General features: G+C 71.1%; 40 protein-coding genes, 1 tRNA gene and 1 riboswitch. Of the genes, 34 read left to right on the top strand and 7 right to left on the bottom strand.

Translation table 11 applies throughout. The features are described 5' to 3' along the window. Nucleotides 1-486 (top strand): SelB C-terminal domain-containing protein (locus IBX62_04695; protein MBE0476381.1); only part of this gene is annotated, 486 nt, incomplete at its 5' end. A gap of 10 nt (nucleotides 487-496) precedes the next feature. Here the strand turns inward: IBX62_04695 and IBX62_04690 are convergent. After that, nucleotides 497-874, bottom strand: coding sequence for a response regulator (locus IBX62_04690; GenBank protein ID MBE0476380.1), 378 nt, complete (start codon nucleotides 872-874; stop codon nucleotides 497-499). Between the two features lie 155 nt (nucleotides 875-1,029). Between IBX62_04690 and IBX62_04685 the strand changes: the two genes are divergently transcribed. The 4 genes from IBX62_04685 to IBX62_04670 all read left to right on the top strand — a co-directional run bounded on the left by IBX62_04685 (nucleotide 1,030) and on the right by IBX62_04670 (nucleotide 4,312). Continuing rightward, entirely contained in the window at nucleotides 1,030-3,231 is a 2,202-nt protein-coding gene (locus IBX62_04685) for a response regulator (protein MBE0476379.1), read from the top strand. Next, the gene (locus IBX62_04680; GenBank protein ID MBE0476378.1) at nucleotides 3,228-3,596 is read left to right on the top strand and encodes a response regulator; all 369 of its coding nucleotides are present in this window, start codon (nucleotides 3,228-3,230) and stop codon (nucleotides 3,594-3,596) included. Before IBX62_04685 ends, IBX62_04680 begins: the two co-directional genes overlap by 4 nt. A 59-nt stretch (nucleotides 3,597-3,655) precedes the next feature. Continuing rightward, nucleotides 3,656-4,111 (top strand): response regulator, encoded by a 456-nt coding sequence (locus IBX62_04675; GenBank protein MBE0476377.1) that lies wholly within the window; start codon nucleotides 3,656-3,658, stop codon nucleotides 4,109-4,111. Between the two features lie 104 nt (nucleotides 4,112-4,215). Beyond that, nucleotides 4,216-4,312, top strand: a tRNA-Sec gene (locus IBX62_04670). 73 nt (nucleotides 4,313-4,385) lie between these two features. On the opposite strand, the gene IBX62_04665 is transcribed toward IBX62_04670, so the two are convergent. Then, nucleotides 4,386-5,129 carry a hypothetical protein gene (locus tag IBX62_04665; protein ID MBE0476376.1) on the bottom strand — a complete coding sequence of 248 codons (744 nt, stop codon included), beginning with the start codon at nucleotides 5,127-5,129 and terminating at the stop codon, nucleotides 4,386-4,388. A 141-nt stretch (nucleotides 5,130-5,270) separates the two neighbouring features. Beyond that, nucleotides 5,271-7,970: a SpoIIE family protein phosphatase gene (locus IBX62_04660; GenBank protein ID MBE0476375.1), complete on the bottom strand. Its 2,700-nt coding sequence runs from the start codon at nucleotides 7,968-7,970 to the stop codon at nucleotides 5,271-5,273. Nucleotides 7,971-8,136: 166 nt separating this feature from the next. Between IBX62_04660 and IBX62_04655 the strand changes: the two genes are divergently transcribed. From IBX62_04655 to IBX62_04630, 6 genes are all read left to right on the top strand, one after another. Continuing rightward, nucleotides 8,137-8,646, top strand: coding sequence for a nitroreductase family protein (locus IBX62_04655; GenBank protein MBE0476374.1), 510 nt, complete (start codon nucleotides 8,137-8,139; stop codon nucleotides 8,644-8,646). Nucleotides 8,647-8,651: 5 nt separating this feature from the next. Beyond that, nucleotides 8,652-9,335, top strand: coding sequence for an ATP-binding cassette domain-containing protein (locus tag IBX62_04650; GenBank protein MBE0476373.1), 684 nt, complete (start codon nucleotides 8,652-8,654; stop codon nucleotides 9,333-9,335). Nucleotides 9,336-9,348: 13 nt separating this feature from the next. Beyond that, a complete protein-coding gene (gene fetB / locus IBX62_04645; protein ID MBE0476372.1) occupies nucleotides 9,349-10,137 on the top strand; it encodes an iron export ABC transporter permease subunit FetB in 789 nt (262 codons plus the stop codon). After that, complete coding sequence (locus IBX62_04640; protein ID MBE0476371.1) at nucleotides 10,127-10,537, top strand: hypothetical protein; 411 nt, start codon at nucleotides 10,127-10,129, stop codon at nucleotides 10,535-10,537. The genes fetB and IBX62_04640 overlap by 11 nt, the downstream gene beginning before the upstream one ends. A 95-nt stretch (nucleotides 10,538-10,632) precedes the next feature. Next, nucleotides 10,633-11,676 (top strand): polyprenyl synthetase family protein, encoded by a 1,044-nt coding sequence (locus tag IBX62_04635; protein ID MBE0476370.1) that lies wholly within the window; start codon nucleotides 10,633-10,635, stop codon nucleotides 11,674-11,676. A gap of 155 nt (nucleotides 11,677-11,831) precedes the next feature. Continuing rightward, on the top strand, nucleotides 11,832-13,031 hold the full coding sequence (locus tag IBX62_04630; protein MBE0476369.1) for an FprA family A-type flavoprotein: 1,200 nt from the start codon (nucleotides 11,832-11,834) through the stop codon (nucleotides 13,029-13,031). A 32-nt stretch (nucleotides 13,032-13,063) separates the two neighbouring features. On the opposite strand, the gene IBX62_04625 is transcribed toward IBX62_04630, so the two are convergent. The 4 genes from IBX62_04625 to IBX62_04610 are packed head-to-tail and all read right to left on the bottom strand — an operon-like array spanning nucleotide 13,064 to nucleotide 15,982. Further along, nucleotides 13,064-13,960 (bottom strand): ABC transporter ATP-binding protein, encoded by an 897-nt coding sequence (locus IBX62_04625; GenBank protein ID MBE0476368.1) that lies wholly within the window; start codon nucleotides 13,958-13,960, stop codon nucleotides 13,064-13,066. Then, a complete protein-coding gene (locus IBX62_04620; GenBank protein ID MBE0476367.1) occupies nucleotides 13,957-14,760 on the bottom strand; it encodes a hypothetical protein in 804 nt (267 codons plus the stop codon). Before IBX62_04620 ends, IBX62_04625 begins: the two co-directional genes overlap by 4 nt. Continuing rightward, a complete protein-coding gene (locus IBX62_04615; GenBank protein MBE0476366.1) occupies nucleotides 14,757-15,551 on the bottom strand; it encodes an energy-coupling factor ABC transporter permease in 795 nt (264 codons plus the stop codon). The genes IBX62_04620 and IBX62_04615 overlap by 4 nt, the downstream gene beginning before the upstream one ends. Continuing rightward, entirely contained in the window at nucleotides 15,551-15,982 is a 432-nt protein-coding gene (locus IBX62_04610; protein MBE0476365.1) for a transcriptional repressor, read from the bottom strand. Before IBX62_04610 ends, IBX62_04615 begins: the two co-directional genes overlap by 1 nt. A gap of 148 nt (nucleotides 15,983-16,130) precedes the next feature. Here IBX62_04610 and IBX62_04605 point away from each other — a divergent pair, with 148 nt between their 5' ends. From IBX62_04605 to IBX62_04495, 23 genes are all read left to right on the top strand, one after another. After that, entirely contained in the window at nucleotides 16,131-17,078 is a 948-nt protein-coding gene (locus tag IBX62_04605) for a LysR family transcriptional regulator (protein ID MBE0476364.1), read from the top strand. Between the two features lie 66 nt (nucleotides 17,079-17,144). Further along, nucleotides 17,145-17,275: riboswitch (molybdenum cofactor riboswitch) on the top strand. Continuing rightward, a complete protein-coding gene (locus IBX62_04600) occupies nucleotides 17,265-18,131 on the top strand; it encodes a substrate-binding domain-containing protein (protein MBE0476363.1) in 867 nt (288 codons plus the stop codon). It overlaps the preceding riboswitch by 11 nt. 30 nt (nucleotides 18,132-18,161) lie before the next feature. Next, a complete protein-coding gene (locus IBX62_04595) occupies nucleotides 18,162-18,863 on the top strand; it encodes an ABC transporter permease (protein ID MBE0476362.1) in 702 nt (233 codons plus the stop codon). Nucleotides 18,864-18,901: 38 nt separating this feature from the next. Continuing rightward, entirely contained in the window at nucleotides 18,902-20,032 is a 1,131-nt protein-coding gene (locus IBX62_04590) for an ABC transporter ATP-binding protein (protein MBE0476361.1), read from the top strand. An 85-nt stretch (nucleotides 20,033-20,117) separates the two neighbouring features. Continuing rightward, nucleotides 20,118-21,527: a formate dehydrogenase accessory sulfurtransferase FdhD gene (fdhD, locus tag IBX62_04585; GenBank protein MBE0476360.1), complete on the top strand. Its 1,410-nt coding sequence runs from the start codon at nucleotides 20,118-20,120 to the stop codon at nucleotides 21,525-21,527. Nucleotides 21,528-21,532: 5 nt separating this feature from the next. Beyond that, nucleotides 21,533-22,774, top strand: coding sequence for a molybdopterin molybdotransferase MoeA (locus tag IBX62_04580; GenBank protein ID MBE0476359.1), 1,242 nt, complete (start codon nucleotides 21,533-21,535; stop codon nucleotides 22,772-22,774). Further along, on the top strand, nucleotides 22,771-22,989 hold the full coding sequence (locus tag IBX62_04575) for a hypothetical protein (GenBank protein ID MBE0476358.1): 219 nt from the start codon (nucleotides 22,771-22,773) through the stop codon (nucleotides 22,987-22,989). The genes IBX62_04580 and IBX62_04575 overlap by 4 nt, the downstream gene beginning before the upstream one ends. Nucleotides 22,990-23,026: 37 nt before the next feature. Continuing rightward, nucleotides 23,027-23,593, top strand: a complete 567-nt coding sequence (mobB, locus tag IBX62_04570) for a molybdopterin-guanine dinucleotide biosynthesis protein B (protein ID MBE0476357.1) — start codon at nucleotides 23,027-23,029, stop codon at nucleotides 23,591-23,593. Beyond that, nucleotides 23,593-24,663, top strand: a complete 1,071-nt coding sequence (locus tag IBX62_04565) for a GTP 3',8-cyclase MoaA (protein MBE0476356.1) — start codon at nucleotides 23,593-23,595, stop codon at nucleotides 24,661-24,663. Before mobB ends, IBX62_04565 begins: the two co-directional genes overlap by 1 nt. Before the next feature lies 1 nt (nucleotide 24,664). After that, nucleotides 24,665-25,150: a cyclic pyranopterin monophosphate synthase MoaC gene (moaC, locus tag IBX62_04560; GenBank protein MBE0476355.1), complete on the top strand. Its 486-nt coding sequence runs from the start codon at nucleotides 24,665-24,667 to the stop codon at nucleotides 25,148-25,150. 9 nt (nucleotides 25,151-25,159) lie between these two features. Continuing rightward, a complete protein-coding gene (locus IBX62_04555; GenBank protein MBE0476354.1) occupies nucleotides 25,160-25,666 on the top strand; it encodes a hypothetical protein in 507 nt (168 codons plus the stop codon). Between the two features lie 25 nt (nucleotides 25,667-25,691). Continuing rightward, the gene (locus IBX62_04550) at nucleotides 25,692-26,177 is read left to right on the top strand and encodes a MogA/MoaB family molybdenum cofactor biosynthesis protein (protein ID MBE0476353.1); all 486 of its coding nucleotides are present in this window, start codon (nucleotides 25,692-25,694) and stop codon (nucleotides 26,175-26,177) included. A gap of 35 nt (nucleotides 26,178-26,212) precedes the next feature. Then, nucleotides 26,213-27,364 (top strand): aminotransferase class V-fold PLP-dependent enzyme, encoded by a 1,152-nt coding sequence (locus IBX62_04545; protein MBE0476352.1) that lies wholly within the window; start codon nucleotides 26,213-26,215, stop codon nucleotides 27,362-27,364. After that, nucleotides 27,361-27,603, top strand: coding sequence for a DUF3343 domain-containing protein (locus tag IBX62_04540; protein ID MBE0476351.1), 243 nt, complete (start codon nucleotides 27,361-27,363; stop codon nucleotides 27,601-27,603). Before IBX62_04545 ends, IBX62_04540 begins: the two co-directional genes overlap by 4 nt. Nucleotides 27,604-27,860: 257 nt before the next feature. After that, nucleotides 27,861-28,706, top strand: coding sequence for a cytochrome b/b6 domain-containing protein (locus IBX62_04535; GenBank protein MBE0476350.1), 846 nt, complete (start codon nucleotides 27,861-27,863; stop codon nucleotides 28,704-28,706). Nucleotides 28,707-28,736: 30 nt separating this feature from the next. Then, entirely contained in the window at nucleotides 28,737-29,621 is an 885-nt protein-coding gene (locus IBX62_04530) for a hypothetical protein (GenBank protein ID MBE0476349.1), read from the top strand. Between the two features lie 40 nt (nucleotides 29,622-29,661). After that, complete coding sequence (locus IBX62_04525; GenBank protein MBE0476348.1) at nucleotides 29,662-30,918, top strand: hypothetical protein; 1,257 nt, start codon at nucleotides 29,662-29,664, stop codon at nucleotides 30,916-30,918. A 99-nt stretch (nucleotides 30,919-31,017) separates the two neighbouring features. Next, on the top strand, nucleotides 31,018-32,580 hold the full coding sequence (locus IBX62_04520; protein MBE0476347.1) for a hypothetical protein: 1,563 nt from the start codon (nucleotides 31,018-31,020) through the stop codon (nucleotides 32,578-32,580). Nucleotides 32,581-32,710: 130 nt separating this feature from the next. Further along, complete coding sequence (locus IBX62_04515) at nucleotides 32,711-33,790, top strand: tetratricopeptide repeat protein (protein ID MBE0476346.1); 1,080 nt, start codon at nucleotides 32,711-32,713, stop codon at nucleotides 33,788-33,790. Continuing rightward, nucleotides 33,787-35,274, top strand: coding sequence for a hypothetical protein (locus tag IBX62_04510; protein ID MBE0476345.1), 1,488 nt, complete (start codon nucleotides 33,787-33,789; stop codon nucleotides 35,272-35,274). Before IBX62_04515 ends, IBX62_04510 begins: the two co-directional genes overlap by 4 nt. Before the next feature lie 408 nt (nucleotides 35,275-35,682). Continuing rightward, the gene (locus tag IBX62_04505) at nucleotides 35,683-36,948 is read left to right on the top strand and encodes a hypothetical protein (protein MBE0476344.1); all 1,266 of its coding nucleotides are present in this window, start codon (nucleotides 35,683-35,685) and stop codon (nucleotides 36,946-36,948) included. 22 nt (nucleotides 36,949-36,970) lie between these two features. Continuing rightward, nucleotides 36,971-39,163 carry a nickel-dependent hydrogenase large subunit gene (locus tag IBX62_04500; protein ID MBE0476343.1) on the top strand — a complete coding sequence of 731 codons (2,193 nt, stop codon included), beginning with the start codon at nucleotides 36,971-36,973 and terminating at the stop codon, nucleotides 39,161-39,163. Nucleotides 39,164-39,186: 23 nt separating this feature from the next. Continuing rightward, nucleotides 39,187-40,458 (top strand): cytochrome c3 family protein, encoded by a 1,272-nt coding sequence (locus IBX62_04495; protein ID MBE0476342.1) that lies wholly within the window; start codon nucleotides 39,187-39,189, stop codon nucleotides 40,456-40,458. Nucleotides 40,459-40,558: the final 100 nt, after the last annotated feature.

Below are 40,558 nucleotides of genomic sequence, written 5' to 3'. Positions count from 1 at the left end.
TGCCTCGGCCTCAAGCTCTTCGACGCCGTGCTGGCCGAGGCGGCGGCCCGCGGGTCGGCGGTGGTGGAGCGCGGAGAGGCGCGGCACCCCGCGGCGGCCGTCTCCGCCCTGGCCGCCGAGGAGGAGGCGGCCGCCGGCCTCCTGCCGCTGCTGCACGAGCAGGCGCTGGCGCCCTCGACCGTCGCCGAGCTCGCAGCCTCGGCCGGTGTCGACGCCGGCGTCGCACGCAAGGTGCTCTCAAGGCTGGCCGCGTCCGGCGCGGTCGTGCGCGTGGGCCCGGAGCTGCACTTCGACGCGGCGGCGATCGCCGGGGCCCGCGCCCGCCTGGAGTCGTTCCTCGCCGACAAGCCGGGCGGAGCCACGGCCGCCGAGCTCCGCGACGTTCTACGGGTCTCGCGCAAGTACGCGATCCCGCTGCTGGAGTACTTCGACGCCCAGGGCGTGACCCGCCGCGAGGGCGACCTGCGGGTGCTTCGCCGGGCGTGATGCGCCCGGCTCAGCCCGCCTCGGCCCCGCCGAGCAGTTCGGCCAGCGCGCTTCGCAGCCGGTCGGCGGAGAACGGCTTGACGAGGTAGCCGTCGGCGCCGCTCTCGAGACCGCGATCGCGGTCGGCCTCGGTCCCCTCCGCGGTGAGCATGATGACGCGGCAGCCCGCGGTCTCGGGACGCTTGCGGATGAAGCGGAGCACCTCGAAGCCGTCGAGCTTGGGCATGACCACGTCGAGCAGCACGAGGTCCGGCCGCTCCCGCACGGCGGCCTCGATCGCCGCCTCGCCGTCGGCGGCCTCGATCAGCTCATAGCCCGCGGTCCGCAACGCGGCGCTCACGAGGAGCCGGATGTGGCGGTTGTCGTCGGCGATCAGGACCTTGGTCATAGCCCCCTCCTGATGCGCTTACTTTCGTCGCGTGGTACCCGTTCACCTTCCCCGTTCTCCGTAGCTGATGGAAGGTGAAGCCCGGGAGTGCGTCGAAGTGACAACCGAGGACGCGCCGCGTCGCGTTCGACCATGCACGTCGATGGGGGTAGCCGGTGGCTGACGAAGGGAACAGGCGGCGTAACCACGGCCTGCGGATGCTGCTCGCCGGCGCCGGGGAGGGGCTGCTGGTCATCGGCGCCGACGCCGTCGTTCGTCTGATGAACGAGACCGCCGAGGAGATGTTCGGCGTGAAGCGCGCCGAGGCGGTCGGCTCTGAGGTGGAGGTCCTCGGCAGCCGGGAGATCGCCGGATCGGTCCGCAAGGGGCTCGAGGCGGGCAAGGGCGGCAGGGCGCGCTCGGTGCGCACGGAGGTCGGCTCGCGCCACCTCACCTGCATGGTCCGGCCGTTCGAAGGCGTGCCCGTGGAGGGCGACGAGGGCGACGAGGCCGAGGACGGGGTCGCGATCACGATCCGCGACGACACGGAGCTCGTCGAGTGCCGGGAGCGCGCCGAGGCGGTCCTGGCGAGCACCGGGGACGGCCTGATCGTCCTCGATGCCGACGGCACGGTCGGCTACGCGAACCCGGCGGCCGTCAGCATGCTGGGCGCGAAGGTGAAGCGGGCCGTAGGACGGCAGGTCCCCTTCGCGACGCTCCTCGGCGAGGAGGGCGAGGACCCCACGGAGGCGGCGAGGTGCGGCGAGCGCACCGTGCGCGAGATCGTGGTCGAGAAGCCCGAGCACCGGGTCATCGAGGTGCGCACCAACCCCGTCAAGGGGCGGCACGACGAGTACCTCGGCTGCGCGATCAGCCTGCACGACGTGACCGCCGAGCGCGAGATAGCGCAGATGAAGAACGAGTTCGTCTCGACGGTCAGCCACGAGCTGCGCACGCCGCTCACGTCGATCAAGGGCTACGTGGACCTGATCCTGGACGGCGAGGCGGGCGAGATCAACGAGATCCAGCAGGAGTTCCTGTCCATCGTGCAGGAGAACTCCGACCGCCTCGTCGCGCTCATCAACGACATGCTGGACATCTCGCGAATCGAGTCCGGCAGAATCCGCCTGAAGCGCGAACCGCTCCAGCTCGTCGACGTCGCGCTCGGCGCCGTCGAGACGTTCCGCACCCTGGCGGAGGGCGCCGGCATCGAGCTGGTCGTCAAGCTCCCCGAGGACCTGCCCAAGGCCGCGGGGGACCGCGACCGCATCGGGCAGGTCATGATGAACCTCATCAGCAACGCCATCAAGTACTCGCCGGGCGGAGGAACGGTGACCGTGCGGGTGCGCAAGGACCGCGACCGCATCATCACGAGCGTCACGGACACCGGCATCGGCATCTCCAAGAAGGACCAGAAGAAGCTCTTCTCCAAGTTCTACAGGGTGGACTCCAGCCTCACCCGCGAGATCGGCGGTACCGGTCTGGGCCTGTCGATCTGCAAGAGCATCGTGGAGCTGCAGGGCGGGCGGATCTGGGCGCGCAGCGAGGAGGGGGAGGGCTCCACGTTCAGCTTCGCGCTGCCGATCGCGCCCGCCGAGCTCATCCGGACGCCGTACCTGCAAGGCCCGTTGGAGGGGGGCGGCACCGTGCTCGTCGTGGACCGCAGCCCCGAGGTCGCCGACCTGGTCGAGAAGTACCTGCGCAAGCGGGGCTACGAGGTGATCAAGGCGTATTCCGGCGCGGAGGCGATGAGGCAGGCCCGCGAGCACAGACCCGACGTCATCACGCTCGACGTCATCCTGGACGACGTAGACGGCTTCGACCTGCTGGGGCGGCTGAAGGACGACGAGTCCACGGCCGACATCCCGGTGGTCGTGCTCTCGATCGTCTGCGACGAGGGCAAGAGCTGCCGCCTGGGGGCCGCCGAGTACCTCGAGAAGCCGATCCAGTCCGACCGGCTGGTACAGGTCGTCAACTCGCTCGTCGGCAAGGTGAGCTCGCCGCTCGCGCTGATCGTCGACGACGACCGGGCCATCGTGGACGTTCTGGCCAAGACCCTGCGCGGCAAGGGCTTCGCCGTGCAGTGCGCCTACGACGGCGCCGAGGCCATGCAGGCGGTCAAGGCCCAGAAGCCCGACGTGATGCTGCTCGACCTGAAGATGCCCGTCAAGGACGGCTACCAGGTCATCCAGGAGGTCAAGTCCGCCGAGGAGACCCGCGGCATCCCGATCGTCGTCATGACGGCCCACCGCATCGACCGCGAGCGCATCGACATACTCGCCCAAGCCAGCGAGCAGATCCACAAGCCCTTCGACGCGGCGGCCATCGCCGAGCGGGTCGAGGAGGTCCTGACGAAGAGGGCGGAGGGAGCCGCGTGAGCAGGATACTCGTGGTGGACGACGAGCCGCACATCCGGCGCCTCGTGGCCTTCTCGCTCGAGAAGGCCGGCCACGAGGTGTTCGAGGCGGCGGACGGCATCGTCGCGATCGAGGCGGCGGCGACCGAGCAGCCGGACCTAATACTGATGGACGTGATGATGCCCGTGATGACCGGCTACGAGGCGGTCGAGCGGCTGAAGGCGCAGGAAGCCACGCGCGGCATCCCCGTGGTGATGCTGTCGGCCAAGAGCCAGAAGACCGAGGTGGAAGCGGGCATCCAGTGCGGGGCGGAGCGCTACATCTGCAAGCCGTTCACGCCCAAGGAGCTGATCGAGCAGGTGGCGCGGCTCCTGGACCAGGGGTAGGGCCGAGGCAGCCGGGAGAAGCGGGCCGGGGACGGCCCGGGGAACGGGAGGGGTCGGTAATGGCGAAGATACTCGCGGTCGACGACGAGCCGTCCATCGTACGGCTCGTGCAGGCCACCCTGAAGGCCCGCGGACACGAGGTGGTCACTGCGGGCGACGGGCAGGAGGCGCTGCTCAAGGCGCGCATGGAGAAGCCGGACCTCATCGTGCTCGACATCATGATGCCGCTGCTGGACGGCCACGAGACGCGCAAGCGCCTGAAGGCCGATGCCGCGACCAAGGACATCCCCATCATCTTCGCCTCCGCCGTCGGCGAGCTCTCGCAGCAGCTCGACACGATGGAGGAGGGCGACGAGGACTACATCACCAAGCCGTTCAAGCCCTCCGAGCTCGCCGAGCTCGTCGCCGACACGCTCGACCCCGCCAAGCGCGAGGAGCTGCGCAAGAACCGCCGTCAGCGCAAGGCGAAGCTGCGCACGATGGTCGAGATCATGCACCGGGACAGGGGGGCCTAGGGTCCCGGCGCCGCCCGGCCGGCACCGGACTTCGCCCGCGCCGGCGGTGTCCGCCCGGCGGCTCCCCCTTTGACAGCCCCCACCGCCCCCGTAGAATACGCGGCGGAGGCGAATGGGTCCTGGTGGGCCCCGCGGTCTTCAAAACCGTTGTGGGGCGTGAAGAGCGTCCCGGGTGTGTTCGATTCGCACACGCCTCCGCCACACACAAGCGCAAGCGGCCCCGCCTCGACACGGAGGCGGGGCCGCTCGTCGCGTCGGCTCGTCCGGGCGGGGCCTAAGGGAGGATCCCGGTGAGGCGCGCCAGCAGCGTGGGCGTCTGCGCGACCGCGTGCGCGGTCCCGGAGGCCAGCTTGGCGGCCTCGCGCGCGAGGCCGGCGTCGGCCTCCCGGGTGGCGTCCGCCGCGGCCTTCTCCTCGGCCGCTTCCGCGGCGGCCTTCGAGGCGGCGGCCCGGGCGGCCTCCTCGGCGGCCTCGGCCTGGACGGCCGCCTCAGGACCGAGCGGGCCGTCCAGTCGGTACGGCTTGTACTTCTCGCCCTGGAAGCGGTAGGGGTACGGAACGACGCGCTTCACGGCGCGGTCCACGCCGCTCTGACCCGTCTGCTCCAGCGCGACGTAGGTGGTCTTGTCCTGATCGGCCCAACCGCCGAAGATCACGGCGTGCCGCAGCGAGTCGCCCGAGCCGTTGAGCATGATGTCGCCCGGCTTGAGCATGTCCTTGTCGATGCGTCGCGAGACCTCAGGCAGGCTCCGCGTGGTGAGCGACTCGTCGAGTCCCCACGCCATCGACACGAAGCCCGAGCAGTCGGTGCGGTAGCCCTCGTGGTACCGCGCCTGGCTGTAGGGGACACCGTGCTTCGTCCAGCGCTTCGCGCGCTCGAGCACGACCTCGCGCTCGCGGTCGGTCGGGCCGGGCAAGGCCGCCGCCGTCGCGGGGGCGGACGCGCCTCCGGCCAGCGTCAGCGCCAGCGCCGTCACCAAGGCCCGGCGGATCGCATGCTGGGTGAACGTCAGCGTCACGTCGTCTCCTCCTGGTCCTCCGACGTACGGTACGGAGGCTCCCAGGAGCGAGCCGGATGCCAGGCCGGCACCGGCGCAGGTAGGGCCGACGCCGGAGAGGGCGCTGCCGAGAGAGGTCTTCCGCGGAGACGGCCCGCGGCCTCAGCCGCCGTCGAAGACGAACTTCTGCTGGGCGGCCGCGGCCACCGGCGCGCCCGTCCTCCTGACGACCAGCAGCGCCAGGTCGTCGTCCAGGTGCCCGTCCGAGAAGCGCAGGACCTCCTCCAGGACCCCGCGCGCCCGCGCCCACATGTCGTAGGCCTCGGGCATGCGCGCCACCGCCTCGACGAGCCGCTCCTCGCCGAAGAGCGTCTTCCCGCGGCGCGCCTCGGTCAGGCCGTCCGTGTAGAGGTACAGCGTGTCCCCGGTCTCCAGCAAGGTCTCCGACTGCGAGAAGCCCACGGCGTCGAACGCGCCCACCATCGGCGAGTTGGGGCCGAGACTGCACACCGTGCCCTCCCGCCGGCGCAGCAGCGCCGTCGTGTGAGCGGCGTTGCAGTAGACGAAGCGGCCGTCGCGCCTGTCGAGCATCCCGAAGAACAGAGTCACGAACGACTCCGGCGCCGATTCGCGGAAGACGGCGTCGTTGGTGAGCCGGACGGCCTCGGCGGGCGTGCGCCCCGGCTCGCGCGCGTGCGCCCTCACCGTGTTCTTCACGAGCGAGGTGAGCACGGCCGCGTCCACCCCCTTGCCGGACACGTCTCCGATCAGTACGCCCACCAGGCCGTGCGCGAGCTCGAAGACGTCGTAGAAGTCGCCGCCCACGCGGGCGGATTCGGTCGCCGAATGGTAGAGGTGGGCAAGCTCGACGCCTTCCACGTCCTCGGGCAGGGAGAGCAGGCTCTCCTGCAAGGTCTCGGCGATGAAGCGTTCGCCCTCGTAGAGGCGGGCGCTCTCCAGTGCGAGCGACAGCGACGCGGCGAGCTTGCGCGCGAAGTCGACCTCCGCGTCCCCGAACGTGTGCGGCTCCCGATGCCCGAAGAACTGGACGCCGAACGAGCGCGACCGCGCCTTCAGGGGCAACAGGATCAGCGACCGCAGCTCCAGCAGCTCGAGCCGCTCGCCGTCGACCCGGCTCTCGCGGTCCACCCGGTCCATGGGCAGCGGCTCACCCTTCCGCAGCGCCTCCTCGGTCGCGGAGGCGTCGGAGAGCGTGCTCTCGAGCGCCCGTGCCTGGTCGTGCGGCACTCCCTTGGAGACGGCGAGTGAGGCCCGTTCACCGTTGAACAGCAGGGCGCCGCCGACAGGTGCGTGGAGCACGTCGGCGGCGAGCGCGACGGAGTGTTCGAGCAGCTCGTGGGGGTCGAGCGTGGCGTGCAGGATCTGGTTGATGCCGTCCAGCGCCTCCCCGAGCCGGGCCGTCTCGCGCATCTCCTGCACCAGCATCGCGTGACGGACGGCGACGGCCGCCTCCGATGCGATGGCTGAGGCCAGACGAGCCTCGCGCTCGGTGAAGCGCGTCTTGTGACCGGGGTCGAAGACCTTGATGTAGCCGAAGCGATCCCCCTCCATGCCCAGGGGGACGAAGAGCAGGTTCACCACTCCATGCTCCTCGGCGATCCGTCGCGCCTCGGGCGAGGAGTCCTGCTCCACGTAGGAGAGCACCGCCGTCCGGCCCTCTTCGATGGCCCTGCGCATCTCCGGACTGAGCTCCTCGACCGGCCTGCCGCCGCCCGGGCAGGCGACGCCCTCGGCGGCGAGGGTCCGGACGCTGCCGGTACGCGCGTCCAGGACGCTCACCGTCACGCAGCACTGCCGGCAGACCCGCCTCACCACGCGGAGCAGGGTGGCGAGCACCTGCTCGAGGCCGAACGAGGCGTTGAGGGCCTCGGCGGCCTCCAGCAGCGCGTTGACGGTCCTGAGCTCCTCGGCCACCGCGGCGCGGGCGGTCTCCTCGGCGCGCAGCCGAGCGGCGTTGTCGATGGCGAGCGACACGCTGGCGCCGAACTTGACCGCGAACCGGACCTCCGCGTCGGTGAAGCGGTGCCTGTCACCGTGCCAGTTGCAGAAGAGGAGCCCTGTCGGCTCGCCCCGCATCCTGAGAGGTATGACGATCACGGAGGTGATGCCGTGCTCCTCCATGAGACCTCGTTCCGTCCGCGGGTCCGCCGACGCGTCCTCCACCGCTACGACCTCGTCCGCTTCCGCCGCGAGAACGCCGTGCGGCATCCGCTCCTGCGGCAGCCGGTTGCCGCGCGCCTCCGGCGGGAACCCGTGGACGGTGCGCACGAACCAGCCCTCCTCGTCGCGTAGCGCGACCGCGCCCGAGCCGGCGCCGAGCGCCTCGGCCGCCATCCGCACGACGTGGTCGAGGATCTCCTCGATGTCCCGTTCGGATTGGATGACCTCGTTGATGTGGGTGAGGGCGTCCTGGAGCCGCACCGTCTGCCGCAGCGCGTCCTCGGCGCGGGCGCGGCCGGTCACGTCCGAGACGCTCAGGACGGCGTAGGGGACGCCTTCGACCTCGACGCCGCTGCCGTCGAACGTGAGGAGCCGTTCCGTCGGCGTGCCGTTGGGGCCGGGCAGCACGAACGGCTGCTCCTCCGCGCGGAAGGTCCCGCCACGCCGGAGTGTCTCGACGAGCCGGGAGAGGAGGCCGCGCCGGGCGAGGTCCGGCCAGGAGTCGGCGAGAGCGCGCCCGGCCATCCCCTCGGTCCGGGCAAGGCGTTCGCACTCCTCGTTCGCGTACACGCACGTGAGGTCGGGGGCGCGCACCACCGCGACCCCCGAGCCGCTCGTCTCGAGTGCGGCGCGCAACAAGGCCTGCGGCAGGACACCCTCTGCCAAGTCGCCCTCGGGCATCTCCGGCCCTTCGCGTCCGGGGACGGGTGCGGCATCCGTGGGCGGGCGGCGCCGGTCCTCCCGCACCTGTTCCGTTCATACCCGTTCACCAGCGTCGGCGTGGACGGCCGCGCCGCGAGCGGGGGCGTCGGGTATCCTCATGTGAGGTCGCCGAGGGAGGTGCCAGATGGACGCGATGGAGGCTATCGCGACGCGGCGCAGCATCCGCCGCTTCACGGGTGAGCCGGTCACCGAGGAGCACGTCGAGGCGCTGCTGCGCGCGGCGATGGCGGCGCCCTCGGCGGGCGACCAGCAGCCGTGGCGCTTCGTCGTGATGCTCGATGCCGGCACCAGGAGTGCGGCGGCGGAGACCAGCCCCTACGCGCGGATGCTCCCCGACGCGGGGCTGGGCATCCTCGTCGCGGGCGAGCTGGCGGCCGAGAGGCACGAGGGCATGTGGGTCCAGGATTGCGCCGCGGCCGTGCAGAACATCCTGTTGGCGGCGCACGCGCTGGGCCTGGGAGCGGTGTGGCTCGGCTACCACCCGCGCCCGGAGCGCGAGCGCGCGATCGCCGAGGTGCTGGGGCTGCCGGAGAGGGTCGTGCCCTTCGCGGTGGTCGCCGTCGGTCATCCCGCCGAGGAGAAGCCTCCGGCCGAGCGCTACGAGCCCGCCTACGTGCATCGGGAGCGCTGGTAGCCGCCGTGCGGGAGCCCGCGGACGGCTTCGTGCTCGAGGCGGGCGCGCTGCGCGTCGCGCTGCCGCCCGGTGGCGACGAGGTGCTGCGCGGCGCTTCTCTCGCGCTGCGCGCGGGGGAGGTCGTCGACCTGGCCGGGCCTTCGGGCTCGGGCAAGACCACGCTGCTGCGCGCACTCGCGCGGCTGCTGCCCGGCACGCGCGGAGAGCTCGCGCTCGACGGGGTCCCCGCCGCCGAGACGCCCCCGGAGGCGTGGCGCGCCCGCGTGGCCCTCGTGCCGCAGCTGCCCGCGGTATGGCCGGGGACCGTGGAGGAGAACCTGACGATGCCGTGGCGCTTGAAGATCCGCGCCGCCTCGCCGCGGCCGGACCGCGATGCGCTGCGCCGGGCGCTGGCCGAGGTCGGGCTCGCCGACGTGGAGCCCGAGCGCGACGCCGCGCGCCTGTCGGTGGGGCAGAAGGCCCGCGTGACGCTGCTGCGCGCCGCGCTCACGTCGCCTCGCGTGCTGCTGCTCGACGAGCCCGACGCCAACCTGGACGACGACGCCGCCGACGCCGTCGCGGCCTTCGTGGCGCGTTTCGCCGCGCGCGGGGGCGCCGTGTTGCGCGTCCGCCACCTGCGGCGTGGCGCCCCGCCCCACCGCCGGCTCCGCCTCCGGGACGGTCAGGTGAGGGAGGTGCGGGGTGCCTGAGACCGGCGGCGTCATCCCGATAGGGACCTTCGAGCTGGCGCTGGCCACCGGGTTCATCGTGGTGGTCGGCGCGATCTCGCTCGCACTCGGCCTCGGGCTGGTGCGCGACCTCGCGGTCGCCACGGTGCGCACGTACCTGCAGCTCGCGGCGCTCGGCTTCGTGCTGCGCTGGGTGTTCGGCATCGACAGCGCGTGGCTCGTCCTCGGCATCCTGGCGCTGATGGTCCTCGCCGCGGCCTTCACCGTGCTGCAGCGGGCGCCGGACGCCCCGCGTGGCGTGCTGGGCAGCTCCGTGGTCGCGATGGCGATCACGGGCTTCACGGTGACGTTCGCCGTCACGGGGCTCGTCGTCCGCGTCCAGCCCTGGTACCTGCCGCGCTACGTCATCCCCATCGCGGGCATGGTGCTCGGCAACTCGATGACGGGCATCGCTCTGGCCCTCGAGCGGCTCTTCGCCGACCTCGAGGCGCGCGCCGCCGACATGCTGGCCGTGACCGCCCTGGGCGCGACCCCGTGGGAGGCCGCCTCATCTTCGGTGCGCTCGTCGCTTCGCGCCGGCCTGATCCCGACGATCAGCTCCATGGCCGCCGTCGGGATCGTCTTCATCCCAGGTATGATGACCGGGCAGATCCTGGCCGGGGCGGACCCGCTGCAGGCCACGGGCTACCAGATCGTCGTCATGCTCATGGTCGCGGCGGCCACCGCGCTGGGCTCGGTCGTGGCGCTGCTGCTGACGTATCGGCGGCGGTTCAGTGCCGAGGGCGTCTACCTGGAGAGGGGGTTGAGGTCCGATGCCCGATGAGCGAGCGGCACGGCGCCTGCCCGAGGAGCGGGCCCCGGCCCCGCGGGAGCGCGGCGGACCCGCGCGCTACGCGCGCATCACCAACGACTTCGCGCACGACATGGCCACGGGGACCTGGGCCGCCTGCCTGCTCGTGCTCTGGGTGCTGGCGGGCAGGGCCGGGGAGGCGCCCCAATCCGCGGCGGTCGCGATCGCGGACGCGATGAGGGCGGTGTGGCTCTTGCTGTGGGCCGCGCTGGCGGTCCTCGGCGTCACGGGCCTCGCGCGGCTGGCGTACTGGCGGCGGCGCACGCCGGCCGCGGACGTGGCGGCGAAGCGGCGCGCGCTCGCGGTCAAGCACGCCGCCTTCCTGGCGGTCTACGGCGGCGGCACGGCGTGGGGCTGGAGCCTGCTGCCGTGAGGGGCCGCGCGAGCCGCACGGCGGGCATGACGGCCGGGGCCGCCGCGGGCGGGGAGTGCCGCGCGGCCGACGGTCATCGGCAGGTCCGGGCGGGTATGAGCGCGAAAAGAGCGGAGGGACGAAGGAGAGGGATGACCGGCTTCGAGCTATACCTCAAGCGCAACTCAGCCGCGTTCGGCCGGTACCTCGACACCTTCTTCGAGGACGGCCTCCATCCCGACATGGAGCGGTACCTCTACGGCATGATCCGCGAGTTCACCGCCGGCGGGGGCAAACGCCACCGGCCGCTGATCTGTCTGCTCGCGTGCGAGGCCGTCGGCGGGGACCCGGAGCTGGCGCGGGGAGCGGCCGCGGCCATCGAGCACTTCCACACCGCCGCGCTCATCCACGACGACATCGAGGACTGCAGTCTCACCCGGCGCGACCAGCCCTGCGTTCACGTGGTGGAGGGCGTCGGGCTGGCGATCAACGCCGGCGACCTCGCGCTGTCGCTGGTGACCGGGACCGTGGTGCGCGACCAGGGGCTGGACGACGCGACCAAGCTGCGCGTGCTCGGCGAGCTCATCGACATGACCACGCGCACGATCGAGGGCCAGGCGCTGGACATCGGGTGGGCGCGCGACGAGAGGTTCGACCTCACGGTGGGCGACTACCTCGTGATGGCCAACCACAAGACGGCGTACTACTCGGGCGCGGTGCCGCTGGCGGTCGGAGCCATCATCGGCGGGGGCGCCGACGAGCAGATCGCGGCGCTGCGCCGCTTCGGGATGGCAGCGGGGCTCGCGTTCCAGGTGCAGGACGACGTGCTGAACCTGGTGGGGCGCAAGGAGGCCGTCAAGAAGGACTTCCGCAGCGACGTCACCGAGGGGAAGCGCACGCTCGTGGCCATCCACGCGCTGGAGAACTCTCCCGAGCGCGAGCGCCTGCTCGGGATCCTCGCGGCGCATACGGACGACCCGGCGCTGCTGGCCGAAGCCGTGTCGATCATGGAGCGTGGGGGCTCGATCGAGTTCGCGAAGGCGTACGGACGAGACCTCATCCTGGAGGCCAAGGAGGGGCTCGCTTCCTCCCTTCCCGCCACGCGTGCGCGGCGCCTGCTCCTGGAGATGGCCGACTTCTTCGTGCAGCGCAGCTCCTAGCCTGCCGGCCTGGCCGAACGGCAGGAAGAGCAATCCGGCCCTCCTTCCCGCGGACGATCGGCAGGGAGGGGCGCCGGCATGAAGGCGGGCAGGACTCGCCGCAGCGTTCGGGTATCCATCCATCGACACGCCCCCCACCGATCGGAGGCCCCCCGATGAGAGCCGTCCCCGTGTCCGAAGGCATCACATGGGTCGGAGCCGTGGACTGGAGCCTGCGCGACTTCCACGGCTACGAGACCCCGCGCGGGACCACGTACAACGCCTACGTCGTGCGGGGGTCGGACAAGACCGCTCTCGTCGACACGGTGAAGCTCGCGTTCGTGCCCGAACTGCTCTCGCGGCTGGCCGAGGTCGTGCCGCCGGCGGCGGTCGACCTGATCGTGGTCAACCACGTGGAGCCCGACCACAACTCCGGCTTGCGCGAGGTCATGGATGCCTGTCCGAACGCCCGGGTGGTCGCGAGCAGGGCCGGGGTCACAGGCGTGGCGGAGCACCATGACGGCCTCGGGGTCGAGGCTGTGGGCCCCGGCGAGGTCGTCGACCTCGGCGGCAGGACGCTGCGCTTCATGCCCGTGCCGATGGTGCACTGGCCCGACTCGATGTTCACCTACTGCCCCGAGGTCCGCACGCTCATGCCCAACGACGCGTTCGGGCAGCACGTGGCGTCGGCGGAGCGCTTCGCGGACGAGGTGGGGCTCGACCTCGCGCTGGCCGAGCTCGGCGTCTACTACGCGAACATCCTCATGCCGCTGGGCAAGCAGGTCGCCTCGGCCGTGGAGAAGGTGGGGGAGGCCGGCTGGGAGCTCGACGTGGTCGCGCCGTCGCACGGCGTGATCTGGCGCGGCGAGGCCGTCGGGCGCGCAGCCGAGGCCTACGGGCGCTGGACGGCCGGCACGCTGAGAGGCAAGGTCGTGGTCGCGTTCTCCACCATGTGGGGCTCCACGGACGTGATGGCCCGCGCCGTCGCCGACGGCGCAGCCGAGGCCGGTGCCGAGGTCACGCTCCACGACCTCGCGGCGAGCAGGATCGCCGACGTGACCTACGAGCTGCTCGAGGCACCCGTGCTGGCCTTGGGCAGTCCCACGCTGCATCACGGCATGCTCTACCGCGTGGCGGGCTACCTCCGCTACCTCGCCGGCCTCGAGCCGCCCGGCCGCGCCGCAGGCGTGTTCGGCTCCTACGGCTGGGGCGGCGGCGCCTGCAAGGAGATGAAGGGGCGGCTGGAGGAGATCGGCTTCGACATGCCCTTCGAGGCGCTCACGCTCAAGTACCGCCCCACCGCCGAGGACGTCCGGCGTTGCCGCGAGTGGGGGCGGGAGCTGGGCCGGGAGGCGAAGGCAAGGGCGGGGGCGTAGGGAGCGGGTCCGAAGGCCATCGGGGAGAAGGCCTACCGGCTCCCCCCGCGGCGCCACTCCGCCAGCGCCTTCGCGGCCTCGTCCACCGACAGCGCGGCGGGGGGCGCGTCGGCCTCCGCGGCGCGCAGCGCGGCGAAGAGCTCCGCCAGCACGGGTGGGCGGATGTTCGAGCGGCGCATGAGCCCCGCCTGCTCGAAGAGCTCCGCCGGCGTGCCGCGCATCGCGATCGTGCCTCCGGGCGCGAGCACGTAGGCGTAGTCCGCCAGCTCGGGGACGGTGTCGATGTCGTGCGTCGAGATGATCACCGTCACGGCGCGCTCGCGCGCGAGCCGCGTGAGCAGCCGCACGAGGTGCGCGCGCGACTCCGGGTCGAGTCCCTCCAGCGGCTCGTCCAGCACGAGCAGCTCGGGCTCCATCACGAGAGCGCCGGCCAGCGCGACCTTGCGCTTCTCTCCGCCCGAGAGGTTGTGCGGCACGCGGCCCGCGAGATCCTCGATCCCCAGCAGCCCCAGCACCGCCCCCACCCGCGACCGCACCTCGTCCTCGGGCAGCCCGTACTGGCGCGGAGAGAACGCCACGTCGTCGGCGACCGTCGGTGCCAGGAGCTGCTCGTCGACGTTCTGCAGCACCACGCCCACGCGGCGCCGGATCGAGGGCCACTCCCGCGACGGGTCCACGCCGAACACGCGCACCGTCCCCTCGGTGGCGCTCAGGAGGCCGAGGATGTGGTAGAGCAGCGTCGTCTTGCCGGAGCCGTTCGGGCCGAGGACGGCGACGCGCTTGCCGCGGTCGGCGATGAAGTCGATGCCGCACAGGTGCACGGTGGCGCCGTCGCCGTACGTGTGGCGCACGCACGAGACCAGCACCACGTCGTCGGCGGTGGTCGGGGTCGGCCCGGAGCCGACGAACGGACGGGTCTCCTCGCTCACGCGCGCCTGCCTCTCGCGACCAGGCCGGCCAGCAGCGCGAGCGCTCCCGCGGCCGCCGGCATCCAGCTGTACGGGTTGAGCTCGGCGAACCAGAACCGCCAGGCGACGCCCGCCGCCAGCAGCGCCGTCGCCGCGCCGATCATCGCCGCGTCCCGCGCGGGCGAGTCGGTCCTCGGCAGGGTGACGCGCAGACGGCCCTCGTAGCCGCGCAGACGCATGACGTCCCATTGGCGCTCGGAGAGGTCGAAAGAGTACAGCAGCAGGCCGCTGAGAGCGGTGGCCGTCGCGCGGACGGCGCGCAGCGGCTGTCCGCGCGACAGGCCGGCGCGGAGCCGCACCGCGCGAAGCAGGTCGCCGGACTCGTCGATCAGCAGGAACAGCGAGCGGTACGTGACGAGCAGCGCGTCGCCGACCAGCGTCGGCGTCACGCGCTGGATGGGTGCGAAGACCTGCGGGTACGGGGTGGTGAAGACCACGATCACCGCCGAGAGCGCGGCCGTGACCGCTTTCAGCACGATGACCGCGCCGGTGAGCGCGTCGGGTGCCGCGGCGAAGGCGAAGATCAACGCGAACACGGCGGGGTACGCGGCGAGCCCGAGGACCGGACGCACCGGGAGCCGCGCGGCCGCGACCACGCCGAGCAGCGTCAGCGACATACCGAGCACCACCAGCGCGTTCCAAGTGAGCACCACGCCGAGGAGCACGCACGCGAACGCGGCGAGCTTGGCCAGCGGCGAGGCGCGGTGCAGGAAGGAGCGGCCCGAGGTGGCCGAGGCGTCGATGACGGCGACGGAGATCATCGCTTGACCTGCTCGTCGCCCAGCGGCCCGCGGCGCCCGCCTCCGCCCTCGAGCAGCGCGGGCCTGACGCGCGCCACGAAACCGAGCACGCCCGCGGTGATGGCCGCCTCGATCACCCACCCGATGGGGCCGAGCGTGTAGACGACCGTGGCGAAGCGCCGCACCGACAGCGCTCCTCGCTCCTCCTCGGCATCCTCCTCCTCGGGCGCGAGGAGGCCGACCGACAGCACGCCCTCGGCGAAGGGAGCCTCGAACGTGAGCGAGCGGGGATCCAGCGCGCCGGTCTCGCGGGCGGTGGCCTCGCCGCCTCCGGCGAGGGCGACCAGCCCCACGAGCAGCGTGGTCGTCACCGCCAGCGTCCCCACGGTGGCCGACCCGGCCGCGGGCGCGACCCGGCCGCGCAGCAGGCGGCGCAGCGAGGTGAAGAGCGCCCAGCCCAGCACCATCTCCCCGGAGATCATCAGCGTGTTGAGCCCGAGGACCGTCACGCCGCCGTGCCCGAGCATGGCGAGCACGACCTCGATGATGAACGCCGCGACGACGGCCAGCCGAGGCCCCAGCAGCGCTCCGCCCACGACGGTGAGGTTGATGTGGTAGGCGATCGGCACTATCTCGCTCGACATCGAGACGAGCATCAGCGCGGAGACCACGCCGAGGAGCGGGACCTTGCGGCGTTGTTCCTCGGTCGCTCTCCCGCGACCCGCGAGCGCCACGACGCCCAGCGCGAGCAGCCAGCCGGCGATCCACAGCCAGGGCGGCAGGACGCCGTCGGGGATGTGGATGTGGGACACTAGGCCACCTCCGAGCCTCGCGGCGCGCATGCCGGGCAGAGGCCGTAGATGGTGACCTCGTGGCTCGTGACGACGTAGCCTGCCTGCTCCGCTCCGCCCAGCGCGCCGGCGGCCAGCGGGCAGGCCGCCTCCGCGACCGCCCCGCACGAGGTGCACACGAGGTGGTGGTGGTGGCTGTCGTATGCGCAGCGGATGTAGAGCGTGCTGCCCGCACGGGATCCCACGGCCTCGAGGAAGCCCGTGGCGGCGAGCGCGGCGACCGCGCGGTAGACGGTCGCGACGCCGATCCCCGGGCGCGTGCGCGCGGCCGCGCGGGCGAGCTCGTCGATCGTGAACGCGCTGGACATCCCGCAGGCGCACTCGGCGATCGCGCGGCGCTGCGCGCTCACGCGCCCGCCCCCGAACGCCGCGGTCAGCTCCTCCTCGCGCACCTCGCCTCTCCTCGCGTGCCGGTGCTTCCTGAGAACCGTTCTCATTCCCGCGCAAGAAGATACCACCGGGAGGGGAGGCTCAAACGTAGGCGGAGGTGCGGGGGCCGCGCCGCTTGCCTGACGGGCCGTCTCGTATCAGCATGGAGCCATGAACGTCCAGCAGCTCAGAGCATTCGTCATGGTCGTCGAGCACGGCTCGTTCTCCGAGGCCGCACGGGTGCTCCGTCTCTCGCAGCCCGCGGTGACCATGCAGCTGCAGAGCCTGGAGTCCGAGGCGGGGGCCACGCTGCTGGACAGGCGGTACCGCGGTGTCGAGCCGACCGAGGCCGGACGGCTGCTCCTGCCCTACGCGCGCCGCGTGCTCGCCGAGCTCGAGGAGGCGCGCGACCGGCTCGAGGAGTTCTCCGGCCGGGTCACCGGCCGCCTCACGATCGCCGCCAGCACCACTCCGGGGCAGTACGTCCTGCCGAGACTGCTCGGCGGATTCCTAGCCGAGTTCCCCGAGGTCGGCGCCACGCTGCTCGTACACGACACCGCCGAGGTGGTCGAGTCCGTCGAGGGCGGCGAGGCCAACATCGGCATGACCGGAGCCCGCATCCCCGGGACCCGCGTGCACTTCGAGGAGGCCGGCGACGACGACCTCGTGCTCATCTGCCCGCCGGGCAGCCCGCTGGCGGCGGAGGGTGTCACCCTGGCCGAGGTGGTCGAGCAGCCCTTCATCCTGCGCGAGCGGGGCTCAGGGACGCGGCTCGTGATGGAGGAGGTCCTGCGCGAGGCGGGCGTCGACCCCGGCGACCTGGACGTGGCGCTCGAGCTCGGCACGAACGAGGCGATCGTGAGCGCGGTGGAGGGCGGGATGGGCGTCGGCGTGGTCAGCCGATGGGTGGCCGACAAGGCGCTGCGCCTCTCGACCGTGGCCGAGGTGCCCGAAGCGCGCTTCCCGGTGCGCCGCCCGCTCTTCGTGGTGATGCCCCGCTCGGGGGCCACGCGCGCCGCCGAGGTCCTCCAGGGGTACCTTCGCGAGCGGCTCGGGGGAGGCACCGAGCGCGTCGCCGAGGCCGAGGGCGGAGCCGCGGACTCCTCCACGGGCGGCTGAGGGGCGTCCGCCTCGGCGTCCCGACTTGACGCCGACCCCCTTCCTGGTCCTAGATACCAGTCAGGCGCGATAGCGCCTCTCCGAGTCCGGCACTCCTGCCGCGCGAATGGTCCCGCGCAACGGAGGCCGGACCGACAGGGTCGCGGGGGAAACCCCTCGGCCTCCCGTACTCGGAAAGGAGAGCACATGAAGGACCGCTGGGAGAGGCACGCCCGTATCACCTCCGCGCTCGTCGTGTCGCTGTCGCTCGCGCTCGCGCTGGCCGGCTGCGGCCGGGGCGCCGAGGGGGGCGGCGACGGCGGGACAGGCGCGCAGGCGAGGACGCCGGTGGTCCTCGCATCCACGACTTCCACTGAGGACTCGGGTCTGTTCGACGTGCTCGAGCCCGCCTTCGAGGAAGCGTACCCGGCTTACGACCTCCAGATCACCGCGGTCGGCACGGGGCAGGCGCTCGAGATCGGCAAGAACAAGGACGCCGACGTGCTGCTCGTGCACGCCAAGGCCGACGAGGAGGCGTTCGTGGCCGAAGGCTTCGGCACGCGGCGCACGGACGTCATGTACAACGACTTCGTGATCGTCGGTCCGGCGGCCGACCCGGCCGGCATCGGCGGCACGGGTGACGCGCCGGGGGCGATGAAGCGCATCGCCGACTCGGCTGCCGTGTTCGCGTCGCGCGGCGACGACTCCGGCACCCACAAGAAGGAGCTCAAGCTGTGGGAGGCGGCCGGCGTGGAGCCCGAGGGCAAGGCATACCTCTCGGCCGGCCAGGGCATGGGCGAGACGCTCAAGATCGCCGCGGAGAAGCAGGCCTACACGCTGGCCGACCGCGCGACGTGGCTGTCGATGCGCGGCGCGCTCGATCTCGAGCTGCTCCTGGAGGGCGATGACGACCTGTTCAACCAGTACGGCGTCATCCCGGTGACGGACGCGAGCAATGCCGCCGGGGCACGGGCCTTCGCCGACTGGCTCGTCGGCGAGGACGGTCAGCGCGTGATCCGCGAGTTCGGCGTCGAGACCTACGGCGAGCCGCTCTTCGTCCCGAACGCTCCCTAGGAGGTCGGCGCGCACGTGCTCGATTTCAGCATCTTCGGTATCGCGTTCCGCCAGGCGGTCGAGCTGCTCGCCGCCGGCGCGGTGGATCTGTGGACCATCATCATCACGTCGCTGCGCGTCTCGGCGACCGCTACGCTGATCGGCATGGTAGTGGGCGTGCCGATCGGCTTCCTCCTCGGGGGGACGCGGTTCGTGGGACGGCGGCTGCTGATGGTGCTCACCAACACCGGCATGGGGCTGCCTCCCGTGGTGGTCGGCCTGTTCGTGCTGATGATGCTGTCGCGCAGCGGCCCTTTCGGCTTCCTGCAGATGCTGTACTCGCAGGAGGCGATGGTGATCGCTCAGGTGGTCATCGCGACCCCGCTCATCGTCGGGGTCACCGCCGCCGCCGTCGCCGCGGTGCCCAGGGAGCTGCGCCTGCAGGCCCGCTCCCTGGGCGCCGGGCGCGTCGCCGAGGCGCTGTTGACGATCCGCGAGGCGCGCCTCGGCGTGATCGCGGCGATCGCGGCCGGCTTCGGCGGCATCATCTCCGAGGTTGGGGCGGTGCAGATCGTCGGGGGGAACATCGAGGGGCAGACGCGCGTGATGACCACCGCGATCGTGCTCGAGGCCCGGCGCGGCAACTTCGGCCTCGCGCTCGCTCTGGGGCTGATGCTCATCGGCCTCGCGCTGCTGGTGAACGTCGTGCTGACGTCCTACCAGCACTCCCACGAGCGCTACGAGCGGGGCTGAGGCCGATGAACGGCGATGCGATGAGGGCGAGTGACGCGATGAGCTCCGCGGCCGGCGCTGCGGCTCCTGCCACGGGCGACGCCGTCCTCGTGGGCGAGGGCCTGCGCAAGGCCTACGCCCGCACGGTCGTGCTCGACGCCGAGCGCGTGGAGGTGCCGCGCGGCGGCACGCTCGCGGTGCTGGGGCCCTCGGGCTCGGGCAAGTCCACGCTGCTGGCGATCCTCGGCCTGCTGCTCGAGCCGGACGGAGGGCGCGTGCTGCTCGACGGGCGCGAGGTCGCCGCGCGGGACCGCGCGGCGCGCGGGGAGATGGCGGCGGTGTTCCAGCGTCCGTACCTGTTCAAGGACACCGTCGCACGCAACGTGGGTTACGGCCTGCGGCTGCGGCGGGTGCCGGCCGAGGAGCGGTCGCGCCTCGTGACGGAGGTGCTGGCTTCCGTCGGCCTGGCCGGTTGGGAGGACCGCTCGGCGCTGCGGCTCTCCGGCGGCGAAGCGCAGCGCGTGGCGCTCGCTCGCGCGCTCGTCCTGCGTCCTCGTGTGCTGCTGCTCGACGAGCCGCTGGCCTCGCTCGACCCGGTGCTCAAGGCACGGCTCACCCACGAGTTCTCCGACATCCTCCGCGCCTCCGGCGCCAGCGTGGTGTGGGTCACGCACGACCAGGGCGAAGCCATGACCGTGGCCGACCGGGTGGCGATCATGCGCGAGGGGCGCGTCGTCGCGCACGCGGCCACCGACGAGGTCATGGGGCTTCCCTCCGACGAGTGGACGGCCGCCTTCCTCGGCCTGGAGCCCGCCGTGGCCGGTGAGGTGCGGGAGAACGCCGAGGGGTTGCTGGCGGTCGAGGCGGGGGGCGTCACGCTGTACGCCGTCGGCGACCTCCGGCCCGGCGAGCGCGTCGAGTTGGGCGTGCGCCCCGAGGACGTGCTGCTCTTCGAGGCCGGCGAGACCCTGCCGGTCTCCTCGGCGCGCAACCGGCTCGACGCTGTGGTGGAGGACGTCACGCCGCGTGGCACGACCTTCCGCGTGGGCGTGCGCTTCGGGGGGGTCCGCCTGGCGGCGTCGGTCTCGCGCGCGTCCGCGCGCGATCTGTCGCTCGCACCCGGGACGCCGGTGCTCGCGGTCTTCAAGGCCACGGCGGTACGGGTCCGTCCGGCGCGGTCCTTGCTGTGAACGCCGACGTTCGTAACGTTTGTTACGATGTGGTCCGCCTCGGTGCGCTCCCCCAGCGTACGGGCGCCACAAGGGAAAGGGACCGATGAGCGAGAGCACCGGTGACAGGCTCCCGCTGACCGCCGCCGTGCTGGCCGGCGGCCGCTCGATGCGCATGGGTGTCGACAAGACGCTCCTGCCGCTGGACGGCGTGCCGCTGCTACGCCGAGTCGTCGACGCCGTGGGCGAGGCGTGCGAGCGCGTGGTCGTCGTGACGAACCGTCCCGAGGCCGTGGAGGGCGTGGAGCTGCCCGCGGGGATCGAGGTCCTCGCCGACGACATCCCGTTCCAGGGTCCGCTCGGCGGTCTGGCCACCGCGCTGGCGCACGCCGGCGACGGCGGGTGGGTGCTCGCGGTCGCCGCCGACATGCCTTGGGTGGCTCCGGGCATCGTGCGCGCGCTGTGGGAGGCGCGAGAGGGCGTGCAGGTCGTCGTACCCGTCACCGACAAGGGCCCCGAACCCCTGCTCGCGCTCTACCACGCGAGCGTGCTCCCCGCCGCCGAGCGCGCGCTGGCGACCGGAAGGCGCCGGCTCGTGTCGGTCTTCTCCGAGGTCGCGGTCGCCGAGGTGCCCGCCGAGGCCCTGCGCGGCGCCGACCCGGCGCTTCGCAGCCTCGTCAACGTCAACACGCCCTCGGACCTCGCCGACGTGCGCGAGGCCGAGGAGGCCGTCGCCGCGCAGGCCGTCCACGCCGTCGTCGAGGTCGGCACCCGCCGGCCGCGCGGCCTGCCGGCCGAGCGTCCGGTGACGATCCACCTCAACGACGCCGAGATCGCGACCGTCCAGGCCTCTCCCGACGACCTCGAGGAGCTCGCCGTGGGCTTCCTGGTCGCGGAGGGCATCCTCGCGGACCGGGCGGCGTTCCGCTCCGTGGACGTCGACCACAAGCGCGGCATGGTGTACGTCGTCTCCGACGAGCAGGTCCCCGAGGACCTGGCCCGCAGGACGCGGTACGTGACCTCAGGGTGCGGCGGCGGTCTGACGTTCGCCTCCATCGGGCACGCACGCGGGCTGGAGCGCGTCTCCTCGGGCACCACCGTGGACGCCTCGGAGCTGTACGGGATGATGGGGGAGATGGCGCGCGCCGCGACCTCGTACCGCGACACCGGCGGCATGCACGCGTGCGGGCTGGGGCGCGACGGCTCGCTGGCGATCGTGCGCGAGGACGTCGGGCGGCACAACGCGCTGGACAAGCTGCTCGGCCGCGCGTGGATGGACGGCGTGCCCACGGCCGACGCGGTGCTGCTCACCACGGGCCGTGTCTCCTACGAGATGGCGGTGAAGGCCGCCAAGGCCCGCGTGCCCGTCGTGGTCTCGCGCAGCGCGGTGACAGACCTGGCCGCCGAGCTGGCCGAGGAGCTCGGCATCACGCTCGTGGGCTACGCGCGCGGCGGCAAGATGAACGTGTACACCCACGCCGAGCGCGTGCGCGCCGGGTCGGAGGAGGGCACGTGAGGCCGATGACGGTCGAGGAGGCCCGGGAGCTGCTGCTCGCGCGGGTGAGCGTGCTCGAGCCGGAGCGGGTGGGGCTCCTGGACGCGCTCGGGCGCGTGCTCGCCGAGCCCGCCGTCTCCGACATCGACGTCGCGCCCTTCGACAACTCGGCCATGGACGGTTACGCGCTGCGTTCCGAGGACTGTCGTGGCGCGACCCCGGATACGCCGTGCGAGCTCGAGGTCGTCGCGCACATCGCGGCGGGCGAGGAGTGGGCCGGGCGGCTGGCGGCCCGCCAGGCCGCGCGGATCATGACCGGCGCACCCCTGCCCGCGGGCGCCGACGCGGTCGTCATGGTCGAGTTCACCCGCGCGCTCGCCGACGGTGGCGGCGCCGGCGGCCGTGTGGCGATCGAGCGCGAGCCGGCGGCCGGCGAGCACGTCCGGCGCCGCGGCGAGGAGGTCCGCGCCGGCGAGGTCGTCGTCGCGCCGGGCGACGTCCTCGGACCGGCCGCCGTCGGGCTGCTCGCCGCGACGGGCCACGCCGAGGTCGCGGTCCGCCGCCGCCCGCGCGTGGCGGTGCTGTCCACGGGCAGCGAGCTCGTCGAGGTCGCCGAGAGCCCCGGGCCGGGCAAGATCCGCAACTCGAACAGCTACTCGATCGCCGCGCAGGTGCTCGCCGCCGGCGGCGTGCCGCTGCGCTACCCCATCGTGCCCGACGAGCCCGAGGCGACCCGCGCCGCGTTCCTGCTCGCCGCCGAGGAGGCCGACTTCATCGCCACCTCCGGCGGCGTGAGCGTGGGCGACTTCGACTACGTGAGGCCCGTGCTCGAGGAGATCGGCGAGCTCACCTTCTGCAAGGTCGCCATGCGGCCGGGCAACCCGCAGACGATGGGAGCCGTCGCCGGCGTGCCCTTCTTCGGCCTGCCGGGCAACCCGACGAGCACGTACGTCGGCTTCGAGGTCTTCGTGCGGCCCGCGCTGCTGAAGATGGCGGGGCGCGGGGCGCTCGACCGGCCCGCCGTGACCGCGCGCCTGGCCCACGACGTGAAGAAGAAGCAGGACCGCCGGTACTACCTTCGCGCACGCCTCGCGCGGGCCGAGGACGGCGCCTATGAGGTCGCGCTGTCGGGCAGCCAGTCCTCGGCGCTGCTGACCGCGGCGCACCTCGGCAACTGCTTCATGGTGCTGCCCGAGGGCGCCGGCGCGTTCGCCGCGGGCAGCGAGGTGACGTGCATGCGACTGGACATCGAGGAAGGGACCCCATGAGCGGCGGAGCACCCAAGGAGAGGCCGGCGGGCATCGTGGCGCAGGTCAGCCCGGGACTGGTCGAGGCGGTTCGCGAGCGCGCGACCGACGGGCGGATCACCTGCCCCGTCCTTCGCAGGCTGGCCGAGGAGCGATCGGTGCCCTACGCGGTGGCCGGCGCGGCGGCCGACGAGGCCGGCGTGCGCGTGAAGAACTGCGAGCTGGGCTGCTTCTAGCGGCCGCGGAAGGAAGCGCGTGAGCGAGCGGACGGGCATGCGGGGCGAGCGGGCGGGTGGAGAGCGCGACGAGGCCTGCGCCGTCGCGCTGCCCGTCGTCTCGGTCGTGGGCAAGAGCGACTCGGGCAAGACGACGGTGATGGAGCGCCTCATCGGCGCGCTCTCGCGGCGCGGCTGGCGCGTCGCGGCGGTCAAGCACCACGTGCACGACTTCGACATCGACGTCCCCGGCAAGGACTCCTGGCGCCATGCGCGGGCGGGCGCTCACGTCACCATGATCAGCGCGCCGGACAAGTTCGGTTTGATCAGGCGCGTGGAGCGGGAGCGCACGCTGGACGAGCTCGCTGAGGCCGCCGGGGACGTCGACCTGCTCGTCACCGAAGGTTTCCGCCGCGCCGGCCACACGCGCATCGAGGTCTCGCGGCACGGGCGCTCCGACGAGCTGATCTGCGCGCCCGAGGAGCTCTTCGCGCTGGTGACCGACAACCCCGGACTGCGCCCGGCGGGCGTGCCCGTCTTCGGGTTCGGGGAGGCCGAGGCGCTCGCGGACCTGATCGAGGAGCGCTTCCTGCCCGCCGGCGGCCCCGGCAGGGAAGGGCGCTGATGGCGACCGACGCGTTCGGACGGCGTATCGACTACCTGCGGGTCTCGCTCACCGACCGCTGCAACCTGCGCTGCCTGTACTGCATGCCCGACGAGGGCGTCCCCTGGAAGCCGCACGAGGAGATCCTCACGCTGGAGGAGGTCGAGCGGTTCGCGCGTGTGGCGGTCGAGGAGGGGATCTCCAAGATCCGCCTCACCGGCGGCGAGCCGCTCGTGCGCCACGGCGTGGTCGGTCACGTCCGCCGCCTCCTCGCCACGACCGGCATCGAGTCGATCGCGCTGACCACCAACGGGATCCTGCTACCCCGCTACGCGGCCGGGCTCGCCGAGGCCGGCCTCAGGCGCGTGAACGTCTCGCTGGACTCGCTGGACGCCGAGGTCTACGAGCGCGTGACGCGCGGCGGCAGGCTCGCCGACGCGCTCGCGGGCATCGACGCGGCCTTCGACGTCGGCTTCGACCCCGTCAAGGTGAACGTGGTGGTCGCCCGCTCGCTGGAGCAGGACCTCCTCGCCTTCGCGCGGCTCACGCTGGATCGCCCCGTGCACGTGCGCTTCATCGAGTACATGCCGATCGGCGCCGCCGAGACGAGCGGCTGCGGCGGCTCGGCGACCTCGGCGTCGGAGGCAGGCGCCGCGCACGGCATCGCCGCCGGCGCCGGCGCCTGGAGCGAGGCGGACCACGTGCCCTCGGCCGAGATCCTCGCCTCGCTCGCCGCGCAGGGCGCCGCGGCCGGCCTCGGGGAGCTTCGCGCGCTCGGGCGCTCCTCGGCGCCCGGCGGCTGGGGACCTGCGCGCTACTACCGCTTCGACGGCGCGGTGGGCACCCTCGGCGTGATCTCGCCGCTGTCGCACCACTTCTGCGGCGAGTGCAACCGCCTGCGGCTGACCGCCGACGGCCGGCTGCGCCCCTGTCTGTTCTCCGACGACGAGCTCGACGTGCGCGTCCTGATGCGCTCCGGCGCCTCGGACGAGGACGTCCGGGCGCTCATCCGCGCCGCGCTGGCCGCCAAGCCCGCCACCCACGGCATGCGGGTGGGCACCGCCCGCCGCATGTACCAGATAGGAGGCTGAGATGCCCGAGGAGGACGCCGCCCTTACGCACGTGGACGCGCGCGGAGCCGCGCGCATGGTCGACGTGGGCGCCAAGGCCGTCAGCCGGCGCCGCGCGGTGGCGCGATCGCGCCTGCGGTGCCGACCCGAGACCGTCGAGATGGTGGCCGAGGGCCGCGCGCCCAAGGGAGACGTGATCGCGGTGGCGCGCGTGGCGGGCATCATGGCCGCGAAGCGCACGAGCGAGCTCATCCCGCTGTGCCACCCGCTCCCCCTCACGCACGCGAGCGTGGCGATCGAGCCGCTGCCCGCCGGCTTCGAGGTCACCGCCACGGTGGAGACCGACGGCAGGACCGGCGTGGAGATGGAGGCGCTCACGGGCGCTTCGGTCGCGGCGCTCACCCTGTACGACATGTGCAAGGCCGTGGATCGCGGCATGACGATCGAGGAGACCGCCCTCTTGCTGAAAGAGGGCGGCAAGACGGGCCGCTGGGCCCGGGAGGAGTGAGGTGTCGCGATGACCGCCCAGAACGGGGCCGCCGAGGTCGTCTCGGTCAACGTGTCCGAGCGCAAGACGGTGCGCAAGACGCCCGGCAAGGCGGGCGAGCTGGAGCTCGATCGCGGATTCGTCGGCGACGCGCACGCCGGTGACTGGCACCGGCAGGTGAGCCTGCTCGCGCTCGAGTCCATCGACAAGATGCGCGCCGCCGGGCTCGACGTGGGGCCCGGGGACTTCGCCGAGAACATCACCACGCGCGGGATCGACCTGCTGTCACTGCCGGTCGGGACGCGCGTGAAGATAGGACCTGAAGTAGAGCTGGAGGTCTCTCAGATCGGCAAGGTCTGCCACACCAAGTGCGCGATCTTCTACCAGGCCGGGGACTGCGTGATGCCCAAGGAGGGCATCTTCGCGGTCGTCCGCGTGGCCGGACCGGTCAGCGTCGGGGACGAGGTCCGCGTGCTGTCGCTGGGCGACGGCGCGTGCGACCGCGTGCCGGCCGACGCGCGGGCGGAGCCGCTCTGATGATGCAGGGGGAGAGGAGGGGCCGGTGACGGAGCTCAAGGTGGCCGTGCTCACCAGCTCGGACAGCCGGGCGGCGGGCGAGGCCGAGGACACCTCCGGCAAGGCGCTCGTGGCGCTGTGCGAGGAGCGCGGGTGGACGGTGGTGGACTACCACGTGTGCCCCGACGACGAGGAGTGCCTGTCCGCCTCGCTCATCGAGATGTGCGATGCGGACGGCGCCGACGTCGTGCTGACCACGGGCGGCACGGGGCTCGGTCCTCGGGACGTGACGCCCGAAGCCACCGTCTCCGTGGCCGACCGGATCGTCCCCGGCGTCGCCGAGGCGATCCGCGCCGAGTCGATGAAGGTCACCGCCCGCGCGATGCTCTCCCGCGGCGTCGCCGCGATGAGGGGGGACGCGCTCATCGTCAACCTGCCGGGCAGCGAGAAGGCCGCCCGCGAGACGTTCGCGGTGGTGGCGGACCAGCTGGAGCACGCGGTCGAGATGATGCGCGGAGGGGGGCACGCGTAGCGGTGCCGCACCCCTCCTCCGATGATGTTCGCGACGTGGCGGCGACCACCGTCTACCTCGACCACGCCGCGTCGTCCTGGCCCAAGCCGCCCGAGGTCGTCGAGGCCGTCGTCTCAGCGCTCACCCGTTATGGCGGCAACCCGGGGCGCGGCGCCTACCGCCTGGCGATGGCGTCGTCGCGCCTGATCTTCGAGGCGCGTCGCGACCTCGCCGCCCTCCTGCACGTGCCGGACCCGCGCGACCTGCTGTTCACCTCCGGCGCCACGGAGGCGGCGAACCTGATGCTCAAGGGCGTCCTGCACCGCGGTGACCGGGTCGTGACGACCTCCATGGAGCACAACGCCGTCTCCCGGCCGCTGAACCGCCTGACCTCCGCCGGCGTCGAGGTGGTGGTGGTCACCGCCGAGACCGACGGGACCGTGGATGCCGACGCCGTCGAGGCCGCCGTGCGCGCCGCGCCCACGCGAGCGGTCGCGTGCACGCACGCGTCCAACCTCACCGGGAGCATCCAGCCGGTCGGCGATCTCGCCGACGTGGCGCACGCCGCCGGCGCGCTCATGTTCGTCGACGGCGCGCAGGCCGCCGGTCACCTGCCCGTCGACGTGGCCGCTCTGGGAGCGGACGCCTACGCGGTCTCGGGTCACAAGGGCCTGCTCGGCCCGCAGGGCATCGGCGCGCTCTACCTCGCGCCGCACGTGGACGCCGAGGAGCTGCTGCAGGGCGGCACCGGCGCCGGCCGCTCCGAGGAGCCGGTCCAGCCGCTGGTGCGCCCCGAGCGCTACGAGGCCGGCACGCCCAACACGCCCGGCATCGCGGGCCTCGGCGCGGCGGCGCGGCTGCTCGCGGAGCGCGGCGAGGCCCAGCGCGCCGAGGAGCGCCGCCTGCTGCGCCGCCTGCACGAGGGGCTGCTGGGCATCGGCGGCTTCCGCGTGCTCGGTCCCGGCCCCGACGAGCCTCGCGTCCCGGTGCTCGCGGTGACGCACGAGCGCGTAGACGCCGACCAGCTCGCCTTCGCGCTCGACAGGCGGTACGGGATAGCCACGCGCGCGGGCCTGCACTGCTCGCCGTGGGCCCACGAGACCCTCGGCACGCTCGCGACCGGCGCGCTGCGGTTCGGACTGGGCTGGGGCAACACGGAGGCGCACGTCGACCTCGCCCTGGAGGCCCTCTCGGAGCTCACCCGATGAGCGAGCGGAGCGAGTTCGCGGCGTTCGGCTTCGAGAGCACGCACGACGCCATAGCGGCCGAGGAGCGTCTGAAGGCCGCCGGCATCCCGGTCGTGCCCATCCCCACGCCCGCCTCGCTCGGCGCGCTGTGCGGCATCGCCCTGCGGGTGGCGCCCGGGGACGCTCCTGCAGCGGAGCGCGTCATGAAGTCCGGCGGGATACGCCCGTCGGCAAGCGTCAGTTTCGAGGATTGGGCCTGATGAGAGGCCTGTCGGGCACACCGCTCCAGGCCGACGCGAGGGGTACCCGTCCGAGCGTGGCGAGGAGCTGGTTCTCGTTGACACCGACCACCCCCGTCCCTATCCTATAGTAACTGCTGTTACAAAGTCCGCCGAGCCCCCGCGTCCGGCATCCGGGGCGTCCCTTCAAAGACACCTCTCGGGCTGACCATGGCAGGAAGCGGCAAGCGCACATCGAAAGGACGTCTGAGGACGTCCGGGGCAACGGGTTACAGGGGGTGTCGGCGATAGTCCTCACAGAACTCAACGTATGGCTCGACGTGATCTTCACGACCCTCTACGCGGTCGTCCTGGCAGGGCTCGCCGGGCATTTCCTCGGGAACATCATCACCGGGCGCGCCAAGCGCCGCTTCGGAGGCTGGGAGTGGCCGCACCACGAGGGCCCGCCGATCCCGTTCCTGCCGAAGTTCCTGCACTTCCAGCACGTCGGCTCGATGATCGTGCTGGCGGTCACCGGCCTCTACATCCGGTTCCCGTTCTTCACCGGCGGCCGCACGACCATGCGGTACCTGCACTACGTCGCCATGGTCGTCGTGACGGTCAACCTGGTGTGGCGCCTGTGGTACGCGTTCTCCTCCCGGCAGCGCGACTACCGGGAGTTCGCGATAACCAGGCGTGACATCATCACCGCCCCGAAGGTCATCCTGTACTACATCTTCGTGAAGCCCTCCAAGCCGCACCTCGGCAAGTACAACGTCATGCAGAAGGCGACCTACACGATCTTCGCGCCGCTGCTGATCCTCCAGGCCTTCACCGGTTTCGCGCTGCTGACCCAGAAGTTCATCGTCGGCTATTCGCCGCGAGACCTGCTGGTCGGCTGGTGGCTCGGGGCACTGGTGGGCAGCACGGACCTCGCCGGCTGGTACATGCGCATCACCCACTACGTCGTGAACTGGCTCTTCATCATCCTCACGACGATCCACGTCTACCTCTCGGTCACCGAGGACTTCCCCGCGTTCCTGAACTTCTTCGGGCTGAGCTTCCTGGACAAGGAGCATGCCGGGCACGAGCACGAGCCCGAGGAAGGGCACGTGGCCGAACCGGCGATGAGCAAGGTCGAGTAGCGCCGCGGGAAGCGGCGCTTAGGAGGGCCAGTGGGCCTCGCACGACCCATAGTGCCGGGGACGGCGGCGCGCTCCGCGGCTCGGCTGCTCGTGCTCGCGGCGGCCGTGCTCGCGGCGCCGGCGGTCGCCTCGGCGCAGGACTACGACATGAACTTCACCCTGCCCACCGCCGGCAAGTCGGGCTGCATGGTGTGTCACGCCGACGAGAACCTGATCCGCTTGAAGGAGGGCCGGTTCCTCACGTACTGGGTGGACCCCGAGATGCTCGACGCCTCGGCGCACGTGACGATCATGTGCACCGGCTGCCACATCGACTTCGCCTTCAAGGCACCCCACAACATCAAGCAGACCGACTGGCGGGCGACGGCGAAACTGGCCTGCAAGAACTGCCACGACGAGCAGTTCCAGAGTTTCGGCACGGGTGTCCACAGCATGACCGTCCGGCCCGGCGAGCAGGTGGACCCGGCCGCTCCGGAGAAACCTCTATGTGGAGACTGCCACGGTGCGCACGCCATCGAGCCGCTCACGGACAACCCCGCGGGCCGCGCGTCGCTCCACCGGCACGGCTGGGAGGTGTGCGGACGGTGCCACCCCGAGGAGTGGGACAACTACGCGGACTACTACCACGGCGCGGCGTACCGCAGGGGCGCCCCGGACGCGCCCGCGTGCTGGGACTGCCACGGCGCGCACGACATCCAGCCCTCGGCCGACCGCCGGTCCATGACCAACGAGTCCAATCTGGAGGAGACGTGCGGGAAGTGCCATGACGGAGTGAACGCCGAGTACGTGTCCTACGCCGGGCTCGTGCATCGCAAGGGCGAAGTGCTGGCGAGCAACCCGGTGTACTCGTTCCTTCGGCAGACGCGCGAGGCTGTCACGGGCCTGTTCGGGTCGCTGAAGGCGCTGTTCGTGTAACGGGTCGGTCTTCCGGCCGAGGAGGAAGGGGTTAGGGACGATGGCAGCTTCGATGGGGGGGCGGACGGCACGGCTCGTCTCCGTCTCGCTGGCGGCGCTCGCGCTGGCGGCGCTGCTGGCGGCGGCCACGCCCGCTTCGGCGGTTGTGATCGACACGAGCGGTCAGGTGGAGTGGGCCAAGTGCGACATGTGCCACGCCAACATCTCCGAGACCAAGAACTACAGCAACGAGATCATCTTCGGGCACGGTCTGCACATCCTCGTGCAGTGCAGCAGCTGTCACGGACAGTTCCCTCATCGTCCGGAGGGCACCGAGCGGCCCACGATGAAGATGTGCTTCAACTGCCACGGTCTGCAGCACGGGCCGATGGGCGAGCTGGCGACCGGGAAGTGCGAGGACTGCCACGTCACACCCAAGCAGCGGCTCCGGCCGTCGTTCCACACGTTCGACTGGTCCGGCAAGCCCCACGTGGCTCCCAGCAACCAGGAGCTCCAGACGCGCTGCATGATGTGTCACGACGACAAGCACTGCGACGACTGCCACGCGTCCGAGGGCATCCGGTGGAAGCCGGACAAGCCCTACGTGTATGACCCCCAGGCCGGATGCATGGCGTGCCACGCCGAGGAGGGGCTGTCCAAGACGGTCGGAGGCCAGCCGAAGTCCTTCCAGGTGACCGGTGTCGACCAATCCGCGCACCGCGACAGGAGCTGCATCGAGTGCCACCCGGACTTCCGTTACGAGGAGCGCACGGACTCGACCAAGCTGTGGGCGGTCAACGCGGGACTGGCGTGCCAGGGCTGCCATGACCATGCGGAGCAGAAGGATCTCTACCAGCAGTCCGTTCACGGCCAGAAGCTGATGGCCGGGGACATGGGGTCGGCGACCTGTTCGAGCTGCCACGGCGGCCACTACATCCGGCGCCTCGACACGCAGGCCGCCAAGGACGAGTTGCACGGCGCCGCGTACAGGATCTGCGCGCGCTGCCACCGCGCTCAGTGGGACAGCTACGACGACTACTACCACGGCGCGGCGTACAAGAGGGGCAACAGGGACGCCCCGTCGTGCTGGGACTGCCACGGCGCGCACGAGGTCCTGCCCACGAGCGACCCGAACTCGCTGACCAACGAGGGTCAGCTGGTGGCCACCTGCGGCGGGGTCGGCGGTCGCGAGGGCTGCCACAAGGGCTCGGGCGAGTCGTTCGTCGAGGGCGCCAAGAGCCTGATCCACCAGAAGGTGGAGGCGCGCAAGACGAACGCCCTGCAGCAGGCGATAGACCGGATCAAGTCGTGGCTGTGACCCGCCTCCCGCGGTGACCCCGCCGCGGGACGGAGGCGCAGCCGGTTAGGTGAGGTCGTGACCCCGAGACGGAACACGACGAGACGGAAGATATGGGGGGTGGCGGTCATCATCGTGATGGCCGCCGCCTTCGCGTTCGGCGGAGCGACCAGCGCCGGCCAGACGAAGGACCCCATCGACCTCACCGCCCAGGTGGAGGCGTCGAACTGCGCGCCATGCCACGCCCGCATCGCCACGGCGCGCAAGCCGGGGCTCGTCTTCGAGCACGGCAACCACTTGCTGGTGAGTTGCTCGGCGTGCCACTACCGCGCGGCGCACGAGGACGGCAAGACGTACTCGCCGCCGATGGAGAGCTGTTTCAACTGCCACGGCATCCAGCACGGTCCGCAGGGCGAGCTGGCCACCTCGGAGTGCAGGGACTGCCACACGCCCTCGTTCAAGCTCCGCCCGAGGAGCCACGTGAAGGACTGGGCGGGCGGGCCGCACGCCGAACGCGGCAAGCTCGGGGTCAACGCCTGCATGTTGTGCCACGACGGGCCCGAGGACTGCGACGCGTGCCATAAGGCCGAGAAGGTCGACGTGGGGCAGATGCCCAAGGGGTACGAGACGGTGCTGGCCCCCAAGCTCGAGCGGCCCTCCATCAAGGTCTACCCGGACCAGCCGACCAGCATGGGCCAGTGCATCTACTGCCACCCGGACATCGACGACTTCGTGCCCGGCACCGTCATCTTCGAGCACGCGGAGCACATCCGGCGCAACTACCAGTGCACGGTGTGCCATCCCAAGTTCGGGCACGACATCGACGGAGCGCGTCGCCCCGACATGCTGTCGTGCTACCGCTGTCACGGCCTGACGCACGCCGCTTCCGGTCTCGTGGCCACCGAGGAGTGCGGCGCATGCCATCCCAAGGACTTCGAGCTCAAGCCCTCGGACCACACGTCTAAGTTCGAAGAGGGGGCGCACGGCAAGCGGGCCGACGCCGAAGGTGCCTACTGCGCGATGTGCCACCAGCCGGACTTCTGCGTCGAGTGCCACATGGGCCGGAAGGTCGGCCCCGACGGCGAGCGCTCGCGAAAGGTCATCCCCGCCGACCACCGGAAGGCGGAGTGGATGTCGAAGCACGGCGGTCTGTTCCTCACACAGAAGGGCTCGTGCGCGTCGTGCCACGACTCCCCGTCGTGCAAGTCGTGTCACGTCACCGTCATGCCGCATCCCGCGGACTGGGTGAGGGGTCACGCCGAGAACAAGGACGAGCTCGAGGGCGACTGCAACGTGTGTCACACCGACCGCGAGAAGTGCCAGAGCTGCCACCACGACACGGTGAAACGCGCCGAGCTCATCGAGAAGAACTGCGTGCCGTGTCACGAGGAGATGAAGAAGAGGCCGGCCACCTCGATCAAGCACAAGGGCTTCGCCGAGCACGCGGTCCACTTCAAGGTCGAGGAGGTCAAGGGCAAGCCGTACAAGTGCTACGAGTGCCACGTGGGGTTCGGCACGAACGGCAACGGCAACGGCGTCCACTCGGCCTCCCTCAGGGATGCTGCGCACGACCTGAGGTTGTGCTACGACTGTCACGGCACCCTCGACTACAAGAACGTCCTGATAGCCCCGTACAGGGGTGCGGAGCTGTGCCGCCGGTGCCATACCGACTTGAACATCTGACAGGTCCTGGCTCGCCGATTGCTGACCCCGTACCGTCCGATCCTCGCCCGGCTGCGCCGTCTCGCCGGCTCGGGGTCGGGAGGCGAGCCGCGCCGACGTGCCGAACCCGAGCGCACCTTAGGGGGGCCCGATGACCGAGGTACCGACCGGCTCCGCGGACGAGCGGATCGAGACCCCTTCTCCGCTGCGTCCCCGGGGCGAGCGATCGGACCTGGTCTTGAACGTCGTCCTCGCCGCACTGGTCGTGTCGGTGCTGGCGTTGGCCGCCTACTTCGCGTACGAGGTGAAGGCCACCCGGGCAGCCCAGAGGGCGGCCAACCCCGCCTACAGGGTGCTGGAGGACCTCAAGCAGGCGGTCCGCGAGAACCCGAACGATCCCCAGGCACGGGGTCTCCTCGCCGAGGCGTACGGCGCGGTCGGGCGGTTCAAGGAGGCCAAGCGCGAGCTCCGCGCGGCGATCGACCTGGATCCGGACTACTCGGGCGCGTACATGGCGATCGCCAAGATAGCCTTCATCGAGAAGGACTACGAGACGGCCAAGGGGGCGCTGAACAAGGTGCTCGAAGTCACCGCGGGCGGTGAGTACGAGGGCATCAACAAGCGCCGCGAAGAGGCGTACTTCCACCTCGGCGAGCTCGCGCTGCAGGAGCGCGAGTACGAGGAGGCGCTCGGCTACTTCAAGGCCGCCCTCCGGATCAGGCGCTCCGCCTCCGACACCTACCTGCGGATGGCCCAGGCCTACCTGGGACTGGAGGAGCGCGACGCGGCGCTGAACACGCTGGAGGCCGCGCTCGCCTTCGACCCCAAGTTCCCGGAGGCCAACTACGAGGTGGGGCGCCTGCTCCTTGACTCCGACAAGGCCGCCGCGGCGGAGTACTTCCGCGTGGCTCTCGACGGTCAACCCGACGCCGAGCTGGCGGTGCAGGAGCTGGCGGCCTTCGGTGACTGGCGCAGCTACCACGAGGAGGCGCGGCAGGCTCTCGACGCCGGGAACCCCGAGGAGGCGCTCGCCCCGGCGCGGATCGCCGCCGCGCTCGCGCCGGCGGAGTACGACGCCGTGCTCGTGCACGCCCAGGCCCGAGAGCGGATCGGTGAAGCCGAACAGGCCCTGGGGCTCTACAGGGAGGCCGCCAACCTGCGGCCGGGTGACGAGACCGCTCAGAGCGCCGTGGAGCGCCTGGCGTCGGACGGGAAGGGCGGTTCCAAGTGACGCGTCGTCGCAGGCGCAAGATCATCCTCATCACGCTGCTCGCACTCCTTCTGGCGTTCGTCGCCCTGTGGTACGTGAACTTCCGGGAGACCAAGAGCCTCAAGTTCGACTTCATCCAGACGACCCGCGACGCGGTCGACCCGCCGACCTACCTGTTCTCCTTCGGCGGAGAGGGCGAGCCGAAGCTGAAGAGGCCCGTGGGCGTGTTGGCTGTCGGGGACACGGTGTACGTCGCGGACGCCAAGCAAGGTCTCATCTTCCGCTTCGGCCCCAAGGGAGAGCCCAGGGGCACGTTCGGCGAGGACCGGTTGCGCGCCCCGCTGTACCTCGCCGATCACCCCGAGAGCGGGGAGCTCTACATCACGGACCGCGGCACGCGCAGCGTCGTCGTGTTCGGGCAGGACGGGGAGTTCAAGCGCGAGTTCAAGCCGAACCTCCCCGAGGAGCAGAGACCCCCGTTCGAGACGCACGGCGTGGAATGGCTTCCCGTCGCGCTGGGCTTCGCCCCGGACGGGACGCTGTACGTCTCGGAGATCCTCAACGGGCACCGCCTCTTGATGTTCGGGCCGGACGGGGAGTTCAAGAAGGCCGTCGGTATCGCCGGCATCGCCAAGAACCCGCTGGAGAGCCCCTATTTCTTCCAGTTCCCGAACAACATCAAGGTTCGCGGCGACGAAGTGTGGGTCGTCGACAGCAACAACCGGCGCGTCCAGATCTTCGATCCCTCTCTGGGGTACAGCAGGACGATCAGCACCAGCGGACTGCCGCGCGGCCTGACCTTCGTCACGCGCTCCTCCGAGGCGACGACCGCCGAGCGCGCCGTCCTGGTGGACACTCTCTCGCACGACGCCGGCATCTGGAACCTCAAGGGTGAGTTGCTGGTCAACTTCGGTCAGCAGGGGATAGCCGAGGGGCTGTTCAACTATCCCGGAGACGTCACGGTCGGGCTGCAGAACGTCCTCTACATCTCGGACACGGTCAACGAGCGCGTCCAGGCGTGGGGCTGGCCCGCCGAGATCTCCCCCGTCCCGACGGTGAAGGTCCCGCAGTACTGGTACTGGTGCCTGGCGCCGCTCCTACTGCTGCCGCTGCTGCTCCTGCTGAGGAAGAAGCGGTACGTGGCGACGGCCGACTTCGTGGAAGCGCTCTTCGAGAAGGGCGAGGCCGAGGCGATGGTCGTCCGCCGGGTGAAGTGGCTGGCATCTCCGGAAGACTACGAGAAGGTCAAGCATCTGCGCCACGGTGAGATCGCCGCCGGCGACCTCCTGGAGGAGGCGGAGCACTCCGAGTCGGATGCCCGCGCCCTCGAGGAGAAGCTCGGCATCACGTACCGCGCCGCATTGGTCGCCTCCATCGCGCAGCGTTCGAAGCTCCTGGGCACCGAGGACGCCGAGCTGCAGCGCGTGGCAAGACTGCTCGAGGTGGACGCGGTGGACCACGCGGAGTACCTGGAGCGCCGGAAGGCGAAGGAGCGAAGCGCGTAGGAGGAGGTCTCCGCCTCGGGCGAACACCGCCCTCGTTACGGATCCTGAGCCTGGAAGGAGTTGACCCTCCCTCCTCAGACGTATAACGTAACAGCAGTTACATGTAGCGACCTTCGCATGTAACGAGCGTTACGAAGACAGTGCGCAGGCGCACCGCGTGGAGGGTGCGTCTGCGTCGGTTCTCGTCGAGGGGTTCGGGGGCGCTCGCATGAGCACGGGGTCGAAGCCGGCACTTCACCCGGTCCTCCTGCAGTCCCGCGCGCCTCGCGCCCGAGGTCCACGAGAACGCCACCGCCACATCGATCCCGGTCCGGCCACAGGGACGGGAGGAGGTGGCGTTTTCTTTTCCCCTGACCGGACGTCACGTTCATAGGACCACGAGTCGATGCAAGGGAGGTTGAAAGGCGAATGGCAATCACCAGACGACAGTTCGTAACGCGCTTGGGCACCCTGGCGGCCGCCATGGGGCTGAGCCAGATGGACATCGCACGGGTGGCCCAGGCGTTCGGGCATGTCGGCGCGGCAAGCTGGACCGAGAAGCCCAAGGTCCTGTGGGTGCACGGAGCCGAGTGCACGGGCTGCTCGACGTCTCTCTTGAGCTTCTTCGAAGACGTCCGGGCCGAGGCCGTCCCCGGCAGCGGCGTCACCACCGCAGCGGCGCTGTCGATCATCGCGGGGGGAGACCTCGGTCCGTCGCCCACGCACCCGTTCGGTCACCGCACGCTGGAGACGGCGGGACTGAACGTGGACGGTGACCCGTACGCGGCGAACATCGCCGACGTGCTCATCGACTTCATCGATCTTCAGTACCACGAGACGGTCATGGCCATGGGCGGCGATCTCGCCTACACGTCACTGATGAACGAGATCGACGACACCGAGAGCGGCGCGTTCGTCCTCGTGGTGGAAGGCTCCGTGCAGCCCGTCGAGAAGGTGGGCTACTGGGGCGCGTCGGGCGCCGCTCCTTGGTGCTCCATCGCCGCCGACGGATCGGCGGACGCGCATCACGAGCTGAGCTTCGACTACGTCGTCGAGGAGCTGGCCAGCAACAGCCGCTGCGCGGCCGTCATCGCGATGGGCCAGTGCGCCACGTTCGGCGGATACCCCGCATGCCAGGGTCCCGGGCTGGCTCCTTCGCCGCGCGGCAAGAACCAGACCGGCGCCATGGGCGTCTACGATTTCCTCGTCTACCGGCAGAAGGCGGCCGTCGCGGAGGCCAAGGTCTTCAACGTGTCCGGCTGCCCCTCGAACCCGTGGTGGTTCGTGCTGACGGCCGTGCTCCTGCTGGTGAAGCTGTCCGGGGGACCGGACCTCACGGGTCGCGACTCTCAGAAGCGCATGTCCGCCGTGTACGGGAACCTGCTGCACAGCAGGTACTGCCCGCGCTACGCCGACTACGGCATGCGCCGCTACGCCACGAAACCCGGCCAGCCCGGGTGTCTGAAGAACATCGGGTGCAAGGGCATCTCGACACGTTCCCTCTGCGGCATCCACGGCTGGAACTCGCAGCATCCCGGTAACGCGCTGGGCACGGTGGCCGAGTCGGCGATGCTGCCGATGCCGACCGATGCCGGCAAGAGGATCGGCACCAACTGCTTGACCGCCGGACATCCCTGCATGGGCTGCACGGAGAAGGGATATCCGGACTCATTCGTTCCCTACATCATCCGATAAGCAGGAGAGGAGGTAAGACTAGATGGCTAAGTACGAGGTAGACCCGATCTCCCGTATCGAGGGTCACCTGGGCGTCAAGGTCGAGGTCTCAGGCGGCACGATCATCGACGCGAACGCCCACGGCAACCTGTGGCGCGGGTTCGAGAACTTCCTCATCGGGCGCCAGGCCAACGACGCGATCACGTTCACTCAGCGCATCTGCGGCGTGTGTCCTTTGCCACACGCGACGGCGTCGACGTTCGCCGTCGAGAGCGTGCTGAACGTGAGCGACGGCTACGTCACGTTCCTCGACGACGGCAGCAAGGGGGTACCGGCGCGCGCTCTGCACATACGCAACCTGGTCTACGGCGCCGAGTTCCTGATGTCTCACATCACCCACTTCTACCATCTTGCGGCGCAGAGCTACGTGCAGGGTCCCCCGATCCCGCCGTGGACGCCGCACTACGCCGACAGCCAGTACGCCGAGCAGCTCCGCTCCTCGGGGCACGGGACCGTCGACGGCGCCACGCACAACACGAACGCGGGCGTCCGGGGCATCCTGCCGTTCAACGACGGCAACGGCTCGGCCGACCTGTGGTCGGCCGTCATCACGCAGTACGTGAAGGCGCTGCGCATCCGCCGCCTCACGTTCGAAGCCGGCGCGCTGTTCGCGGGCCGCATGCCCATGACCGCCGACTTCGTCGCCGGAGGCGTGACGAACTCCTTCTCCGACGCCGATTTCGCCGCCCGTTGCGAGAAGTTCCGGACCATCATGGTCGAGGTCGGGAACTTCATCGTCGAGGAGTACGTCCCGCTGGCTTTCGCACTGGGCGCGCTGTACCCGGCGTTCGACAACAGCGGCGGCGCCGACGGCTTCGGCTCCGGCTGCGGCAACTTCCTCGCGTGGGGCGCGTTCCCGCAGGAGGACGGCTCGCTCGACATCGCCGGCGGCGTCGTCATCGACGCCCGCACCAGTTCGGCCGTGGACTACCCGCTGCTCGCGAACAAGAGCGGGCTCGCCGACGCGATCCAGTCCGTCAAGGACCATCTGGTCGAGGTGATCGCGCGATCGAGGTACGAGAACTCGTTCGGCTTCGATAGCGCCGACTACGCGTATCCCGGCGACGTCACGCGCACCGAGCCGCTCCGCAGTGACGCCGAGAAGTACTCCTGGATGAAGGCACCGCGCTGGGCGGAGAAGGATGTCAGCAACTCGGCATCCGCCGTCTTCTCCGGTGTCGCCGAGGAGGTCACCGTCACGGTCGACGCCGCGGACGGACGCAACGTCCGGCTCGACGGCGTGCCCGACTCCGCTTACACCGTCACGTACCTCGGCGGTTCCGCCTGGACGTTCACGCGGACCGTCCCTGCGGAGGGCGACCCCTCGGTGGAGAACGGCACGTATGCGGTGAAGTACGACATCTTCCATCCCTGCGAGGTCGGCCCGTTCGCGCGCATGATCGTCAACGGCAAGTACCCGCTGGGCGTGAACCTCATCGATCCGAGTGCCGCTCCGGGTTCCGTTCCTCGGGCCTACGCGGACCTCTACACGAGCGGCGGCGGACTCGACCTCACCGTGATCTCCGCCGACCTGGCGCATGCCCTCACGCAGGAGGGCCTCGTCGCCACCGTCCAGAGCTACCTCCTCGGCGTGAAGGGCGGCCTGTCGACCATCGACCGGCTGCGCGGACGGGCCATCGAGGCGTTCTGGATCGTCACGTGGATGCTCGGGGCCTACGACAAGACCATCGATCCCGTGACCGGCCGCGCCAAGGGCTACTCGGCCGAGATGGGTGCCGGCGGCTGGATCGACGCGCTGTACGCGCATCGGGCCAGCGAAGCGGGCGCCGACCTCAGGTCGTACAAGGTCTACGCCCCGCCCACCACGACGGTCGCGGGCCTGGGAGTGAGCGAGGCTCCGCGAGGCGCGCTCGCCCACTTCGTGACCGCCACCGCCGGCAAGGTCGGCGCGTACCAGTGCGTGGTGCCCACGACGTGGAACGGCTCACCCAAGGATGGAGGGGATAGCCTGGATGGGGTTTCCGCCCTTGCGGGTGACAACGTGGCCGTGACCAAGCGTGGTCCGCTGGAGCAGGCCATGATCTCGTGCACGTTCGACGCCTCCACGGCGCCGCTGACGAGAGCAGGCACCACCAACACCGGCGTCATCTCAGGCGTCGAGGTCCTTCGTGTCGCCCAGTCGTTCGACCCGTGCATCGCGTGCGCGGTCCACTAGTCAGGAATCAGGAGGTGTTGAGCATGAAGAAGGCCGCACTAGTCCTCGCGATCGCGCTGATCGCGGTGATGGCCTCCGCCGGCGTCGCCTACGCGAACTTCGGTCCGCACGGCGGCTACGAGCAGGACACCGACGCGTGTGCCGGATGCCACAGGGCCCACACGTCGTTCTCCGAGCTCGGTTGGGTCTCGAGCATCGACGGCAGCATCCACGCCAGCGCGTTGCTCGTATCCAACGCCAGCACGATGACCGAGTTCTGCTACGCCTGCCACGGCGACGCCGCCCCCGGCGCGTCGACCAACGTGCAGTCAGGCGTCTTCGACGGCGGTCCGACCGGTCCTTCGCCGGGCCTTCCCGGAGACCCGGTAACGTTCTACCAGTCGAACTCCACGGCGCTCGGCCCGCTGAACGGCGGCGGGTTCGACGCGTTCGAAGGGACCTCGACGATCCAGTCCTCGCACATCATGGACGCTCAGACCGATCCGGTGCTCGCGAACGTGCTGATCAAGTGGGGCAACGCGGACCTGTCCCCGATGTCCAAGTTCACCTGCACCGACTGCCACGATCCGCACGGCAGCTCGAACTACCGTCTGCTGAAGGACAACCTCGACGGTGACAAGACCAACTGGGTCGAGTCGTTCGAAGAGGGCTTCCCGGTCGGCGGCTTCGTACGCGGTCCCATGGGCGCCGGTCAGATCGCGGACTACGTCCCGAACTACACCGCCCCGTACTACAAGGCAGGATCGCAGACGACCAACGCCAGCATGTCCGGCTGGTGCGCGGGCTGCCACACCTCGTACAACGAGTCGGACGGATGGGGCGGCGATCCCGGGGCCACCTACGACTACTCCGCCAACGGCAACCCCTTCACGACCGGTTCCTGGACGGCCGGCCCCCAGGTGTTCCACCGTCACCCCATGGGCGTGACGCTCGCCCAGGGCCAGGGGCCCGACCGCGCGCTCAACGTCGAGGTCCTCTACGACGACGGGCTCCCGATGGAGTTGACCGCGGCTCCCGCGAACTACAGCTCGGCGACGCCGTGGACGACGGAGTCCCAGATGGGCTGCCTCACCTGCCATCGCGCTCACGGGACTCTGAGCGACATGAGCGGCTGGGCGGTCTCGAGGCTCGACGCCAACGCCTATCCGGTCATGATCCCGGCCGGAGGCGCCGAGGAGAACGCGGGCCACGGCTCGCCGATCGTCGGCAACGAGCAGGGCACGAACCCCGGTTTCTCCGAGTCGCTCCTGCGTTACCCGAACCGCGGTGTGTGCGAGCGTTGCCACGACAAGTAGCGAGGCTCTCTTCGACGGTCCTTGTATGACCGCGAAGAGCTGAGTCGTTCGAGGCGGGGCCCCGGGGGTCGTCCCCGGGGTCCCGCTCCTGCCGTGGGAA

It is taken from the genome of Coriobacteriia bacterium, from assembly GCA_014859305.1.
Taxonomy (GTDB): Bacteria; Actinomycetota; Coriobacteriia; order Anaerosomatales; family Kmv31; genus Kmv31.
This window is presented reverse-complemented; position numbering and strand designations above follow the sequence as displayed.

Bases quoted from the DNA above. Each gene is read 5' to 3' on its own strand.
- IBX62_04690 (MBE0476380.1), bottom strand. From the start codon at position 874: ATGACCAAGGTCCTGATCGCCGACGACAACCGCCACATCCGGCTCCTC.
- IBX62_04675 (MBE0476377.1), top strand. From the start codon at position 3,656: ATGGCGAAGATACTCGCGGTCGACGACGAGCCGTCCATCGTACGGCTC.
- IBX62_04660 (MBE0476375.1), bottom strand. From the start codon at position 7,970: ATGCCCGAGGGCGACTTGGCAGAGGGTGTCCTGCCGCAGGCCTTGTTG.
- IBX62_04655 (MBE0476374.1), top strand. From the start codon at position 8,137: ATGGACGCGATGGAGGCTATCGCGACGCGGCGCAGCATCCGCCGCTTC.
- IBX62_04640 (MBE0476371.1), top strand. From the start codon at position 10,127: ATGCCCGATGAGCGAGCGGCACGGCGCCTGCCCGAGGAGCGGGCCCCG.
- IBX62_04635 (MBE0476370.1), top strand. From the start codon at position 10,633: ATGAGCGCGAAAAGAGCGGAGGGACGAAGGAGAGGGATGACCGGCTTC.
- IBX62_04630 (MBE0476369.1), top strand. From the start codon at position 11,832: ATGAGAGCCGTCCCCGTGTCCGAAGGCATCACATGGGTCGGAGCCGTG.
- IBX62_04620 (MBE0476367.1), bottom strand. From the start codon at position 14,760: ATGATCTCCGTCGCCGTCATCGACGCCTCGGCCACCTCGGGCCGCTCC.
- IBX62_04605 (MBE0476364.1), top strand. From the start codon at position 16,131: ATGAACGTCCAGCAGCTCAGAGCATTCGTCATGGTCGTCGAGCACGGC.
- IBX62_04600 (MBE0476363.1), top strand. From the start codon at position 17,265: ATGAAGGACCGCTGGGAGAGGCACGCCCGTATCACCTCCGCGCTCGTC.
- IBX62_04590 (MBE0476361.1), top strand. From the start codon at position 18,902: ATGAGCTCCGCGGCCGGCGCTGCGGCTCCTGCCACGGGCGACGCCGTC.
- fdhD (MBE0476360.1), top strand. From the start codon at position 20,118: ATGAGCGAGAGCACCGGTGACAGGCTCCCGCTGACCGCCGCCGTGCTG.
- IBX62_04580 (MBE0476359.1), top strand. From the start codon at position 21,533: ATGACGGTCGAGGAGGCCCGGGAGCTGCTGCTCGCGCGGGTGAGCGTG.
- IBX62_04575 (MBE0476358.1), top strand. From the start codon at position 22,771: ATGAGCGGCGGAGCACCCAAGGAGAGGCCGGCGGGCATCGTGGCGCAG.
- mobB (MBE0476357.1), top strand. From the start codon at position 23,027: ATGCGGGGCGAGCGGGCGGGTGGAGAGCGCGACGAGGCCTGCGCCGTC.
- IBX62_04565 (MBE0476356.1), top strand. From the start codon at position 23,593: ATGGCGACCGACGCGTTCGGACGGCGTATCGACTACCTGCGGGTCTCG.
- moaC (MBE0476355.1), top strand. From the start codon at position 24,665: ATGCCCGAGGAGGACGCCGCCCTTACGCACGTGGACGCGCGCGGAGCC.
- IBX62_04555 (MBE0476354.1), top strand. From the start codon at position 25,160: ATGACCGCCCAGAACGGGGCCGCCGAGGTCGTCTCGGTCAACGTGTCC.
- IBX62_04540 (MBE0476351.1), top strand. From the start codon at position 27,361: ATGAGCGAGCGGAGCGAGTTCGCGGCGTTCGGCTTCGAGAGCACGCAC.
- IBX62_04525 (MBE0476348.1), top strand. From the start codon at position 29,662: ATGGCAGCTTCGATGGGGGGGCGGACGGCACGGCTCGTCTCCGTCTCG.
- IBX62_04515 (MBE0476346.1), top strand. From the start codon at position 32,711: ATGACCGAGGTACCGACCGGCTCCGCGGACGAGCGGATCGAGACCCCT.
- IBX62_04505 (MBE0476344.1), top strand. From the start codon at position 35,683: ATGGCAATCACCAGACGACAGTTCGTAACGCGCTTGGGCACCCTGGCG.
- IBX62_04500 (MBE0476343.1), top strand. From the start codon at position 36,971: ATGGCTAAGTACGAGGTAGACCCGATCTCCCGTATCGAGGGTCACCTG.
- IBX62_04495 (MBE0476342.1), top strand. From the start codon at position 39,187: ATGAAGAAGGCCGCACTAGTCCTCGCGATCGCGCTGATCGCGGTGATG.